At 39.3% G+C, this 57,504-nt stretch carries 60 protein-coding genes and 1 pseudogene (1 of these 61 cut by a window edge); 34 read left to right on the forward strand and 27 right to left on the reverse strand.

Going from position 1 to position 57,504, the window contains the following annotated elements; translation table 11 throughout:
* Positions 1–989 carry the end of a TraB/GumN family protein gene (locus tag ABDW32_RS19195; RefSeq protein WP_343565318.1) on the forward strand. The gene continues 2,494 nt to the left of window position 1, outside the view, so only the last 989 of its 3,483 coding nucleotides appear in the window; the start codon falls outside the window, past its left edge; it ends in the stop codon at positions 987–989.
* Positions 990–1,069: 80 nt separating this feature from the next.
* Positions 1,070–1,606 carry an STM3941 family protein gene (locus ABDW32_RS19200; protein ID WP_343565320.1) on the forward strand — a complete coding sequence of 179 codons (537 nt, stop codon included), beginning with the start codon at positions 1,070–1,072 and terminating at the stop codon, positions 1,604–1,606.
* Between the two features lie 50 nt (positions 1,607–1,656).
* Here ABDW32_RS19200 and ABDW32_RS19205 read toward each other — a convergent pair whose 3' ends face one another.
* From ABDW32_RS19205 to ABDW32_RS19245, 9 genes are all read right to left on the reverse strand, one after another.
* Entirely contained in the window at positions 1,657–2,583 is a 927-nt protein-coding gene (locus ABDW32_RS19205; protein WP_343565322.1) for a glyoxylate/hydroxypyruvate reductase A, read from the reverse strand.
* Positions 2,584–2,850: 267 nt separating this feature from the next.
* Positions 2,851–3,411 carry a dihydrofolate reductase family protein gene (locus ABDW32_RS19210; protein WP_343565324.1) on the reverse strand — a complete coding sequence of 187 codons (561 nt, stop codon included), beginning with the start codon at positions 3,409–3,411 and terminating at the stop codon, positions 2,851–2,853.
* Between the two features lie 166 nt (positions 3,412–3,577).
* Positions 3,578–4,762 (reverse strand): glycoside hydrolase family 76 protein, encoded by a 1,185-nt coding sequence (locus ABDW32_RS19215; RefSeq protein ID WP_343565325.1) that lies wholly within the window; start codon positions 4,760–4,762, stop codon positions 3,578–3,580.
* 71 nt (positions 4,763–4,833) lie between these two features.
* Entirely contained in the window at positions 4,834–5,958 is a 1,125-nt protein-coding gene (locus tag ABDW32_RS19220; protein ID WP_343565327.1) for a glycoside hydrolase family 76 protein, read from the reverse strand.
* A gap of 12 nt (positions 5,959–5,970) precedes the next feature.
* Positions 5,971–7,113, reverse strand: a complete 1,143-nt coding sequence (locus ABDW32_RS19225; RefSeq protein ID WP_343565329.1) for a SusE domain-containing protein — start codon at positions 7,111–7,113, stop codon at positions 5,971–5,973.
* A 77-nt stretch (positions 7,114–7,190) separates the two neighbouring features.
* Entirely contained in the window at positions 7,191–8,816 is a 1,626-nt protein-coding gene (locus ABDW32_RS19230; RefSeq protein ID WP_343565332.1) for a RagB/SusD family nutrient uptake outer membrane protein, read from the reverse strand.
* Between the two features lie 11 nt (positions 8,817–8,827).
* On the reverse strand, positions 8,828–12,199 hold the full coding sequence (locus tag ABDW32_RS19235) for a TonB-dependent receptor (RefSeq protein ID WP_343565334.1): 3,372 nt from the start codon (positions 12,197–12,199) through the stop codon (positions 8,828–8,830).
* Positions 12,200–12,479: 280 nt separating this feature from the next.
* Positions 12,480–13,655 carry a FecR domain-containing protein gene (locus ABDW32_RS19240; RefSeq protein ID WP_343565336.1) on the reverse strand — a complete coding sequence of 392 codons (1,176 nt, stop codon included), beginning with the start codon at positions 13,653–13,655 and terminating at the stop codon, positions 12,480–12,482.
* 103 nt (positions 13,656–13,758) lie between these two features.
* Complete coding sequence (locus ABDW32_RS19245) at positions 13,759–14,364, reverse strand: RNA polymerase sigma-70 factor (protein ID WP_343565338.1); 606 nt, start codon at positions 14,362–14,364, stop codon at positions 13,759–13,761.
* Between the two features lie 765 nt (positions 14,365–15,129).
* On the opposite strand from ABDW32_RS19245, the gene ABDW32_RS19250 reads away from it, so the two are divergent.
* Both ABDW32_RS19250 and ABDW32_RS19255 read left to right on the forward strand, forming a co-directional pair.
* Complete coding sequence (locus ABDW32_RS19250; protein WP_343565340.1) at positions 15,130–15,645, forward strand: GNAT family N-acetyltransferase; 516 nt, start codon at positions 15,130–15,132, stop codon at positions 15,643–15,645.
* Between the two features lie 53 nt (positions 15,646–15,698).
* A complete protein-coding gene (locus ABDW32_RS19255) occupies positions 15,699–16,460 on the forward strand; it encodes a hypothetical protein (RefSeq protein ID WP_343565342.1) in 762 nt (253 codons plus the stop codon).
* A 70-nt stretch (positions 16,461–16,530) separates the two neighbouring features.
* Here the strand turns inward: ABDW32_RS19255 and ABDW32_RS19260 are convergent, their stop codons facing one another.
* From ABDW32_RS19260 to ABDW32_RS19270, 3 genes are all read right to left on the reverse strand, one after another.
* Positions 16,531–17,667, reverse strand: coding sequence for a hypothetical protein (locus ABDW32_RS19260; RefSeq protein WP_343565344.1), 1,137 nt, complete (start codon positions 17,665–17,667; stop codon positions 16,531–16,533).
* Between the two features lie 146 nt (positions 17,668–17,813).
* Entirely contained in the window at positions 17,814–18,260 is a 447-nt protein-coding gene (locus tag ABDW32_RS19265; protein ID WP_343565346.1) for a nuclear transport factor 2 family protein, read from the reverse strand.
* Between the two features lie 150 nt (positions 18,261–18,410).
* A complete protein-coding gene (locus tag ABDW32_RS19270) occupies positions 18,411–18,965 on the reverse strand; it encodes a hypothetical protein (protein ID WP_343565348.1) in 555 nt (184 codons plus the stop codon).
* Between the two features lie 163 nt (positions 18,966–19,128).
* On the opposite strand from ABDW32_RS19270, the gene ABDW32_RS19275 reads away from it, so the two are divergent.
* From ABDW32_RS19275 to ABDW32_RS19285, 3 genes are all read left to right on the forward strand, one after another.
* The gene (locus ABDW32_RS19275) at positions 19,129–20,031 is read left to right on the forward strand and encodes a DUF6528 family protein (RefSeq protein WP_343565350.1); all 903 of its coding nucleotides are present in this window, start codon (positions 19,129–19,131) and stop codon (positions 20,029–20,031) included.
* An 80-nt stretch (positions 20,032–20,111) separates the two neighbouring features.
* Positions 20,112–21,344 (forward strand): hypothetical protein, encoded by a 1,233-nt coding sequence (locus tag ABDW32_RS19280; RefSeq protein WP_343565352.1) that lies wholly within the window; start codon positions 20,112–20,114, stop codon positions 21,342–21,344.
* A 475-nt stretch (positions 21,345–21,819) separates the two neighbouring features.
* Complete coding sequence (locus ABDW32_RS19285; protein WP_343565354.1) at positions 21,820–22,227, forward strand: hypothetical protein; 408 nt, start codon at positions 21,820–21,822, stop codon at positions 22,225–22,227.
* Here ABDW32_RS19285 and ABDW32_RS19290 read toward each other — a convergent pair.
* Positions 22,212–22,661, reverse strand: coding sequence for an SRPBCC domain-containing protein (locus tag ABDW32_RS19290; protein WP_343565356.1), 450 nt, complete (start codon positions 22,659–22,661; stop codon positions 22,212–22,214). The genes ABDW32_RS19285 and ABDW32_RS19290 overlap by 16 nt on opposite strands.
* Positions 22,662–23,011: 350 nt before the next feature.
* Between ABDW32_RS19290 and ABDW32_RS19295 the strand changes: the two genes are divergently transcribed.
* From ABDW32_RS19295 to ABDW32_RS19305, 3 genes are all read left to right on the forward strand, one after another.
* Complete coding sequence (locus ABDW32_RS19295) at positions 23,012–24,178, forward strand: FN3 domain-containing metallophosphoesterase family protein (RefSeq protein ID WP_343565358.1); 1,167 nt, start codon at positions 23,012–23,014, stop codon at positions 24,176–24,178.
* 134 nt (positions 24,179–24,312) lie between these two features.
* Positions 24,313–25,230: a helix-turn-helix domain-containing protein gene (locus ABDW32_RS19300; protein WP_343565359.1), complete on the forward strand. Its 918-nt coding sequence runs from the start codon at positions 24,313–24,315 to the stop codon at positions 25,228–25,230.
* Between the two features lie 87 nt (positions 25,231–25,317).
* Positions 25,318–26,526 (forward strand): MFS transporter, encoded by a 1,209-nt coding sequence (locus tag ABDW32_RS19305; protein WP_343565361.1) that lies wholly within the window; start codon positions 25,318–25,320, stop codon positions 26,524–26,526.
* A 33-nt stretch (positions 26,527–26,559) separates the two neighbouring features.
* Here ABDW32_RS19305 and ABDW32_RS19310 read toward each other — a convergent pair whose 3' ends face one another.
* Both ABDW32_RS19310 and ABDW32_RS19315 read right to left on the reverse strand, forming a co-directional pair.
* Positions 26,560–26,781 (reverse strand): methyltransferase type 11, encoded by a 222-nt coding sequence (locus tag ABDW32_RS19310; RefSeq protein ID WP_343565363.1) that lies wholly within the window; start codon positions 26,779–26,781, stop codon positions 26,560–26,562.
* Between the two features lie 87 nt (positions 26,782–26,868).
* Positions 26,869–27,060 carry a hypothetical protein gene (locus ABDW32_RS19315; protein ID WP_343565365.1) on the reverse strand — a complete coding sequence of 64 codons (192 nt, stop codon included), beginning with the start codon at positions 27,058–27,060 and terminating at the stop codon, positions 26,869–26,871.
* 251 nt (positions 27,061–27,311) lie between these two features.
* Here ABDW32_RS19315 and ABDW32_RS19320 point away from each other — a divergent pair, with 251 nt between their 5' ends.
* The gene (locus ABDW32_RS19320) at positions 27,312–27,983 is read left to right on the forward strand and encodes a hypothetical protein (protein WP_343565367.1); all 672 of its coding nucleotides are present in this window, start codon (positions 27,312–27,314) and stop codon (positions 27,981–27,983) included.
* Positions 27,984–28,044: 61 nt separating this feature from the next.
* Here ABDW32_RS19320 and ABDW32_RS19325 read toward each other — a convergent pair whose 3' ends face one another.
* Both ABDW32_RS19325 and ABDW32_RS19330 read right to left on the reverse strand, forming a co-directional pair.
* Positions 28,045–28,707 carry a hypothetical protein gene (locus tag ABDW32_RS19325; protein ID WP_343565369.1) on the reverse strand — a complete coding sequence of 221 codons (663 nt, stop codon included), beginning with the start codon at positions 28,705–28,707 and terminating at the stop codon, positions 28,045–28,047.
* A gap of 209 nt (positions 28,708–28,916) precedes the next feature.
* Positions 28,917–29,510, reverse strand: a complete 594-nt coding sequence (locus ABDW32_RS19330; protein ID WP_343565372.1) for an HD domain-containing protein — start codon at positions 29,508–29,510, stop codon at positions 28,917–28,919.
* A gap of 187 nt (positions 29,511–29,697) precedes the next feature.
* Between ABDW32_RS19330 and ABDW32_RS19335 the strand changes: the two genes are divergently transcribed.
* The 13 genes and pseudogenes from ABDW32_RS19335 (at position 29,698) to msrB (ending at position 38,678) form a co-directional block, all read left to right on the forward strand.
* A complete protein-coding gene (locus ABDW32_RS19335) occupies positions 29,698–30,720 on the forward strand; it encodes an LLM class flavin-dependent oxidoreductase (protein ID WP_343565374.1) in 1,023 nt (340 codons plus the stop codon).
* A gap of 13 nt (positions 30,721–30,733) precedes the next feature.
* Complete coding sequence (locus tag ABDW32_RS19340) at positions 30,734–31,819, forward strand: NAD(P)-binding domain-containing protein (RefSeq protein WP_343565376.1); 1,086 nt, start codon at positions 30,734–30,736, stop codon at positions 31,817–31,819.
* Between the two features lie 175 nt (positions 31,820–31,994).
* Positions 31,995–32,762 (forward strand): helix-turn-helix domain-containing protein, encoded by a 768-nt coding sequence (locus tag ABDW32_RS19345; RefSeq protein WP_343565378.1) that lies wholly within the window; start codon positions 31,995–31,997, stop codon positions 32,760–32,762.
* A gap of 83 nt (positions 32,763–32,845) precedes the next feature.
* Entirely contained in the window at positions 32,846–33,343 is a 498-nt protein-coding gene (locus ABDW32_RS19350) for an anthrone oxygenase family protein (RefSeq protein WP_343565380.1), read from the forward strand.
* Between the two features lie 341 nt (positions 33,344–33,684).
* The gene (locus tag ABDW32_RS19355) at positions 33,685–34,188 is read left to right on the forward strand and encodes a hypothetical protein (RefSeq protein WP_343565382.1); all 504 of its coding nucleotides are present in this window, start codon (positions 33,685–33,687) and stop codon (positions 34,186–34,188) included.
* Between the two features lie 48 nt (positions 34,189–34,236).
* Positions 34,237–34,416 carry an LPXTG cell wall anchor domain-containing protein gene (locus ABDW32_RS19360; RefSeq protein ID WP_077438591.1) on the forward strand — a complete coding sequence of 60 codons (180 nt, stop codon included), beginning with the start codon at positions 34,237–34,239 and terminating at the stop codon, positions 34,414–34,416.
* Positions 34,417–34,580: 164 nt separating this feature from the next.
* Positions 34,581–35,663, forward strand: a complete 1,083-nt coding sequence (locus ABDW32_RS19365; protein ID WP_343565385.1) for a hypothetical protein — start codon at positions 34,581–34,583, stop codon at positions 35,661–35,663.
* 77 nt (positions 35,664–35,740) lie between these two features.
* Complete coding sequence (locus tag ABDW32_RS19370) at positions 35,741–36,133, forward strand: DUF3784 domain-containing protein (RefSeq protein WP_343565387.1); 393 nt, start codon at positions 35,741–35,743, stop codon at positions 36,131–36,133.
* An 83-nt stretch (positions 36,134–36,216) separates the two neighbouring features.
* The gene (locus ABDW32_RS19375; RefSeq protein ID WP_343565388.1) at positions 36,217–36,768 is read left to right on the forward strand and encodes a sigma-70 family RNA polymerase sigma factor; all 552 of its coding nucleotides are present in this window, start codon (positions 36,217–36,219) and stop codon (positions 36,766–36,768) included.
* A gap of 11 nt (positions 36,769–36,779) precedes the next feature.
* On the forward strand, positions 36,780–37,049 hold the full coding sequence (locus tag ABDW32_RS19380) for a hypothetical protein (RefSeq protein WP_343565389.1): 270 nt from the start codon (positions 36,780–36,782) through the stop codon (positions 37,047–37,049).
* 75 nt (positions 37,050–37,124) lie between these two features.
* A complete protein-coding gene (locus ABDW32_RS19385; protein WP_343565390.1) occupies positions 37,125–37,577 on the forward strand; it encodes a DUF417 family protein in 453 nt (150 codons plus the stop codon).
* 6 nt (positions 37,578–37,583) lie between these two features.
* A pseudogene (gene msrA, locus ABDW32_RS19390) lies at positions 37,584–38,153 on the forward strand (peptide-methionine (S)-S-oxide reductase MsrA); the annotation flags it as partial.
* Positions 38,154–38,240: 87 nt separating this feature from the next.
* Positions 38,241–38,678 (forward strand): peptide-methionine (R)-S-oxide reductase MsrB, encoded by a 438-nt coding sequence (gene msrB, locus ABDW32_RS19395; protein WP_343565665.1) that lies wholly within the window; start codon positions 38,241–38,243, stop codon positions 38,676–38,678.
* Positions 38,679–39,383: 705 nt separating this feature from the next.
* On the opposite strand, the gene ABDW32_RS19400 is transcribed toward msrB, so the two are convergent.
* A complete protein-coding gene (locus ABDW32_RS19400) occupies positions 39,384–40,190 on the reverse strand; it encodes a LexA family transcriptional regulator (RefSeq protein ID WP_343565392.1) in 807 nt (268 codons plus the stop codon).
* 363 nt (positions 40,191–40,553) lie between these two features.
* Here ABDW32_RS19400 and ABDW32_RS19405 point away from each other — a divergent pair, with 363 nt between their 5' ends.
* Entirely contained in the window at positions 40,554–41,177 is a 624-nt protein-coding gene (locus ABDW32_RS19405; protein WP_343565394.1) for a hypothetical protein, read from the forward strand.
* Positions 41,178–41,263: 86 nt separating this feature from the next.
* On the opposite strand, the gene ABDW32_RS19410 is transcribed toward ABDW32_RS19405, so the two are convergent.
* Genes ABDW32_RS19410 through ABDW32_RS19420 form a run of 3 tightly spaced genes read right to left on the reverse strand, consistent with a single transcriptional unit; the run spans position 41,264 to position 42,577 of the window.
* Positions 41,264–41,761, reverse strand: a complete 498-nt coding sequence (locus ABDW32_RS19410) for a hypothetical protein (RefSeq protein ID WP_343565396.1) — start codon at positions 41,759–41,761, stop codon at positions 41,264–41,266.
* Complete coding sequence (locus tag ABDW32_RS19415) at positions 41,718–42,095, reverse strand: hypothetical protein (protein WP_343565398.1); 378 nt, start codon at positions 42,093–42,095, stop codon at positions 41,718–41,720. The genes ABDW32_RS19410 and ABDW32_RS19415 overlap by 44 nt, the downstream gene beginning before the upstream one ends.
* 2 nt (positions 42,096–42,097) lie before the next feature.
* Positions 42,098–42,577: an N-acetylmuramoyl-L-alanine amidase gene (locus ABDW32_RS19420; protein ID WP_343565400.1), complete on the reverse strand. Its 480-nt coding sequence runs from the start codon at positions 42,575–42,577 to the stop codon at positions 42,098–42,100.
* Between the two features lie 469 nt (positions 42,578–43,046).
* Between ABDW32_RS19420 and ABDW32_RS19425 the strand changes: the two genes are divergently transcribed.
* Complete coding sequence (locus ABDW32_RS19425) at positions 43,047–43,775, forward strand: phytanoyl-CoA dioxygenase family protein (protein ID WP_343565402.1); 729 nt, start codon at positions 43,047–43,049, stop codon at positions 43,773–43,775.
* A 356-nt stretch (positions 43,776–44,131) separates the two neighbouring features.
* On the opposite strand, the gene ABDW32_RS19430 is transcribed toward ABDW32_RS19425, so the two are convergent.
* Positions 44,132–45,220 (reverse strand): lipase family protein, encoded by a 1,089-nt coding sequence (locus ABDW32_RS19430; RefSeq protein ID WP_343565404.1) that lies wholly within the window; start codon positions 45,218–45,220, stop codon positions 44,132–44,134.
* A 125-nt stretch (positions 45,221–45,345) separates the two neighbouring features.
* Here ABDW32_RS19430 and ABDW32_RS19435 point away from each other — a divergent pair, with 125 nt between their 5' ends.
* The 5 genes from ABDW32_RS19435 (at position 45,346) to nudK (ending at position 52,147) form a co-directional block, all read left to right on the forward strand.
* Positions 45,346–47,538: an ATP-binding protein gene (locus ABDW32_RS19435; protein WP_343565406.1), complete on the forward strand. Its 2,193-nt coding sequence runs from the start codon at positions 45,346–45,348 to the stop codon at positions 47,536–47,538.
* A gap of 209 nt (positions 47,539–47,747) precedes the next feature.
* A complete protein-coding gene (locus ABDW32_RS19440; protein ID WP_343565408.1) occupies positions 47,748–48,638 on the forward strand; it encodes a hypothetical protein in 891 nt (296 codons plus the stop codon).
* Positions 48,639–48,691: 53 nt separating this feature from the next.
* Positions 48,692–49,513, forward strand: coding sequence for a DUF2071 domain-containing protein (locus tag ABDW32_RS19445; RefSeq protein ID WP_343565666.1), 822 nt, complete (start codon positions 48,692–48,694; stop codon positions 49,511–49,513).
* A 773-nt stretch (positions 49,514–50,286) separates the two neighbouring features.
* Positions 50,287–51,513 carry a hypothetical protein gene (locus ABDW32_RS19450; protein WP_343565410.1) on the forward strand — a complete coding sequence of 409 codons (1,227 nt, stop codon included), beginning with the start codon at positions 50,287–50,289 and terminating at the stop codon, positions 51,511–51,513.
* Positions 51,514–51,565: 52 nt separating this feature from the next.
* Positions 51,566–52,147, forward strand: coding sequence for a GDP-mannose pyrophosphatase NudK (gene nudK, locus ABDW32_RS19455; protein WP_343565412.1), 582 nt, complete (start codon positions 51,566–51,568; stop codon positions 52,145–52,147).
* Between the two features lie 22 nt (positions 52,148–52,169).
* On the opposite strand, the gene ABDW32_RS19460 is transcribed toward nudK, so the two are convergent.
* The 5 genes from ABDW32_RS19460 to ABDW32_RS19480 all read right to left on the reverse strand — a co-directional run bounded on the left by ABDW32_RS19460 (position 52,170) and on the right by ABDW32_RS19480 (position 54,611).
* Complete coding sequence (locus ABDW32_RS19460; RefSeq protein WP_343565414.1) at positions 52,170–52,598, reverse strand: hypothetical protein; 429 nt, start codon at positions 52,596–52,598, stop codon at positions 52,170–52,172.
* Between the two features lie 83 nt (positions 52,599–52,681).
* Positions 52,682–53,119 (reverse strand): MarR family transcriptional regulator, encoded by a 438-nt coding sequence (locus tag ABDW32_RS19465; RefSeq protein WP_343565416.1) that lies wholly within the window; start codon positions 53,117–53,119, stop codon positions 52,682–52,684.
* Positions 53,120–53,164: 45 nt separating this feature from the next.
* A complete protein-coding gene (locus ABDW32_RS19470; protein ID WP_343565418.1) occupies positions 53,165–53,800 on the reverse strand; it encodes a nitroreductase family protein in 636 nt (211 codons plus the stop codon).
* Between the two features lie 13 nt (positions 53,801–53,813).
* A complete protein-coding gene (locus ABDW32_RS19475) occupies positions 53,814–54,182 on the reverse strand; it encodes a DUF1304 domain-containing protein (protein ID WP_343565420.1) in 369 nt (122 codons plus the stop codon).
* Positions 54,183–54,185: 3 nt separating this feature from the next.
* Positions 54,186–54,611: an organic hydroperoxide resistance protein gene (locus tag ABDW32_RS19480; RefSeq protein WP_343565422.1), complete on the reverse strand. Its 426-nt coding sequence runs from the start codon at positions 54,609–54,611 to the stop codon at positions 54,186–54,188.
* Positions 54,612–54,794: 183 nt separating this feature from the next.
* Here ABDW32_RS19480 and ABDW32_RS19485 point away from each other — a divergent pair, with 183 nt between their 5' ends.
* From ABDW32_RS19485 to ABDW32_RS19495, 3 genes are all read left to right on the forward strand, one after another.
* On the forward strand, positions 54,795–55,709 hold the full coding sequence (locus ABDW32_RS19485; RefSeq protein ID WP_343565424.1) for a helix-turn-helix transcriptional regulator: 915 nt from the start codon (positions 54,795–54,797) through the stop codon (positions 55,707–55,709).
* Positions 55,710–55,803: 94 nt separating this feature from the next.
* Positions 55,804–56,565: an SDR family oxidoreductase gene (locus tag ABDW32_RS19490; protein ID WP_343565428.1), complete on the forward strand. Its 762-nt coding sequence runs from the start codon at positions 55,804–55,806 to the stop codon at positions 56,563–56,565.
* 366 nt (positions 56,566–56,931) lie between these two features.
* Positions 56,932–57,399, forward strand: coding sequence for a DinB family protein (locus ABDW32_RS19495; RefSeq protein ID WP_343565430.1), 468 nt, complete (start codon positions 56,932–56,934; stop codon positions 57,397–57,399).
* The last annotated feature ends 105 nt before the right edge of the window (positions 57,400–57,504 follow it).

Below are 57,504 nucleotides of genomic sequence, written 5' to 3' on the forward strand. Positions count from 1 at the left end.
ATGATGAACGTAGTGTACCTATTTTAAAAAATATACTACGGGATCCGACGACAACAGATCTAATCAAAACCGCCATCCTGCCGACGGTATGCGAAATAGATTCGACACAACTCGGCTGGTATCTTGAGGAGTTAAACCGGCACCGACCTGACGCCGATTACCGATCATGGCAATTGCTGCAGCCGCTTAGGGCTTCCCAAAACTATGTGGCTCTCCATTTAGACAAAATTATTCCGCTATTTTCGGTCGCTAATTACCGGCCGACCTTATTGAATATCTGCTTAAAAATCGCTGCGGACAGCACGGCGCTTCAGGCAAGAAAAGCCATTCAGGCTGACCTACCGAGTATAACGCAATATTTAGCGTCAGATTTATCCGAACTGGATTCGGGACAGGAAACGGTGGCCAGCTTCAATATTTATTCCATAGCAGATTACTCCAGATTACTCGCACTATATGAGCAAAAAGATCCGCTTCGAAGATTTCAGAAACAGCTGCTCGCCGATAGGCCAACGGGGTATCTCCGCGCTATTACCGCAGCTGAATTTTTAGCGTTGGACCTTCCGCTGGATCAAAAGCTAATCGATAGCATCTATGCCCATATTTCGCAACGGGCGGTATTGATGAACGCGCTGAAAGAGAAAAAAATGGAAGGTCTGATACCTGCGAAATACAAGGAACAAACCGAAATCGGAAAAATTGTCGTCAGCGGCTACCTGGAGTCTGAGTGGGATATATCGCTGCCACAAGTTGATTATTTGGGTGAGCTGACGGAAAAGAACAAACTGTATCTGGTCTACGCCTATAAAACCGAGGGTGATGAGCAGACTTACCTTTCAATTTTTATACCCGATGCGAAAAATAGCGAATGGGCTTATAACTTTGAAAATTGCTATTCTGACCTAGAACCTAACACGGGCAATTGGAAAGAAAAAGCGCTTAAATTGATACAGGAAATGCACCCTGAAGAAAAAACTAGCGACCAGTAGATATCATGGACTAAAATTCTTATAGCTTAAACGAAACTTACTGATCAATAGGACAAATAGAAAATATAATATTATAAAAAATGAATAAATCAGAAGAGCCAACGCGCATATATAGCAACATAGGAAAGTCAATATTGATGTTACTTGGATCGCTACTGTTTGTTGCAGGAGGAATTTTCTTCGTTATGCATCCGGAGAGTTTCGACAGGGAACCTACATTAACGATAGCGCTCGGCATCATATGTATATTATTTTTTGGTTGCGCAGCGATCCTGTCTATCCGATATCTATTCTCAAACCGCCTTATGCTCGAGATTACAGATCAGGGGCTGGATATTGGGGATAAATTCAAAACATTTATCGAATGGAAAGATATTACCGGATTTAAAGAAATTGCGATCTATTCAAGCCCGATTATCATTATACTGATCAAAAATAGCGATGCTGTAATAAACCAGGAGACCAATAAGATTAAAAAGAAAATGATGCAGTTTAATATGAATTATGGCTCCCCCTACAGCATTAGCAAGGGGAATATGAATATAAGCCATAAAGAGCTATTGAAACTCTTGAATGAAAAGCTAATAAAATACAAAGAAAACAATGGGGTTTCCTAAGTCCTAAGATGTTTCTTTTTGGCACATAAATTATCATCGCGCACAAATTTCTAATACCCTTTTTCCAAGGAAACTTCATTAAGTAATGTCCGCCCTGCAGCCATTCTTTTATAATTATCCACCACCTGCATCACTGAAGAACCAATGTTTGTCCTACTGGCAACATGGGGTGTTATAAAAATAGCACCGCAATTCCAGAATGGGTGATCTGCGGGTAGCGGTTCCTGATGAAATACATCAAGATAGGCATGAGCAATTTGTTTTCTGGCGATTGCTTCCAACAGATGCGTTTCAACGAGATGTTCACCCCGACCGACATTGATCAGAACCGTTCCCTTCGGGCATAAATTGAAAAGCTCATGGTTTAGAATTCCTCTCGTTGAATCTGTCAATGGTAAAACATTCACGATAAAGTCCGTATTTTCAACCGCCGAACCAAGTTCTCCAATTCCCGTGAAAGCATTTACTCCTTGAAGATTTTTAGTTGAATTGGACCAGCCATTTACCTTGAAACCCAACCGCACCAATCGCTCGGCTACATAACCACCTATTTCACCTAATCCTAAAATCGTGACACAGGTCTGGACAATGGATTTATAAACGAGGGGCTGCCAATGTTTTTTCGCTTTCTCCGTTGCATAAGCGGAAAAATTCTTCATTGAATGCATCAGACAGGTCAAAACATGCTCAAACATATCGCTTTTAAGCATGGGATCCACGATCCGGCAAGTATGGATATGTGCTGGTATGGATTTGGGAAATAAATGATCTATCCCTGCACCTGCAGACTGGATAACTTTTAAATTGGGAAAATGGGCATAATAATCTTCCTCAGGTTTCCAACAAAGTGCAAACTCGATCTTATCATAATTTTCAATATGCGGATAGACCTCGACCTTAATTTCTGGTAAATGTTTATTGATTTCGGCCTTCCACTCTTCCGCCCGACCACTATTCAGTATCAATGCTATACTCATACTTTTTTCCTTTATACGAAAATAACAATTATCCCGAAAACGACGGTCGCGCAGATTGTCTTTTCCGCTTCAAAAGCATTTCCTTCGAGCGCAAATTCAAAAGCATTTCCTCCGGCCACAAAGACCGAAAATCAGTAGCGATCATGTAGCTGTCCCATCCTCTCCTACATTATGCATTGCAACCCTAAAAAATCAGGAGTCTTGGACTGAATGTAATAGCGGGATTACAACACAATAGTAGCTGTAAACGATTAAGCCTGTCCAACATTAGTTCTCCGGAGAATAGGTATGCAGCATACTTCCACAGGAAAATAGTCTACTGCTTATCAAATTGAGTTTCATCCTTTCTGAAATATTGGGGAACAAAGGTTTGCCGGAGCCAAGAACGATAGGATAAAGCATCAAGGCATATTCATCGATTAATCTTAATTCGGAGAATTGCGAAACAATGGTTCCACTGCCATAGATAAGAAGATCCTTACCCGGGGAATGCTTCCACCCTTCCACCTCAGATCTGTCAATCGCGTTGACAATACGGCTATTGTTCCAGTCGGCCTTTACAAGCGATGTTGAAAAAACAATCTTTGTCGCATTATTCATGAAATCAATAATTCCGGGCCGGTCAGATATGGTCCGGGTCGGGTCAGGCCAGTATTGGGACATTACCTCATAAGTCTCCTTACCAAAAATAGCCGTATCAGCCCTACCCTGCCGTTCTTCGTAATAATCTTCAATCTCGCTATCCCAGGGAAACCAATCTGTTTCCCCCTGATTACACGCGATAAAACCATCTAGTGAAACCCAATTTAAGACAATGATCTTTCTCATAATATGCTTCTTATGATGAATAATTTTGGTATCAGAATCAGCACTCTTTCCCTCAGTAACCCGACATAAGTAAAATTATGGATTAATCATTTTTCAGCAATTGCCATAGGACAAGAAAAGTTAAGCGCCATCCCTGTTATTGCCTTGCTGAGCAAGCTAAGAACATTTAATATCCAAATTTTGCCAAGCGCGCATACATCTCCACAAAAGCACATTGGTCCAGTAACCATTTGGATTTTTTAGGTTTCTCCAATGTCCAATCTGCATCAAACAGTCCATCCTGATCACGCATTTTGTGCCATGCCCATTCAAGGTTCTTCGCAAAAATGTCCATATATCTTTTATCGCCATTTTGTTCGAACAGGCTGAGATAGCCCCGCATCATCACGGCGTGAAACCATACATTACTATTCTTTAATACCGGAAAATCTATTCCCTCCCTGCGCTGAAAAAAATAGCCTAAGCAGGCTTCCGCAAGCTGCTCCGCATCTATCAGATACTTTTTTTCTTTCGTCAGTTTATAAAGCAATGCCGCCGCTTGCAGCATCTGCCCCGAATTATAGGAATATTTGGCTTTACCTATCCCGCCGTTTAGCTGTATATTATCCCAGTACAGCTTGTCATTCGGATCTTGCAGACCTGCTTTTGTCCATTCATATAAACGCCGGCCTTCATTGAGGTAATGCCTCTGTTTCGTCGCTTCAAACAGTTTTAAGGCAAACACCGCTGCCGGAGCATTGGAACAGGTATTCTTGGATTCTTTTTTCTGCTCACACCAATAGATCCCCCCGCCAAGCTTATCGTCTTCACCGCTCTTCACAAAATCCCAGATCTCCTTTGCGTGTCGTAAATAATCGGCTTTTTTTGTCTGTAAATAGCTGTCGGTAAAATCAATACCCAACCATATATTATCGTCGTAAAAACGGTCTGATGCAGGTGCCGAATTGATATACGAGGCATAGCCCACCGGTGAGCGTCTGTCGTCCCTATAGGCCTGTAGCCCTACCAGCACCTGTTGATCCAATACCTTCTGCTGTCCGGTTTTATCCGCTGACAGTTCCATCAATGCATTTACCGCGGAGAAGCTGCCCGAGAAAGGCCAGAGATAGGCATATTTTTTCTGCTGCGCCGCTTGTTCGGTATTATTCAGATAGTCTGCCTTAAAATTATCGTCAAAGGGGTATTTTTCTGTCAATAATTTGTTCTGGGTGGATCTATATTTTTCATAGATCACATCCAGGCTCTTTTTCGCCCGATCAGAAAACGTTTCTTTTTTAACCTGTGCTTGTAGGGTCAGACAGCCTAATCCTGTCAATAGAAATATCGTCCGTATCCAATTTATTTGTTTCATCTGCATCTATTATTTTACAGGAAGCCATTGGATACTAATGCGCGTCCAATGGCTTCAGGATTTCCAATGTATTATTTTGATTTAGGTTGATAGCGCGCCAGTCCTTCAAAAAGCATCGCTGCACTGGCGTAGGCTGAAATCTCACTATTACCGATCGGTGGCTGCGCCCAGGAAGAACCAAACAATAGCGTAGGCAGGCGGGTTCCCTTGGTCCAGGCTATTTTGCCATTGTTGACCAAAAACTTCTCAAACTTAGCGCGGTAAGCTGCATCGATTCCTTCCAAGTTGAGATATTCAATAAAATACCGGATAAATATGCCCTTAAACAATGCTCCATCACCATTTCCCTCATCGCGCAGAATATTATTCCCCACATCGATACAACGGGTAATGGTGTAGTAACTGATTTTCTGGGCATCGACCAGATAGATCTGATCATTGGTAATCTTAAAAAGCTCTACGGCAGTACCAAGAAAGGTTCCCTGATTATAGGTCAATGTGGTCAGATCAACCGCATCTGTCTCCCCATTGACATTATCGTATACAGCACCCGAGGAGGGGTTGTATAAGGTTGCTTTCTGCCATTCATAGATCTTTTTGGCCCAGGTCAGATAATTTTGATCTTTTGTTAAATTATAAAGCCTCGCTGCGAGGATACTGGCTGGTCCATTGGAACAGGCATTCTTGCTGTATAACATGTCTTTGCGCCAAGCCAGCCCCCCACCGGCATATTGTTCATTCCAGGCCTTCGTGATATCGGTCCATAAAAGCAGCACGGCATCAAGATATTTCTTTTCTTTGGTGGTCTCGTATAGCCGCAGCATGGTCAGGGCATTCCACTCCATATCATCGTAGAACACATTGTAGTAGCTGTTGCCATTTTTCACTTTGACCCCTTCAAACCATTTGCTGAAATAGGCACTGTATTTGGCGTCCTTCGTCCGTAGGTAGGCATCGATAACGACGTCCATCGCATGGGCGTTGGGCCAATATTGAAATCCCTGATCGGACTGATTGATGGCGTTGTTGAAATACCCCGCTTCATTCCAGAAACCGGAGATCATTTTATCCGATACCTGCGTAGCCACTTCCGCCCAGGATTCCTGAATCGTATCGTCATAGAGATAGGTATCTTCCACTTTTGTACACCCAAACAGTAAAAACAGCATGGATGAGATCATCACTATTTTCTTCATTATTTCTCCCCTTTAATTTGGAACAACGGTATGTGTATAATCTTTATCTCCCTGCAAAATCATGGTGATTTTTGTCGGATGTCCGTCTACGGCATCCACAAATTTCCATTTGTCATCCCATTGCGAAAGATTAGGTAGTATACGCACAAAGTAATACGATGGAGCTGATGAACCGTTTGGCGGGCTGTCGGTACCATTTTGGGTTCCCAGTTGTATGGTCTCTGCCTTTCCTGCCCTGACCGTTTCCATCTGGAACTTATACCGTTGGTCGCGTCCCCAGCTTTCCTGCTTAAAGTTGATGACGCCCGTCGCTGACCAGGTACCCTTACCCTGATAAGGGAGATCCAGTACTACTGCTCCGGAAGGTGAGAAATAAACATCCATGCTTTTGATTTCCGTATAGGTAACTGTCGCTACATTAAAATCAATCCGGATTCGATATACCGCTGTCTTGGCAATGGTATTGCTACCGCTCTCGCCTTCTTTTATCTTGGTCTGATCTTCGGAATAGAATACACGTCCATCTGCTGATTTGCGATCCGTAAAGATATATTTTTTACCGGCCTCCAGTTTTGTAAAAACCTCATATTCGCCATTGCCAACAAGCTTAAACGGAATGGCCTGCGCAATAGCGGCACCGTTCTCAGCTCCCTCACCGGTCACAAACAATTCGTCCGGAATATCTGCAAAACCTTCAAGCGTTTTGATATTGAGCTTCTTTTTGACTTTACTCAGCACACGTTTCATACCCCGTATGGAATACACAGACCAACTGATGTCACCACTTGTACCTGGCTCGATCCCAGCTTTGGAGGCCACCTGGTTCAATATTTTGTGACTGATATTCGCCCCGTTTGAATTTCCGTTATTGTCCGAAGTGACCGTATACAGTGGCTGGCTGAAATCACCGTTCACCTTGTCAAAAACAACTTCATACTGTGCCGCTCCCCCATCTGCGACCAGTGCAGACTCCCATTCGAAATATAGCGCGGCAGAACTCGAACTTAATAATTTGACAGCCTTCCCATCTGCAGGGGCATATAAATTTTCCACCGCAGAGACGTCCGCATCCGAATATTTCATATCATCTTTTTTGCAGGAAACGATGCCCCCAGCAAATGCGAGCATTGCCATAACTTTAAAATACCATTTCATGTCTTTATCTTTAATTTTGTAGTCCAAAACGTACAGTGTTCACTGTATCGTTTGTAACGGTTTGTTTCAATTAAATTTTAGTTTGAATAACCCTGATTATTGGGCAACAGATTTTTATTCAGGTCAATCTGTGTCCTTGGTACGGACCATAGATAATCCCTGCTCTCGTCAAATCGCCGAATATCCAATTTGATATAGCTATTGTTGCTGCCATATTTGGCACCGTTTACCTGTCCGTCCAGATAGGTTTTACCGGCTTTCCAGCGCAGGATGTCGTAGTAGCGCAACCCCTCTAAAGCGAGTTCGCTCCGACGCTCATTTCGCACGACCGTTTTCAGATTACCTGTACCCGGAAAATCCAGCGCCTTACTGGCTATAAAGCCCGCTCTTTTGCGGATAGGTTTGATCGTCATATCCCATATAGCTGCATCGAGTTGCCCCAGCGCCTCTTTCGCTTCGGCATACATGAGCAGGATATCGGCATATCTGAACATAATAATGTTGAGTCCGGCATCGTATTTTACGGTTGCTGTCACATCGTAATATTTCTTGACATAATAGCCGGTCGCAGACGCATTGGCGCTGGCCCCCTGGTACTCGTCCAGGCGCTCTTTGTCCGTTCCTCCAGACCCCGGTTTGATGAAAATCTTGCGGACGGTGCCATCAAAATCTGTCCATTGACCGCCGTGGAAAACAATTGTTGCCGCCATACGCGGATCCCGGTTAACGTAAGGATTATCACTGTTGTAATTCGGGTCTGTAGCTATGGTATTTCCGTCTAGGGTGATATAGTTGTCAACAAGACTTTGCAAAGGAGCATAACCATTCAGACGTGCCTGGGCAGATATCGGCGCGGCATCATACAGTTTATTCCAGGTTTTCAGTTGGGGTACGTAGCCATAATCCAGAATGACCTCTGAATTATATTCGTTTGCTGCGGCAAACAGTCCCGGATAACTTTCGAAAAGGGCGTATGTTCCAAATTCAGCTTGTTTCTTGATCAGATTCTCGCAGTACTGTACGACTTTGTTCCAATTGCCCTCATAGAGAAAAGCACGTGCCTGAAAAGCCGAGGCCGCGCCTTTGGTAATTCGGCCCCTATCATCGGCAGGCAAGCCATCTTTACTGGGCAGATCGGCCATACATTCGTCCAATTCCTGATGGATAAATGCCATAACCGTTGCCTTGGCAGTCCTCGGAATGACTTTGGACTCCTCCAGCGAGATATCTTTGGTAAAGAAAGGAACATCGCCATAAAAATTGACCAGTCTGAAATAGAGGAATGCACGGATAAAACGTACTTCAGCAATACGGCGTTTTTTGAGCGCAGCATCCACGCCGGGTACACGCTCTATATTTTCAAGATAGACGTGGCAGGTCTTGATACCGCCATAGAGATCCGACCATTCCGAAGCAAAACGTCCCAGGGTAGGGTCTGCTGTTCCATTGCGGATAGCCCGCTGGTCTGTATTGGAACGTCCCTCAAAAATATTATCGCTTAACGCTTCATCATTCCATAAGCGGTCGGCTGAAAAGAGCTGATTATAGGCCATATTGACCATTTTCTCTGCGTTTTCTGGATAATCCCAGAAGTTTTCATCTGTAAACCGATCTGTTGGCAAGGTATCCAACTTATTGCAGGAAGTGAAATGGACAACAGCCATTAAACTCAAGCCTCCTATAAGTAAATTATATAGTTTCATCGCATAAATCGTTAGAATTGAATATTTAATCCCCCGCCGTAATATTTCAATGTCGGATAATTACGGGCGCTATTGGCAGATCCTCCCATGTTGGAATCAAATTCGGAGGACTCCGGGTCTATCCAGGAGTTTTTGCTCAAAGCCAGCAAATTCTGGGCGTTGACAAAAAAGCGTACACGTTGTAAGCCTAATCTGGAAATGACATGCTTTGGTAATGTATATCCTATTTGCAGATTTTTCAGACGAACATACTTCCCATTGAAAAGATAAAGATCGGAGTCCTTTCCAAAGTTATTGGTGGATGCTGTAGATCCATTTGCAGTAAGTCTGGGCCACTGGCCATCAATATTTGTCGGTGTCCAGTAGTCAAGTTGATGCTGATAAATGGCATAAGAATAATTCTGGTGAAAGGGTTCGATCAGTTCACCCCGGATCATCATATCCCGTTTACCAACCCCTTGCCAGAACATACTAAAATCAAAATTCCGGTAGCTGAGGTTATAGGTCAGGCCAAATGTAAACCGGGGAAATCCGTTCCCCAGCACAAACCTATCCCGGGCATCGATTATTCCGTCATTATTGCGATCTACATATTTGACATCGCCAGGGCGCAGATCTGCCGCTGTGATGCCACTTGGCAAGGCTGAAGTCTCTATATCCGAAATATTCTGGAAGAGTCCGGCCATCTTGTAGCCATAATAGGAATTGTATGGTAGACCGACGCGCGTCAGTTTGGTAATATTATCTACGGTTGAAATCCGGTCATCTCCCGGCATCGAGACAATCTTATTGTGGCTATCGCCCATATTGGCATTGATCTGATGCTGAAACTCGCCAGTAGCAATGCGGTAGGCCAGGTTGATTTCCCAGCCCTCATTGTTCATTTCGCCCAGATTTTGGTTTTTCAATGTGGTTCCGAATGCAGATGGAATCTGTGGTGCCATTAGGATATCGACTGTACGCTTCTTAAAATAATCAAAACTTGCCGTCAGCTTATCCTGAAAAAAGGTAGCATCCAGGCCCACATTGAAATTATAGGTTTTCTCCCAACGTAAATCCAAGCTGGCATATTTGAATCCCGAGGCGGCTACTGGTTTGTTGTTAAATCCATAGCTATTGGGATAGGATTCATACGTAAAGTAATACGAATAGTCGTCCACCGCCTGATTTCCCAGTACGCCATAGGTAGAGCGGATCTTGAGGCCACCGACATGTTCCTTATACCAGTTCATAAACTGTTCCTCCGATGCCCGCCATCCAAGTGATCCGGAAGGAAAGAATCCCCAACGGTTGGCTTTGGAGAACTTAGATGATCCATCATAGCGAAAGCTGAATTCGGCAAAATACTTGCTCTCAAAATCATATCCGGCACGACCGAAGAGCGAATTGATACTATTCTGTAAAGTTCCATTAGGTGTAACACGGGCACTGACGGGGTCAATAACTGTTCCCGTGGTCGGTGTCCCCAGTACAGGATCGGTAAACTTCATTTTAAGTTCGTTCTGCCTCCGTGTATAGGATTCATTGGATGCCCCGATCAAACCGGAAACATGATGGCTGCCGAAGGTCTTGTCGTAATCCAATAGCAGCTGAAAATTCAGCAAGGAGGCTTTTTCGTTAAAATCCTCAGTATTGCGGTCCGAATTGACAAAGACCTGTGGCTGCAATGCATCCGGCGTAGAATATAGCGGTACCTGAATCCGTCTGATAAAGCGGTGGTCGGCATAAATATCTGCACCAAAAATACCACGCAGTTTCAAACCGTCGAACAGCTTTGCCTCGAGGTTCAGATTGATGTTAAAATAATCATTGTCATGTTTAATATAACCACCCTCATTGAGTTCAGCCAGTGGATTCTGATCTGTCAGGGCGTTATTGACAAGATATTTTCCATTATCGGCCTGCATGCGATAGTAATAATAAGAAGGGAGGCGGGAAGCATTGATGATAGCGCTTCCGGCGGTATTGCTCATATTGTTGTTGCGTGTATACGCTAAAATCGAAGTCAGTTTAAAACGTCCGATCTCGGTACTGAGGTTGGTACGCAAGTTATAACGTTTTATCCCAAAATTCTGTCCTACAAAATTGCTGGGCTGGTTATAAAAGCCTCCTGAAAATAAATAAGAACTTTTCTCACCTCCGCCCGTTACGCTGATATTATATTTTTGCTGAAACGAATTTTGCATGATTTCCGGCAGATTCCATTTCTCCATATCCTGATGGGCATACAGATCAGCAATTGCCGCCGGCGAAAATTGGGGATCCATTCCCGAATTGGTGAGTGCGAGGTTACGTAAGGTCGCATTTTCATAGCCAGCAACGGGAGAAAATAAAATTTTGGGTTGTTGCACTCCCCACTGTGTCCCAAGCGCAACCGAGGGTTTCTGATTTTGACGCCCCTTTTTGGTAGTTACTAGGATTACCCCATTTGCCGACCGCGAACCATAAATGGCGGTGGATCCCGCATCTTTGAGCACTGATACTGTTTCGATATCGTCGGGATTGATCTTGTTGAGCGTTCCGCCTTCGGTGATGATTCCGTCGATCACCACCAAAGGGGCATTGCTATTTACCGTAGATATTCCCCGGATATTGATGTTCATTGCGTTATCGTTTGGATCCATGCTTTTTTGTTGAATGGTCAAACTTGGAGAAGCCCCCTGAAGAGCCTGTGTGACGTTGCCTACGGGTCGGTCCTCAAAGGTCTTTGCGCCGATCTGGTCCACAGCACCAACAACACGCTGCCGGGTGGTGGTACCATATCCGATCACGATCACTTCCTCCAACTGGCTATTGCTGCCTTTCATCTGTATATGCAACTGTCCCAGCTGTTCCGTAGACATCGCTGCAAGCTCCACTTGCTGCAAGTCATATCCGACAGAGGAAAAAATCAATGTGGATTTTGGAGAAAGGTTGCTGATCGTAAAACTACCATCAGCAGCGGTGGAGGTTCCAGAAGATGCATTTCCTTTGACGCGAACAGAAACGTTGGCCAACGGTTCACCTCGTTCATTGGTCACCCGCCCCTTGATCGCTGTCTGAACCGTAACCGCCAGAGGCTGTCCGGACGAGCTTGGAACCGCAGACCGGGGTTTGTCACGAATGACGACAGTCTTGTTATCCAGCTGATAGGACAGCGGCTGATCGGCAAAAATCTGGACCAATACATCGGACAACAGACGGTCTTTAACTTTTATATGGACAGGTTTGGCGGCCGACATTTGCCGTTCTGTATAAAGAAAATTGTAGCCTGTCTGTGACTTGAGCTCCTTAAATATTCTTTTAAGGCTCATATTGGAGTATTCCAATGTTACCTTTTGTGCAAAAGTCGAAGCGCTAACCTGCATAAAAGTAACCAAGATAATTATGGTCGTCAATCGCATAATAAGCCATAGTTTACGGAATAGCAAATACGCTATCACCTTTTTTCTGATATAATTTTGATACATTTGCAAGGTTTGAATTGCACTATATTCGAGTCGTCCAAAACAGAAATATAGTGCATATTGGATAGTTAAAATTTAATTGTCCCAAACAGCAACCAGATCCCCCGGGATCCTGGTTGCTCTCTTGTAGTCCACCATTGTGACTATTCGTTTTTTATAGTTCTATTCATCGGTTTATTTTTCTTTAGGTATTTATAATTCAATTATTTACACATAATTAAGGAAGAACATAGAGGGTTTTCCCTTCAATCCGAAAATGGACTGCCCCCGTATTTTCAAGCATTTTCAAGACTTGCTTTACATCATCAAAACGGGAGATCCCCCCTCCGAATTTTTCGCTTGTCTTTTTTCCCTGATAGACGACATCCACTTTATACCAGCGTGCTATTTTGCGCATTACACTTTCGATATCATCCTGATCAAACATAAATTCATGATTGGTCCACGCAACGATCGGAGCTGTATCCACCTGTTGTATTTGAAGTATACCTTTGGCATTGAGACTGGACTGTTGTCCCGGGAGCAAGCGCAATTTTTGGTTGCTGGAAGAGACTTCGACACTACCTTCCAAGAGGGTCGTCCGTAAGGCCGGTTCATCGGTATAGCTATTTACATTAAAATGGGTACCCAATACCTCGATCTGCTGACCGGAAGCCTTGACAATAAAAGGGTGTTTGGGATCTTTTGCTACCTCAAAATAGGCCTCTCCGGTCAATTCCACTTCCCTTTTCCCCTGAAGCGCAAACCGCATCGGATATTTAAGGGATGAAGCGGCATTGAGCCACACCTGCGTGCCATCCGGAAGTTTAATCCGATAGGTTTCTCCTTTGGTAGTCGATAAGATATGATTGCCGGCTCCATCGCCCGCATTTTTGTCCACTTCGTAAATCAACAGTCCATCACTACTTTTAGAGATCTTGATCCCCATTTCAGCTGCAATCTGTCCATCCATGATTTCCTGTAGACGAACCTGTTTGCCATTTGCAAGGGTTAAAGTCGCAGATTGCATGCCAGGTGATATCAATTTCTCATGCTGCGTTTGCTGGGATACGGTATTGTCAGTTCCGTCAAAAAACCACCAGCCAGCAAAGGATATCCCAATAACGGTAGCTGCAACAGCAGCAATACGTTTCCATGGCCGGAATGATTTCACTTGAGGTTTATTCATCTGTGCATGGAGCTGTTCCCATGTATTATCCAATACCAGCAGGACTTCGGGATCATGAAGCAGGTTCTGATCAACCGGGTCATCCAGGACTTCTTGGATCAGCTCCTGTAGCAGCGTTCGGTCTTCGCCAGATTTTATATAAGACAGAAAGGCGCGGGAATCTTCCTCACTGAGCTCCCCATGTATATACTGTCTTAAAGTATATTGAAGTATTTCTTTTTCCACAATTGGTTATCCTCTTTTTAGCTAATACACTTCAGAAGCAAGGATCATCTGCTCCCTTCGCAATTTTATTTTATATTTTTTCAGCTTAAAGAAAATAATAGGCTTAATGATGCTGGAGTAGGATAAAAGAGGCTATTAACAGCGCGGGCTTATCCAAAATTGCATGTCTTTCTTTGATATATTTTGTGGCTTTTACAATGTGGTCATTGATTGTAGAAGTCGATATTCTTAATAAAGCACTTACCTCAGCGTAGCTTTTGCCTTCGATCTTACATAACCTGTAGATCAGTCTCCGTTGGGGCGGAAGCTTTTCTATTGTTTGGGACAGCCATTGTTCGTCCTGTTTTTCGTCTAATTGTTCCTCCACATGACTGTATAACTGTGTATTGTGGAGACTAAGGTAGGCTTGAACCTGCTTCTCCAGGTTATTTTTACGGATAAAATTATATACGGTGTATTTAGCAATCTTAAACAGGTAGGATCGAAAAGACTGTTCGGGATCAATCAGTTCCCGCTTATCCCATACTTTTATAAAAACTTCCTGTAAAAGCTCAGCAGCATCCTGTTCGGATTTGACCATTTTACGAATGTTGAGATAGATCCGACCGCTATACAAGGTATAAATTTGGCGAAAAGCGGTTTGGCAGCCCGAACGCAAGGCCAACAGCATCTCCTTTTCTTCAATATGATCATATCTCGGTTTATACATTGTCACTCCGGTGAAAATAAAAAAAATGAATCACCAAATCCCGGACCTTTCTATCATCGTTATGACAAAATAGCAAGAACTATCCCCTTCGTTGAAAAGTAAAAAACGCTATAGTTTTATCGTATTTGGTTATCCATTATCCGTCTGAGGTCACATTCAATAAATAAATTAATTATCGCCATAAAAACCCGACAATAAAATGGTGTTGGCATTCCGAAAAATTAAGTTTCCAACAGGCCTCTTTTTTTTATTGATATTCCATAAGACCGGATAAAACAAATATAAAAAAACTAAAACGGTTTTGCTTATTTCAGAAGAAAATAAAAAAAGGATGGACATTTGCTTTTTTTTACGCTTTCATAAATGTTACAGATTAAACTTTGACGGAAGATGAGGAGGTAACAACGTATGAATTGGTTCATATGATCTGGTACCTTCATAGGGACTTTATAGGGACCTCATTCGGACTTCATTCGGATAAAAGCATATAAAGTCTGTTTTAAGTTCGAATAATATACCCATAAAATTAGTATTAGTTAGTAAGCAATCTTCAACTTGTTTCCTTAAAAACCAGAAAAAGCCAGGTCTCACGAGGCTTAAATAATTTTTTGTCCCGCTAAGCTCTTACCAAACTTTTAAACCCCTCAGGTTTAAATATAATCGTAGCTACGCTATCCGTAATAGACTTCATTGGAATAAAATCAATGTGAATTAGCATTTCTCATTTTATTTATACTAACTTTATTCCTTATAAGCCGGCTTGACATGGAAACTAAGATACTAACTGACAGACTATTACTGAAACCCATCGAACTATCCGACCTTCAAGATCTATATCATCTCAGAACCAATCCGCAAGTTGCCAAGTACATCCAAAGAGATGTCAATAAAAATATCGACGACATCAGGCAGTTTATAGCGCTCGTCATAAAAAATAATTTTTACTTCACGATCCGTACCCTGGAGCGGAATGAATTTATTGGAACAATCACCTTATGGAATATTGACCGAAGTATAAATTATGCAGAAATAGGTTATGAGCTGCTGCCAGAATTTCAGGGTAAAGGATTGATGAGCGAAGCTGTAAAAGCCATGCTAGATTATGCTTTCAATAAAGCTGGCTTTGAAGTTATTGAAGCACATACACATCGCGAAAACACAGCATCCCGGAGACTTCTCGAACGAGTGGGTTTTAAACTGTTACCGGATAAAATCGATCGGGATAATTTGGATATTGTTGTTTATGAAATAAATAAAACGGAGCCAGAAAATGCTTTTTGATCAACTAATATAATTCAGTAAATTCATAACGGCATACATACGGAAAACAAAGGATGAAATTCAGCTTTTTAATTATATTGCTACTGGCTTATAGCATTGGCTACGCACAGCACACTGAAATTGACGTGTCAAAAAAAGCCAGGATCAGCCATATTATCTCGCTATTTAAGCAAAAGAACTTTGATGATATTTCAACGATCATAAAATACCCATTGAAGCGGGAAAATCCTATTCCGGACATCAAAAACCCAACGGAATTTAAACAACGGTCTCATGAGATTTTTGATCAAACACTTATTGATCTGATCGCCGGTTCAACAACCGAGCAATGGACTGAAGTTGGATGGCGGGGTATCATGCTTGATCATGGTGCTGTATGGATCGATAGCGATTTAGGAAAAATAACGGCTGTAAACTATCAGAGTCCTGTTGAAAAGCAATTAAAACAAACATTGATCCAACAACAGAAGGATCATATCCACCATTCTTTAAAGGAATTTAAAAATCCGGTATATACGATACGAACTAAAAAATACCGCATCAGAATAGACGAACTCACCAACGGTAAATACCGATATGCTTCATGGAAAATCGGGAGCAAAGAAAACGCGCAACCTGATATCATCCTGAATAATGGCGAACTGGATTTTAATGGAAGTGGCGGTAACCATGTCATTACCTTTAAAAACAGGAATTATAGCTACAAAGTATACCGGAATATTCTTGCCGAAAAAAATGCAGCAGATATCACCCTGGATGTGGAAAAGGATAACCGAAAGATCTTGAGCCAACACGGCACATTAATAGCAGATTAAAAAGACTGTTTGCTAACTTAGTAGTTAGTAACATACCATATGAATACCATTCAAATATGATACCTTATATTTATTCCTCTTCTTTATTGAATATCATTCTGAAAAATTCCAAAGTCGGCTTTTTACCTGCAGGTAAATATGAAAACCCATGGCCTCCATTTTCCACAGATTTTAAGATCCAATTTTTAGTCTGTTTCTCAACTTGTTGGTATACTTTCATGAGGTCTTCATAGGTATAAACGCTGTCATCTTTAGCATGTAGCGAGTAAATAGGGTTAGCAAGCGCATGAAATCCGTTTCTGGATTCAAAATCAGTGACCTTCGGCCTTGCCGATAAAGTATAAAATGCGCTAAATGGAGTATTTTGTTCCTGAGCAAACCGATAACAGATATTTCCTCCTAGTGACAATCCTCCCAAATAGATCGAATTGGTATTAATATGATACCGCAACTTAACTTCATCCAATATTGCCGAAATAAGCGCAGAGCACTTATCATAATCCTTCCATCCTGGATTCCCTTTCTGAAAAGGATATACAATAATCGAATTGGTGTTATCGCCAATTGTAAAAATAGGTTCAAACCGCGTCTGAGGGTCTACTGTTAACGAAGCTTCATGAGCACTCACTCCTCCATGTAGGAAAAAAAGTGTCCTTATTGGTGTATCACACTGATAACCTTTAGGCACAAATACAAGATAGGGAATTGTATGTTCAACTAGCTGAATATGATACAACGCAAAACCAGGTTGCGCAAGTTGATAGGGAGCTTGTTTTCTTGAGATTGCATTCGTTAGAATTTCTTCTTGCCAAATTTTGTCCAACTTATATTTTTCCTGAATTCGGGCTTCCATGTTCACCAAGATTCTTTTAAATGTTGGATTGTCTATTATTGATTTAAATATGGAATCATTTTTAAAATAGGACAACTCTTGTTCATTATCACCCAAACCTAATTTAAGCCCTTCATCTAACCATTCAATAGCCATGTCGATTTTACCACAACGAAGAGCCACAACAGAGGCATTTGCATAATCATATTTTCCTTTATCTTCATCCTTCTTAAAGGCTTTTTGAAAAGTCAGTAGAGCCTGATTATATTTTTCTAATTTAATTTGTGTAGCAGCCAGATCCATCAATTGTTCGTAAGATTGAGCAGTTGATTTCTGGAAAGAAAATAAGACTATCAATACAATTAAAATTTTCATTTTTTAAATTGGATAAGTACACCCTAAAAAACTATATACGAGAATGTTATAAAAGAAATACATATGTCATAAACAAGTCGAACCGAATAAAAAGCCACATCTTGCGATATGGCTTTCCAACATATATATTATTTTAAACAACCTGCTTATTTATACGAATTAATAGATTTGGCCACTTTCCAGCTATCGCCTTCACGGACCAAAGTTACGAGGTCTGTCATCGTGAAATTCTCAAATTTCATGGTTACTTTTGCAACCATATAATCTGCTGACTTTTCAATGATTTGTGCACTCACATTACAGTTCAACTTCTCTCCTCTTTGTTTGTTGAAAAATTTGATTACCTCACTACGGCTATTTGTTAGTGCAGTTTTAGATTGAATCTTCTGATTAAAATCGTCGGTAAATAATTGCTCTATTCCTGCTGATTCGCCCTTTGTAGTCACTGCGACATAATGATCAAGTGCAAATTCTGGCGTAGAAAGGTTTATTAAAGCTTTGTCTGATTTTCTGGTTATTTTTTCAGTTGCCATAGTCAAAGTAGTTACCGCGATTAAGGCTATTGTGGCGAATGTTTTTACTAGCGTTTTCATATTGTGTTTATTGGATATGTTGATGTATTTTTATTTGTTGATTCAAAACTACGACACAATACTTCTCTAGCCTACGGGCTTTAGACCAATGAACTGGAAAACTCGGTGAATGGCAAAAATGAGGAGGTAAATAACCTAGAGATAAGAGGTTCAGCTTAAGTTGTCAATCTCCCGTCGAATATTTATACGAGCTTGTTGTTCATATTTATCAAAAAATAAGTCGGTTTTAAAGATCCTCTCCATATTGAGAAAATGCTGCAGAATCTGTTTCCTTCCACGATCAAAATAAATGGAATCTCCATATTCTTTACGAATGCCAGCGGCATATTTTGCATAAGATCCCTCATCAGCCCCCAATATTGACATATCAGCATCTATAAAGTAATTTATATCAGAAGAACTATTGCCGGCATGAGTCTTTGTGGCTAATATCATCTCGCTGCACAAGCTAATCAAATCTGCCGGATAATGCAATCTATTTAGATGGCCTGCAGCTACGATTGCACTCTTTTCTTCATTCGTACCATCCATCGTAAAATAGACGATGTCATGATAGATCATTGCTAGATATGCTGTGGGATAATCTGACAATTGATCTTTGCAAAGATTCAACTGATCACTAAAATGCTGTAGATGTATCAACGTATGATAGCTCCTTCGCTGATCAGAATATGATGCAATAATTTCGTTCCAACAAGATTCCATTAACAAAATATCACTTGTATATGGCTTCAAACACAAAAAATAAGTCTCTTTCATAGTTAGTATCTCAATGATTATAAATAAAACTAACTATTTTTATGATCATATTCGTTTTCAAACAATGTATGTGGTTAACTTTAAATACGAATTTAAAACAGAGCGAAAAATGAAACCGGTTAAAATACTTTGTACCTTCCTGCTATGGACGATCATAATCTTACCTAATCTGATCAAAGGCCAACAATTGACTCAGATTCCCAAAGGATACTGGATCGCGTGCGGGGATGACCAGGTGCTTATTATTAACCCGGCAATCAGCTCAGATAGTTCAGCAGTGATCTGGAAATGGCAGTTCAAGGAAAGTGCGGATCAGATACCGAAGGAATATGGCAACTATTTTAAGTCAATAGATGAATGCAAACCCGTGTTTGCGAATAAAAAAATCCTGATTACATCATCCACGGGAGCAACCTGTTTATTAAATATCGCCGATAAGAAAATTGAGTTCTATGCGAAGACACCTATGGCTCATTCAGCAGACCTATTACCGGGCAACCTTGTGGCTGTGGCAAACTCAACTCATCCCCAAGGAAACTCCTTGGAGCTTTATCGATTGGAGCAGCCGGAAAGACCAATCTACAAAGACAGCCTCTATTCGGGGCATGGCGTAGTCTGGAACGACAAATTAAAGCAATTATTTGTGCTTGGTTATGACGATCTGCGAACGTATACATTGACGGAGGCTAAAAACAGTTTAACTCTTGTCCATACAATAAAAATCCCAGGACAGGGCGGACACGATCTTTCCTTAATAGACGACGATCGTCTTCTAGTCTCCTCTACAGAGGCCGTGGCTATTTTTTCCATAAACGAAAGAAAATTTAACCCATTCATTCCCCTGGCCGACACACATCATATAAAATCTGTCAACTGGAATGCAAAAACAAACCGTCTCGTATATACCAAAGCGGAAGAAAGCTGGTGGACATTTAATATATACGCAACCAGTCCGAATCAAAAAGTACATATACCGACATTAAAGCTTTATAAAGTACGTGTTTGTTATTAAGGTGCGTGTAAAATAGCGACATGGCTTTGAAATTCGGATTATAACTAATATCTTAGTTATACAAAACTAAAACATTAGTTATGAGGATTTATCTCATTTTATTATTCATTATAACTGTTCAGTGGAGTTATGGACAGCTCACGATCAATAAATTATTTGCATTACATGATCAGATCGCCAATAATCATCCCGAGAACTACCAGTTTGTCGTACAGGAACTCAATAAACTTGCTGTAGACAGTATGGAAGATAGGGCCAGGTCTCTTTTTTATCAGCTATTGTCCTCACACTATGCTGCTCTCGGAGATTATGAAAAATCGCGGTTCTATTGGGATCAACAATATGCCAAATGGATCTCCGAATATAAGATCACTTATGATACTATTTTTTATAAACAGCATCAATTTGTCGACGCCAAAAACTACATTTTGCAACGATCAAAAAGAGAGCAGGTTGTCATGATCAATGAAGCGCACAATATTCCATATCACCGCGCTTTTGTCTTACAATTATTAAAAGGATATCGTCAACTGGGCTTTAAATATCTCGCTATTGAAACACTATTGGATGATAGCATAAATATAACACAACAGGTTACAGACACAACAGGGTTCTATAGTCGCGAGCCACTGTTTGCAGAAATGATCCGTGAAGCCCTAAAGCAGCACTTTATATTCATAAAATATGAAGCCGACAAAAATACGGCAACGCTCCGAATGCGGGATTCTTTACAAGCGGCCAACCTCGCCAACGTTCTAAAAAACGATCCTGACGCTAAAATACTTGTTTACGCGGGCTATGATCATATACAGGAAGAAACTCAGAACAATTGGAGAAAAATGGCACATTTTTTTAGAGAAATGACCAATATTAATCCTTTAACGATCTCACAAAGCAAACATATCGAACAATATCACCCCGAGCTTGAAACTGCAGAATTCCGGACAGTAAATCTATTTGGTTCGTTCAATGAGCCTGTTGTTGCTTTGAAAAATGACACAGTATGGCATGATAAATTTGTTGACATTTCTATATTTTACCCTCGCTATTTGGTGCCGGATAAACGACCAAGTTATTTAACGGTCGGCGGGCTCCGAAAGGCGGTCACATTGCGGACCAGAAAAAAAGAGCAAGGACTTTTTGTACAGGCCTTCTATGCACGCGAAAAACCGGGGCACCGCATACCGGCCGACCAGATTTTCATAAAAAAAACAACGGAACTACTTTATTTAAGACCGGGAAAATATATACTGGAATTCAAAAATTTGAACGATAAAATTGTAAAAAAAGAACATATCCAGCTTGCCGATTAAAAACTTAAAAAAAAAGCCACATCTCACGACGTGGCTTCTAAACTAAACTTATAAACTTATGATTCACTAGTAGTCAGGCTATGAGCTAACATGACTCACCACTAGTCTTTAACTTTTTGTCTTATTTGCATGCATTTACTGACCTGGGCACTTTCCAATTCAACATTCATCGACCAAAAACTCGAGATCTGCCCTGATAAAACCTGTAAATTGCATTGTGGTCAATTTTTCCTGTTAATCTTGTTATATTCGCTTCTCATCTGAATAATTTCCCTTTTATTTGTGATGAAGTTACCGTTAGCATCGTTAGCTATACTGACGACGGTTCGTTCTTCTAATCTGTTGATCCAAAATTAGAACAGAAAAGCTCCCTAGCCGATGGACTTTAGGTCAACAGCTATAAAAACTCGGTGAATGCAGGAAATAGGGAGGTAAAACATTAAAAATCTTTTTAGAAATCTGAAAAAAAAAGTTTATGGCTGAGCATATCCCCTATATCCAAGTAATTAAAGTGCCCATCATAGCAGATCTGGTACTAAGTCCCGCTGTTTTATACGACGAAAATGGAACTTCTATCTGCTTTGAAACGGAGGATGAACAGTTTGGTCGCATCACCATACAAAAGATGGATGGTATCAAAATCTGCCGTGGAGAGATTCCTCCATATCAGGACCCCAGAAAAAACTGGGAAGACTTTGAGCCCGGTACCTGGATTTACCGTGTTGAAAACTCCAGATGGCTGATGGAAAGATATCAGTATGAAAAAAAATACTATGGTCAGTCGTATGACTGGGGCAATTCAGTGGAAGAAATGCTGACAGACTATACACATTATTACTTTTCCTTTCATGACGAATTTGCGTGCACTCAATCCGCTGACTGAAACGGAGTGCCCTTACCCGTTTCTAAATATAGCTTTAAACTCGCGATGAACTGTCTCCATCCATCGGTACATACCGCATAGCATTCGATAGTGGGAAGTAAGCCTTTGTGTGTCAGATTTACCTCAACATAATCTCCTTTTTCGATGATTTCCCAAATGATACTGGTGCCGATCCATTCCGTTTGGTTTATTAATCCCGGGATCGCTATCCGCGAGTCTTCTACGAACCAGACTACTTTTGCGTTGTCTATTAATTCCACAACCTGCATCTTTTTGTACACAGGATCGCCAAAATGAACGATAAAATAATCACCTAGTTTATCTGAATGACCTTCATACATTTCAGTCCACCAACTTGGTATGGCTTTGGTTAAGGCATCGAATACATGATCTGCTGTTGTCTTCAGCATGATATTACAGGTATAGCTTTCCATAAAATTACTGTTTTTAGCGTTATACGAATTTATCAATACATATTTTACTTTCGCTTTGCATAGGGCAAGTTTTCAGATAATTTACTAGGATGACAGCCCCCTTTTCAAGAAGAAAGTATATCTGGATTTTATTCTTTTTGAAAAAAAACAATATGCGCAACAAAACAATTATCATCTTAAATATCTGATTGTTAAGCTGCAACTCATCTATTTTAAAACTTCTAAAGAGTTTCTCTCCATTTGGAACATTATTGTTGCGAAAAGGTCCCAAGCTTTTTCCTTATTTTTATCTATTTTACGTGATGATTTAAAAGAGAATAATTTATCCACTTAAACCTTAATATATTCATATGAAACGATTGCATCTACTCCTCACATTATTTTTGTTCAATAGTTTCTTTGCGATTGGACAGGAGGATATCAAAATAACCCATCTTCCTTTTATACAAGGGTTGACCGAACAGGAGGTTTCCATCATCTGGACAACAGACAAACCCGCAACGGGATGGGTAGAACTGGCACCAGATGATTCAAGTCATTTTTATTTCAAAGAAAGAACCAAGTACTTTGCCTCGGCTTACGGTTTTAAAAAAGTGGGGACCCTGCATCAGGTAAGGTTGACCAATCTAAAACCGGGAACAAGGTATCGTTACCGTGTATACAGTCAGCACGTACTGAAACATGAGGGAGTCAATGTACAATATGGAAAAGTGGCCGCCAGCAATGTCTACCGCCAGGCACCCTTGTCTTTTCAAACGCTGGGCAATGCCGCATCAACCCATTTCACCGTTGTAAACGATATCCATGAACGTAATGAGGTATTGGATAAGCTGCTGGATATCGGCAACTTAAAGACTAGCGATTTTGTAATTTTCAATGGTGATATGGTAAATAACCTATTGAGCGAAAAACAAATGTACGAGGGATTTATGGACACCGCCATCAAAAGATTTGCAAGTGAAAAACCGATGTTCTACTCACGTGGAAACCACGAAACCCGTGGTCCTTTTGCGATTGAATACCCCAAATATTTTCCTACCCCAACCGGTAAACTATACTATCAATTCCGACATGGTAACACCGGCTTCATCGTACTGGACTGCGGTGAAGATAAACCCGATACCGATATAGAATACAGTGGTATCGTGGAGATGGACAATTATAGATCCGAACAGGCGGCATGGCTCGCCCGTGCAGTTGAAGATCCGTCTTTCAAAGATGCCAAGTACAAAGTAGTGATCTGTCATATGCCTCCTTTCGGTGGCTGGCATGGTGAACAGGAAATCCTTGAAAAATTTGTTCCCATTTTAAATAAAGCAGGAACGCAGATCATGTTATCGGGCCATCTGCATAAACATATAATCCAAGATGCAACAAATGCTATCCATTTCCCAATTATTGTAAACTCGAACAATAATGTACTTCGGGTTGATATAAACAATGAAAAAGGAATATTTAAAGTACTTGACCAGCAAGGAAAAATAGTAGATCAGGTCCTGATCAAACCGCTAAATTAATGCTGATTAGCCTGCTTGTTAAAATAGCCATAATCCAAATGGATTATGGCTATTTTATAGCATGGAATTTCCCTGAGGGGCGACTTATCGAAGAAAGTGCAGATTACATTTGATTTTTGTAACTTTGCACAATCATGAGTGAAACACTGGAAACCTTACAGGATTACTATAAAAGATTAAGTCATCTGCATAACAATAATGGAGATATACTTGATGTCGAGCTCGGAAAATCACATTTCAATATCTCGCCACGAAAATACTGCGATTTTAAAACACCTTACAATAGGCGTGATTTTTACAAAATCAGTCTCATCTTAGGAAAAGGGTGGTTCAAATATGGGCAGCATGAGCTATATATCGATCGGCCCGCCCTATTTTTACCTGCGTTAAATATCCCTTATACTTGGGTATGTGATACAAATCAACAAGAAGGATACTTTTGCCTTTTCAATCAAGAATTTTTTTCAGGAAGTCAAACATTCGAACCATTTAAAAAGACTTCCCTATTCAAAGAGTGGAGCAAACCTATTATCTTTTTAGACGAAGAACAGCTGAATTTAATTACAACAATTTTTGATAATATGTTTCGGCTAAATAATTCCAGTTATCCGCTCCGTTGTAGCGCAATCAAAAGCAATCTGGCCGCAATACTTCATCTGGCGCTGGAATGGAGAGTGGAAGATGTTGAGTTACAAGATCAATCGGGCAGTGTGCGGATGTACCGTCTGTTTGATGAACTACTTCACAAACAGTTTCCCCTGGATTCCCCCGCCTACCCACTTGCATTACATACCGCAGCCGATTTTGCAGCAAAGTTAAATGTACATGTCAATCATCTCAACGCTTCAGTTAAATCGGTTACAAATCAGACAACAACACAGATCATCAAACAAAAAATCTATGAAGAGGCCAAGAATTTATTGATCTATACGGACTGGAATGTCGCTGAGATCGGTTATACACTTGGTTTTGAAGAACCAACCCATTTTAATAATTTCTTTAAGAAATATGCAGAGACCTCTCCGCTCAAATTTAGACAAAAACATAAATAATATTTGATTTTCGTAATTTTTACTTTGTTAGGCAATATAGGTATTGATTAAAAAGTCGCTAGTTTTGTTTAACAAAAAAGAGTAAAAATGTTAACGGAAGCTTCTGCGCAACGAATCAGGTTTGTCACAGTCATGGCCTTTGTATCCATGCCACTTTCAGGATTTGTAACTGATATCTATCTGCCTTCGTTTCCGGCGATGGCCAAGAGTCTACTTGTTCACGAACGAGATATCCAATTAACATTGACCAGTTACCTATTGAGCTATGGCATTTCCCAGTTATTTGTAGGAAATATTCTGGACAGCATCGGTCGATATCGACCTAAACTCCTGGCATTAACTCTTTTGATATTTAGCAGCTTAATAATAACCCAAACACAGAGTATCCTGTTTATTTGTTTGTTGAGAATAGTGCAAGGTATAGCTATATCCATTTTGGTGGTGGCTACACGCGCCCTTTTCGTCGACTTATATGCAGGCGATCGGTTAAAAAATTACCTAAGCTATTTTACCATCGTCTGGTCATGTGGTCCGATATTAGCGCCATTTTTAGGAGGTTATCTGGAGAAATTATTCAGTTGGCAGGCCAATTTTTATTTCCTTGCGTTCTACGCTGGCTTGTTATTACTGTTTGAACTGTTGTACAGTGGAGAAAGTATTGCCGAAAAGAAAAAGATTGACCTACAGGACAATCTCAATCTATACAAAATGATGCTGAAAAATAAGCTTTTTATATTGGGCATTATGGTACTGGGTTTTAGTTACTCTATTGTAATGCTATTCAATATGACAGGGCCATTTATTATTGAAAATACATTTCACTTTTCATCCGTCACAATTGGTTATTGCACATTGATACTGGGCTTTTCATGGATGATCGGCGGATTTATTACCAAAAAGCGCATGCATCTTGACTTTGTTCCCCGGGTTGTTGCTCCCGCTCTATTCCAGGCAGCCCTTATCGTTACTTTAATGTTTATCGGGATGTACTGGCAGAATCTGTATATCTTGGTCGGCTTCGCATTTTTTATCCATACGATTTCAGGGGTTTTATTTACAAGCTTTTTTACCAATAGCATGTTATTTTTTCCAAAACATGCAGGAACCGCTGGTGGGTTAATGGGCGGAATGGTCTATATCGTGACATCCCTTTCCAATTTTATGGTGTCCATAAGTGGCAAAGTGACCACACAAAATGGATTAGCATGGCGCTATTTTATTTTTTCTATATTACTCACCTTGATCATCCTATATATGTGGAAACTACAAAAAAATAGTAGCGGAGAGAATAGTTAGTTAGCCTCTACAGTGGTTAAATCCAGCTCATCGTTATTTTATATGTTCACATTGATAGCCCCAGGCAAGCATCTGCTTAACAATGCCCTTTGTCTCAATATCCGATTGAGTAGATTCTATTCTTAAAATCCGCTCTTCGTCGTCAAGATCAAAGTTAACTTTATAAGAGGAGAACAATTGCAGCAGTGTCATAACGATCTGTTGCGCTTCTCTATACTTATTGACATTGGTTTTAAATATTACAACTCGTTTCATTGGATTAAATCTCACTTAAATTTATAGAATTTACGTTCACTTCTCTACTTGAAGTATATCCCCCATTGGTTTGTCCTTAAACCGCAGCTACTGCTTATCCGCTATAAAATGTGGCGAATCGACCGGTTCTTTCGTCTCTGAGATACGTAATGAATCTGTATGGGCGCTCTGTAAAGCATCGATGAAAACTTCGTCCTGTTTCCTCACCTCACTATTGGAAAAAAGGGCCAGAACCATAAAAAACAATAAGATGATCAACGAATTAAAGAGATGTACCATACCGTAGCCGTTAAATTATTATGGGCCAATTTCCAAAATAAGGATATTTTATCCCATATATTTTCGGTAAAAAGCGGGTTTAGGTCGGTAAACTATCCCTTTTTCTCTTTTAATACACAACAAGTATTTCTATATTTGACAACATTCGTACGGAATATAATCCGATAAATGTCTTATGAAGTCCGAAGAAAAATATCTCGATTACATTGGGATAGAATCAATTAAAATCAGAATCTAAATTAAAATTAGTCGTGACCAATAAAAAATTAGTTCTGGAATACCTTTTGAAAGACCCGCTATTCTGGAGTGTCTTATTGCTTAATCTATTGATTGTCTATTTATATGGTAACGACGCAATCTATCACTATAACATCGTTGTCGCCCAGTCAATTCAGACATTTGCATATGCTGTAGCACATTACCTCCTGCTCAAAAACACACCGATCAACTATGCGGTAAAAAAAATAAGACTGAACCGTAAGCGGAAAAAATCGGATAAAAACAGAAAATCATTTGGAACCTATATTGAAAAGGACGAGACTGGCAACTGGGTTTATACAACAATCTTTTTTATTCTTCTTTGCTTTTTTACGGTATTTTTAGCCGCAATTGTTCTTAGAGTCAATTGGCTCACACATCGCAACAGCTTCGTGTTTCAATCCTCAGATTTCTATCCGGCAATTTGGGCGGTGTCGAATGCTATTTTTTACTATAAAAATAATAAAGCACGTTTGACGTATTCGAATGCCAGTCCCAGTGAGTTGGTCGCAGTTCCCTTTTTTAAACTTTATATTCCAATGTTTATGATGATCTGGGGTTATATCTTGCCCATGAAAGTCATTGGCGACATTGTTGGTTTCATACTTTCCAATCCTAAATATTGGAAATCATCCGCTGATAACGAAACCCAAAAAACTCTATAAATATAAAAAAGCCACATAAGAAAAAATGTGGCTTAGTTAGTATATTGATTTAAATGGCTTCTTAAGAAAACTGCTCAGTCAGTATACGTGCATTTTCGGGAAGGATTGTCACCACGGCAAACTGCCCATCATTATCCTCAATCTGTTGCTGAGCATTTTTTGGCAAATTACCTAGTGCAAATTGTCGTCTCCAAACCTCTACGCCATCTGTAAATGCCAATGGAAGTTGCTTTGCAAATTCTCCGGGTTTGGCAAAATCGATCTTAAATAAATTCAGAACTTCCTTTTCTATCTTGTCATTGGTATTTGCTGAAATAGCAAAAATCCGCTGAGCAATTGTATCGATAAAAAAACTATCGTGCCTGGTTTGTCCGGTACTATAGATACAGTAATAAACATTATTCCCATCATTTCCATAGACTTTTTTTGCGATGCAAACAGGCGCCATCGTAGTCTCTTCATTAAGTTTTTTATATGCAGAACGGTTAATAACCACTACCCAAACAAAGCAGAGCACAACAATGGCTGATAAAACGCTAATGACACCTATACCAATCGCTTCTACCATTCCTTCAAAAATAGCAAGCGCGATGAAACAGAGTAAACCTATCGCGATAATCAGGGGGAAATAAACAAGCTTGTTTTTCCCGAATGCCGAACTTTTCACATACTTATCAATAATTGTCCGGTCATGTTCAAATGTACCAAGTTGGGTCGTATCCATATACAAGTTTGAGATGTTATATCATTCCTATCCAATTTCAAAATAAATGTATATAAAATACTCCTGACCTTAAGCTCACATTTACAATTCGTCCACGTTGATTTAATATTCGCATGAATAGGAAAAAAAACAAGCTATACTTCGGGAGCTACCTGCTTAGATGTGAATGTACTGGATGGCTAAGATATAAACAACTTTGGGTATAAAGATCAACTTTTCTTCAAGATTCCTTTTCGCACGCCTTCATCAATCAAGCTTTCGGCATATTCCCATAATACGGGCGAGCCATCCCTGATCACACTTTTTTTGGCGTATACCTTACTATAATTTACGCCAGGTTCATTCCAGGTGCCGCCATTGTTGGAACTATTCTGTAACAGCGGTTCTAACCGGTCCATTGCACGGGCAAACTGCGCTTCGCGGGTCTCTCCAGCTTCAAACTCCTTCCAGATAGCTATCAGTTCTTCTGCCTGAGGCTCCGGTAAAAGCCCGAATATTCTATTGGCAGCCAAACGCTCCGCCTCGGTATTACAGTGTGCTTTTTGGGTATCATAGATAAAGGTATCGCCAGCATCGATTTCAACAATATCATGGATCAAAACCATTTTAACCACTTTCAATAAATCTACCGATTCCTCAGCATATTCAAATAAAACAATAGCCATTAATGCCAAATGCCAGCTATGTTCAGCATCGTTCTCACAACGGTCACTATTGAAAAGCCTGGTCTTTCGCTGAATATATTTCAGTTTGTCGATCTCCTTGATAAAATCAATCTGTTTCAACAATTTTTCGGGTGTCATAGTGAATATATTTTAGTACCGATAATATACAAAGGTAGTGCTTTTAGAATCCCCACCCGTTATTAAATACCATTGAAAAAGCAGCAATTTCTATAACCTATTTTATTGACATCCGCAGGACAAATCCATAGCCATAGATCAGCCGTGATTTATTAAATTTGATAAACATCAAATCTCGTCCTGACGCATGAAGAAAATAGGTTTTTTATCTTTTGGACATTGGTCCAAACATCCCGCTTACAGTACCCAAACGGCAAGTGACACGTTACTTCAGTCAATTGATCTGGCTGTGGCGGCAGAAGAAATAGGCATTGACGGAGCATATTTTCGTGTACATCATTTTGCCAATCAGTTAGCTTCGCCCTTTCCTTTATTGTCGGCCATTGGAGCGAAGACGAAGACGATTGAGATAGGTACCGGCGTCATTGATATGCGTTATGAGAATCCACTCTATATGGTGGAGGATGCCGGAGCTGCCGATTTAATTTCGGGAGGCCGATTACAACTTGGGATCAGTAGAGGATCGCCCGAGCAGGTAATTGATGGTTGGCGTTATTTCGGTTACGACCTCGCTGAGGGCGAAACCGATGCTGATATGGGCCGTAGGAAAGCATTGGAATTTCTGGACAAACTCAAGGGAGTAGGTTTTGCCGAACCCAACCCCTACCCGATGTTTCCGAACCCTCCGGGCCTACTGAGGCTAGAACCATATGCCCAAGGATTGCGCGACCGCATCTGGTGGGGTGCAGCATCGAATGCGACAGCTGTATGGGCTGCGCAAAACAGGATGCACTTACAAAGTTCGACTTTAAAATACGATGAAAGCGGAAAGCCTTTTCATATCCAACAGGCTGAACAAATACGCTTATATAAAGATGCCTGGAAAGAAGCAGGCCATCCCGGAGAGCCGAGAGTGTCAGTCAGTAGGTCAATCTTTGCATTGGTCAACGATTTAGATAGGTATTATTTTGGACAGGAAGCGGATCGGGCTGACAAGATCGGGTTCATTGAAGCCGACAAACGTGCTATTTTCGGCCGGAGTTACGCGGCAGAACCTGATCAGCTCATCAAAGAACTGGCCATGGACGAAGCTATACAGGAAGCCGATACAGTACTCCTGACAATTCCAAATACATTAGGTGTAGATTACAACGTACATGTACTTTCTGCTATTTTGGAACATGTCGCACCTGAATTAGGTTGGCGCTAGATATCCGCTATTGATGATAAACAATATTCGTTACAAAACCAAGATAGCAATAATCGGTGCAGGGCAAGCCGGGCTCTCTTCTGCCTATCATTTAAAAAAATTGGGGCTGGAGATCAGTCGGGATTTTATTATTCTGGATGAAGCCCCTGCTCCAGGGGGTGCCTGGCAATTTCGCTGGTCTTCGCTGACACTAAGTACGGTCAACAAAATCCATGACCTTCCGGGTATGTCCTTTGAAGAGACATTGGCAAATGATGAAACGGAGGTACAGGCAAATATAGCTGTTCCCCATTATTTTGACCGCTACGAAAAAAAATATGGGTTACAGGTTTATCGCCCACTCAAAGTAGACAAGGTTTCATCCCATGGTCAACGTTTTCACATAGATACCGCTAAAACGTTATTTTCTGCTGCGGGCATCATCAACGCAACAGGAACCTGGGATAACCCTTATATTCCATTTTATCCTGGGGCATCATTATTTCAAGGCGAACAACTCCATACAAAAGATTTTAAAACAGCGGATTATTTCAGAGGGAAACACGTTATTATAGTCGGTGGCGGCATATCTGCTATCCAATTGTTGGACCAAATCTCAAAAGTGACAACAACAACATGGGTCACACGACGTCCGCCAGTATTTCGTGAAGGACCTTTTGATGATATGGCGGGCCACAATGCTGTGGCTATGGTAGAGGAACGCGTGAGACAAGGCTTACCACCTCGCTCGGTAGTTTCTGTCACAGGGCTACCTTATTCATCAGAAATCCAGGCGATGGAAAAAAGAGGGGTACTCACCCGATTTCCAATGTTCAGTGAAATCACTAAAACTGGCGTAAAGTGGGAAGACGGCAAGGAGGAAAAGGCAGATATCATTCTTTGGAACACGGGATTCAAAAGCGCTCTGGCGCACTTAGATCCAGTACTGCCCAAAGAGGAAAATGGAGGGATATTAATGGGTGGCAGACTGGCCACGATGGTCGCCAAGGATCCCCGAATTCATCTGGTTGGTTATGGTCCCTCCGCTTCTACAATTGGGGCCAACCGCGCAGGAGCTGCAGCAGCCAGGGAACTTGTAAAAACATTAAACCTGCTGTAATGTTATAGGGCATACTAATGATAACCATGTTATAAAAGAATGAATAAAAGAGACAAGGACAAAATAATGGGATCAGACTGTCTGTAAAAATAGCAGGGTCATGCTTATGTCTTCAATTTTAAAGAAGATTTACCTATATTTAAGTTTATCTAGCATTTTACCATAAATACCACCAATGCAGGTGCAAAACATTATCCCGGATCAGCCCGTTGCATTATTTGTTAAGAATATTATGGTATTCGAAAACAAAGACGATGTAGAGACAGCCATTCCATTTTTTGCGGACGGATATCCCGGACTAATGTTCCATCAAACCGAAAAAGGCCTTACCATTCAACCTTATGGTAAAAAAATGCCCATAATGTTTTTATATGGTCAAACGATAAAGCCTATTGCCATCGAAGTTGATGGTCCTTTCAAAATCGTTATTTTCCAATTCTATCCCTTCGTATTGCGCGCTTTCTGGGGAATAAATCCTCAAGATATCAATGACAGCTGCTATGATCTAGATGATAAGAAAAAAATAAGTGAACTCGTTAAAGAAATATTGTCATCCCCTACCATCCAAGAAAAGATAGCCATCATATCCAGGTTACTTATCGGTTATTTCGAGCAAAAAGGAAGCAAGCTGGATTTTTCAATAAGAGGGGTAATTCAATGTATTATTGATAAAAAGGGCGCTGTATCCATCCATGAGATCGCTAAAAAAGAAAATCTGCATATCCGGACACTCGAAAGAAGATTTCTCAAAGAAACCGGAATCTCCGCAAAACAATTTGCGAAAATAGTTCAATTTCAAACTTCGCTCACCCAATTGACCACCCATGATTTTGGCAATATAAATGAAATTGTCTATGCTAATGGGTTCTCCGACCAATCACATTTTATCCGCGTTTTCAAAGCTTTCACAGGATTGACACCCAATACATTCAGCAAACAATAAAATTGTCGTTTTTATTCTATTTTGAAAGCCCGCTAATCGCGAATTTTAACCGAATAAAATCATAACAGTTTAAATTCATATCGATGAAACTACAAGAAATCATCTTAACAGCCGCTGTAATCACATCGGCATTAATATCGGGACTTTTTTTTGCATATACATTTTCCGTCAATCTTGGCCTTCATAAATTAGATGACAAGGGTTATCTGCTAGCGATGCAGCATATCAACAGAGAAATTTTAAATCCGGTATTTTATTGTTGTTTTATGGGAGCACCCTTATTATTAATTGCATCCTCTGTTATGTATTTCGATTTATCTTCCCCAAAATTCTATTTGATCGCAGCTGCATGTGCAAGTTATATTATTGGCGTATTTGTCATTACCGCTGCAAAGAATGTGCCGCTGAACAATCAATTGGACAGATTTAATATCACAGCTGCAACCTCTGAAACAATACATCGGATGCGCGTTCTGATTGAGAAGCCTTGGGTATTCTGGAATAATATGCGAACGCTGTTCTCCTTCCTGACGTTAGTTTGTTTAATTGTCAGCCTTATATTTTTTAAATCCAAAGATTAATAGTGGCGTGTGAAACATTTTTCTTCACTACCGTTCACAAGTACATTTTCACTTTTAAGGGGCTGCTCAATCAATGTAGTCCGCTTTTCTTCCCCAACTTATCTGTCCGGCTTCAACCTCTTCAGATTATAGCTTCCGGTATCGTCATTCCGGATAAAAGTCCCACAGCTAAACGTCATATAAAATACGAAAAAGGCAGAAGCGTCTACGAATTTAAATTCATTGATAGCGGATTTAAATCGGCCGGAAAATGCAACTTATTCTATTGTACTTTTATAAAAAATAAGAAGCAAAGATTAGGATAAAATCATCTTAAGTATAAACTGATCAAAAAAATTCCAATGAAAACAAAAAAAATAGTCCCGGCCCTATTAGTTGCCGCCCTAGGTTTAACGTCATTATCATCCTGTAATGGAACATCTGTAGACACGATAAAAGCAATGGAATCGAACTACGATAATCAGAATAAGACTATCGAGTTAACCGGTGAATTTGATGCCCCCTCTTTTACTTTCTCTTCCGGCAAGTCAAAGACCATGTCGATGCATTTTGTTGTGAAACCGCATGCCTTCAGTTCCGAGGAATTTACGGCATTCAGTGTAATATTGCCTGTGGGGACAGAAAAAAACAGTGTCCTATTAGAACTACCGGAAGACCAGAAAAACTATACCTTAAAAAATTTCTACGTCATTGATAAAAATGGAGAAAAAATCAATCTCGATACACATACCACCTTTAAAATGAAGGGAACCGTACATTACAGTGAATTAGATAAACCGGAAGCTGAACAGGACAAAAGTAATTTCTCTTATAAAATAACTGATGTCAGCTTTGAAAAAGACTAAAAAATCATTCTATAAGCGCGTGCACATTACTCAATAAAAACTAAAAATATGATTAATATTCAACTCGGAGACAGCTTCTCCTTTGGATGGGTAATTATTGGATTTGCCCTTATCATGGCTCTAGGAATTTACATTGCTTACAGAAAACAACAGGTGATCAAAATAAAGTATGTCATTGCTGTTATCATAATGCTTATTGTAGGTATCAAATGGCTTTTTGAAAATTAAAAAATTGTGTTCCTCGGAAGCATTTTTTTAGAAGAAGATAACAAAAGATCCCATAAATAGATAAGAGCACTTTAACACTTGAATAAATTTAAATTTGTAAATTTATTCAAGTGTTAACATTCTAATCGATGGGAATTGATGCCATTGTCAGCTATAAGTTTATTATGAAATTTATTTTCACCTTTGTTGTCTTTTTCATGCTGCTTGCTGTGTCCGCTCAAGATCGACCACAGCTTATTCCGTTCAAATCGGACGGTAAATTGGGATTGATGAATGTATCCAAAATGAAACTTGTCTACCCTGATTCTTTACGGGATGGCTCCAGCAGGTATGATGTCATTGAAGATTTCCGTAATTATATTATCCAAAAAAATGAGGCGGAAGACTGCGTCGTTGATGCTTACTCAGGGCAGGAACAGCTTTCCGGACATTTTGATCGGGTATGTGGGCGTTTAAAGATCAACAAAGACAGTTATTATCACTTTGACGTTGATGGAAACTCTGTTCTCGTAAAACAGGGAAGCGCTCCAATAAAACTATCAACCCTTTACCAACAAATTGAACCCAATCAGGATGGCTGGAACAATGAAAGCTTAGATGGAAAGCAGTATATCTGGGCGCTGAAAACGGATGAAACCTATGATGTATTAAGTGCGGACAACAACTTTGACCGTATAAATTCCCTACCAAATTTCGAAAGTTTTGATCTCGTATATCGGATAAATGAAGATGCCCCGGTAACTCTGGTGGGATTTGTTTTGGGGAGCAAAAATGCGATCCAACGTGTTTTTGGACAGAAGTATGGTATTCCCGAATCCGATCAAATGGTTGAAATCTATGATATCCATTTTAAAAAATTAGGCACAACAGCTTACCAAGCTGTTGCAATCAAACAATTATTCCATTATGAGATTGAACTACAGGGCAGTATGATGCCGCCACCAAACTTAGAAAACCAGATCATCATCCCTCAAAATGAAACAATTGTACTGAACAACGAATTCAGCTTAGTACCTAAAAAAGATGATCCGACACAATTGATACTTATTAATACACTAAAAGGGAACACTCCAGTCTTGGGAGATGCCCACTTCGACTACAGGTACATCAGTACACCTCAAAATTTGAAAGCACTCCTACAGATAAGACATGCCGAAACCGGAACTTTCTTTTATTTTGATTTTAATGGGCTGTATTTCCCAAAAGGAATCCCTTTAATCCCTGAGAATTATCGAAAATGGAACTGATAAATCAAAAAATTAGCTCTTAATAAAGGCTCCACAAAATACAATCATAAAAACACCGCTTTTTAAAAATGATTACTTTGGTTTTAATATTAAGCGCAATATTCGCGATAGTGGCTTTCCTTGTCACCGAAGAAAATGCGGACTCGTCACTTTCCGGCTATAATACACTCTCAACAGCAGAAAAACAGCAATTCAATATCAAGGGGTTTATTCCATTTTTTAAAAAATTCCATCTTGTGCTGGCCCTCTCCTATCTGGTGACTGCTCTCCTGCTTATTTTAGCCATCAGTCCATATTGGGCAAAGATTTTTATCGTAACTTACCCTTTACTTGCTTATCTATTTTTTATTTGGAAAGCGAACAGCTTCTTCATAAAAAGAAATAAAAAGCAGCATATCCGCTCCATTATTGTTGTATGTCTTCTTTTTATTGCGCTTTTAGTGATTATGATCCTGTTTAATAAAAACTGATACTCTAATTGCTTTATACCGTTTTGATAACATAGGAAGTATCCAAAAACTATTTTTATTTTTATAGGATTATTATAGATTGCATGGACAAGCGCTCAGAACATATACAGCAATGGATTGATACCTATAGTGATATACTGCTCAATAGTGCGCTTTTTTTGCTATCTGACCGTCAGGATGCGGAAGATATTGTCCAAAATGTATTTATATCAGCATTCGAATCATACCACTCTTTTCAGAACCGGAGCAGTGTAAAGACTTGGCTAATGGCTATTCTCAAAAATAAAGTCGCGGAGTTTTATCGTAAAAAATACCGACAAACAGGCAAGATCTCTTTAGATCAATATTTTGATTCTGATGGGTCATGGAAATATGATGATATTCTGCAAGACTGGGATGACAAAGACGGTAATCTACTTGATAATCGGGATTTTAACCGTGTAATGAACGAGTGTATGGATAAGTTGCCTGTAAAATGGCTTATCCCTGTAAAGCTCTATTATTTAGAAGAAAAAAAAGCGGATCATGTGTGTCAGGAAACCGGCATTACGACAACTAATCTCTGGAAGATCCTCCAACGAAGCCGAATGCAACTCCGGGACTGTCTGGAACTTAACTGGTTTAATATTTCATGATCTCGTAAGCAATGATAAGACAACTCATCCATGTATTGGTAATGCCCTGTAAGCAAGCAACACTGCTTATTGAACAGCGAAATGCTGATGTGATTCCATTTTTCCAAAAAATACGCTTAAGGATACATCTTAGAATTTGTAAGTGGTGCCGTGCATATAACCGCAAAGTACAGACAATGGAGCGCATGATGAAAAAGATGTTCACACAAGATGCTCCTGAAAAATTCAACAAAGATGAACTACAGCTCTTTAAAGACAAATTAAAAAACAAGCTAAAATAACAAGACTTTTTTGTCAGGATTTTGATGTACCTGCTACTAAGAGGAAAACAGTAAGTACAAATTAAATTTTAGAAAATGCGTCTTATTACTCAATCAGAAAATGCTCCATCACCATCGTTGCCATGGGGCTTTTACATTTCCACATTTGGCATTGTCTTCATTCTTCTATGGCTTGGGATTTTTAAATTTACGCCCACCGAAGCGCTGGCCATAAAGCCACTGATTATGCATCATCCACTCTCTTCCTGGTTATACAGATTATTGAGTGTACAAGCTGTCTCCAATATAGTCGGTATTGTCGAGATCGCTGTTGCCCTGTTCATCTTGCTGGGTTTAAAATTTAAACAGTTAAGACGATACGCTGGAATTGGGGTATGTATTATTTTTATAATGACTTTAAGTTATCTCTTTACAACTCCAAATATGATTAAATATGTGGACGGAATTCCTGTGACGGACTTCTTTATCCTTAAGGATATACTATTTCTTGGATTTGGAATCAATTTACTGCAATCGGCTAAAAAATAAAAAATCATGAAAATTATATGGACCATCACTGTGCTTGCGTTGTTAGGCCTGGCACTGGTAAAAATCGGCTTTTCCCAAGGTGAGGAAAAAGCCTCAGTTCCAAAAAGGAGCGCAGCCTCCAATGGTCAAACCAGGGAAATTTACTTTGCTGGAGGCTGCTTTTGGGGAACAGAGCACTACTTCAAACAAATAAGGGGTGTAGTCGCCACCGAAGTTGGCTATGCAAACGGAAATCTGGCCAAACCATCCTATGAACAGGTATCAGCAGGCAATACTGGCTTTGTTGAAGCTGTAAAAGTTCATTACGATCCTGAAATAATTGATTTGAAACTGTTAATAGATTTATACTTTAAAACGATTGACCCAACAAGCCTGGATAAACAGGGTAATGATATCGGTACACAATATCGAACCGGAATTTATTTTACAAAGAAAGAAGATGAAGTAACAATCCGGGAAGAGATTGAACAGCTTGCGAAGAACTATAGCGCCAAACTTGTTGTAGAAATTGGCCCGCTACGTAATTTCTATGCTGCTGAAAATTATCATCAAAATTATCTAGCGAAAAACCCTCAGGGTTACTGCCATATTCCGGCTGACCTATTTGAGAAAGCTCGCCAAGCAAACCCACAACCAACGAAATACAGGAAAGTCGACAAGAAAATCCTGAAAAAGGAGCTGACTCCGTTACAATATGACGTCACTCAAAACAACGCTACGGAAAGGGCTTTTGACAATGCTTATTGGAATGAATTTAGGGAGGGCATTTATGTTGATATTACCACTGGCGAACCCTTATTTATTTCTACCGATAAATTTGAGTCTGATTGTGGATGGCCGAGCTTCTCTAAACCGATCAGTGACCGTTTAATTGCAGAGAAAAAAGATAATTCTTTTGGTATGAATAGAACCGAAGTGAGAAGCAAAACCGGTGACGCTCATCTAGGTCATGTTTTTAATGACGGCCCCACAGAACAAGGAGGACTGCGCTATTGTATCAACAGTGCTTCGCTACGTTTTATTCCCAAAGATCAGATGAAAGCACAGGGGTATGAGCGATTTATCCCTTTGCTACAGAGCAAAAGCAATGCAACGAAATAAGGGAACATTTTAAATCCCAAACTAATCGACCGTGACTATGAAAGAGTAGAGCTGGGCAAATCTATCCCCGGACAGCATAGATTTATTGTTTTGGCAGCTACATTTAAACTCAAAAAGCCAGGTTGAAAAACCTGGCCTTAAAAATAAACATATGATGGATTAGTAAATGGCAGCTTTGGCAACAACCGATCCTGATTAGGTGATTCCAGAACTTTTTTCTGTCCTGCTCCATGCGCACTTTTTATAGCATAGATCCAAAGAAGTTGAAAGCAATGAACATGTAAGAATAATGAGCAACCACTGTTCTTTATGTATACCTATCTGTAACAGCGCTTATTATATATACTATTGACGCTAAGACAGCGTACATCAAACATGTTCATTTACTTTCAACTCGATTCAAATATAGTAAATAAAACTAATTAAATTAGTTTTATTTACTATATTTTTTAGTGTAAAACTTAACAAGCTAGGGACCATGGGTTTTATTTTTTCAGGATGGGGTAAGACCTCTTTATCATTTCAACGTATTGAAAAAGAAAAAGCATTGGTCGGCCACAACGAGGGTCGATGAATGGCCCCAATGCAGGAGCAATTGGAATCTGCTCTTTTAATAAGACCTGTTTTAATGGGACAACAAGGTTTCATTAACCTTGGATCATTTAAAGGCTGTCGTCGAAGGCATTTTTCTAGCTTCCTACAATTTTATAAGGAGCGACTGATATCTACTACATTAAAGATCTGATCTACATCATCCAGACTTACTTCGAAGTCGGGATAAGTAGCTTTGTCTGTGTTGAGGGAACGTAATGTAAGGATCCCATTGGCGACATCATGATGTGCAATTTCCTTAATAATCACCCCTTCATATCGATGTACGACAACCCAATATCTATATTTATGGGTATGAAATTTTGACTGCCACAATTCTCGTTTAATCAACCTTCCGGTAACGATGTCGCCATCAAGGATACTGGCGTCAGTCCCATCTGTCATACTATCCCCACTAACTTCAAAAGAACGGTATGCTCCTTTGTGAAATTCATTCACAGTAATAAAATGGGCTGGTAAATCATCCATATATTCCGCATCCGAAAATCCCGAAAGATAACCAGCTTTTGCTTTCTCTGTTACGAGCTTCGTCTGCATCAAATAACGTCCGGGGGAAACCTCAAAAAAAATATTGTTCTTATTTTCGTCTATAAATTTAACGTCATTGGAAAAATATCCAATAGATCTTCCATTCCCTACATGCACCATGGAGACCGTATCGGACTGAATAACGGCACCAGGCTGATTCCGCTCTCCCTTCCCATAAAGCAACCAATCGTATTGAACATAAGGAAAAGCATTTTGAATCCGGGTTTTCATTGTAAGCCCGATCGGATATTCGCCTTTTTTAATACGCGAATACACTTGCTCCCGCACCCCCAATAAACCAGCAAATTCCCGATTGGTGATTCCCATTTCCAAGCGTAAAACCTCAAAATTATTATCCGGATAAGTTTCCATGTTTTTATAGGTATTTTAACAAATGTTACACTAATCCATAACATTCTGACACTAAGTTACACAAGATATTAAACCTAAACAAATAAATAAATCATATAAAATCATTAACTACTCATTATCAAGTAATTAATATTAAACAAATAAGTTTAACAAATTACAATTACAACAATTTGCTTAGTAAAAATAATATTAAAACACTTGAAAGATTAACAAATTTGTTTAACTTTGTTTAACAATCGATACTGCTATTTATAGCTTATCATCGGAAAATCTTCAAAAGAAAAATAAGCCATCCATGAGGTTGAATAACTAGTAGCGAAAAGACAGAAGAAAAAAATATTTACAATTAAAAAGGACATCACAATGGAACGTTTTATCACAACAAATTTGCAGCTAAACAGGTCAACAGGATTGCACCATGAACATATGAGGAAACATGGTACTACCTCCGAAGAAATCCAAAGCAGGGAACTGATGACAATCCTGATGCAACAAGAAAATTTAACAACGATTGCAAATCAACGAAATGACAAGATCAATGCCCAGCGTATGAACACATTATATTATTCTTTCATTATCAGCTTCTTAAGAGAGAACCATCCTGAAATATTGAGATCAATTGATAAAATATATGAACCTGATCTTTCCAAGATAAGCCAGGTTATCGACTCTTATTGTGAATTTAAGGGCATTCCTCCACAACAAATTATGGGTGAATATATCAACTACAAAGATATACAGCATCGTTATAAGGCAATCGCGGTTGTCCTGCGAATTTTCCAGCCTGAAAAACTTGACAATCTAAAGACGAAGGTAAAAAGTATGATATATAAAGAACTGGGGCCATATTTAAAGATAAATAGCGATACATTGCAAAAGTCCATCATCTGCGCATGCAACCAATTTGACATGTATAAAGATTTTAAGAAGGATATCAAACAAGCGACAAATTATTATTTTATTAATAAACGTTTCAATGATAAATAGAGTTGTTTTTTCAAGAATTATACCGATCATAAAACAGACTCGCCTCATGTTTTCTTTGATCGGTATAATAGCATTGTATTTAGTGATTACATGCTCTTTCGCTTCCACCATACCACAAGGCTTATTGCTAGCAGACCGATCAAAAAATACAATATATTTGTTGCGGCAGGTTGCGCTGTTCGTTTTAAAGTCCTGGTATCCAGACGTAGTTTATCTTCTTTATACTGCGCACTGTGAACAAGCTCCCGACGCTGCTCGAAAAGATATTTGTCCCTTGCGATGGAGCTGTCAGAAGAATTTATCCATTTTTTATTGACCTGCCCCCTGCCTATCCGTACTATGCCGTTTGGACTGATCTCAATATCCTCCCCCGCAATCTGGATCAGATCTTCAGTCCGTCTCGAAAGTCGCTTATAGGTTTGCTCCATATCCAAGTGCTGCTTATTGGAATCCACATTTGACAGTATGGTCATTTTTTCTCCGGTTTCCAAGGTTTGTGACTCCTTTGTTTTAACATTTTTTTTAAATAGACCGCAGCTACTAACGAGCAGTAGCATTACGGTCAATCGAATTATATTTTTCATTTTTCACCCTTTTTAGTTCAATCTGTAATTCATTATAAAGCTTCATCAGATCATCGTATTTCAACTGCAACTCGGCCAATGTTTTTGAACAGGCGATACGGTCCTCATTGGCTAATTTCAGTCCTTCATTCAGATCTTCGATAATAGCTCTTAAATGTTCTATATCTTTTTCCAGCCGGTTTGCATACGCTTCCCATTTATCGATAACCTTTCCGGCATTCTCCACATTTGTAGCTTCTACTTCCGCCTGCTGTTTGGGGCGACCAACAAAATAACCTCCGATAGCAGTAACAATAGGAATAAGTAGCTTTTCAAAAATTTCAAGTAGTTCCATAGTCATTCTTTTTTTAATAGTGGCTTAAACTTCATCCAAGGGAACTGTATTCCCGGATCCTCCTTTCTCCCTGGAGCTATATCACTGTGCCCCAAAATTTCCCGAATGGGGTAATAGGCGATAATCGTCTGACAGACTTCGATAGCTGCATTAATCTGCTTTTCGGTATATACCTCCGATCCTTTATTTTGCAGCTCAATCCCGATACTGTATCTGTTCAGATCAGTCAACCCGGCCCAGGAACTCCGGCCAGCATGCCAACATTCGACATTAAATGGCGCCAGTTGTGTCACCACCCCTTCACGGCTGATATGTACGTGAGCCGACACTTTGCTTTTTGGATCTGACATCCAATAGATTGCACTTGTTGCATTGGAGGCTCCATCATAATGCATAATGATATAAATAGGCCTTATATTACCGTTCTTGTTGGGCGTATCCCGATAGGAAACCCCTGTTAATTGATGTTCTTTGATGTTCATATCTACTTTCTATTATATTGATAATTTACTATGATAATAAGCGTTTTACTTCTTCGTTCGGATCCTTTTACCGGCATTCCAGTTTATTCCAATAAGGACCGCCAATATTTATTTTAGGCCTTATCGCTATACAAATTTAAGTGGGTACCAAGCCTAAAAAGTAGAATTTCAGGGGTATATAAGCGGTATGGAGCAGCTACCGAATATTAGTTCAAAAGAGTGGATTTAATACCAAGTAGATCATGACAAGAGCCACATCTGGAGGATGCGGCTCTTGTCTTTTTGGGATATAAAAAGTTAAACTTTCGAAACTATCTATTAATTTAGTATCAAAGACTATGATTATGCCTATAAGCAAAACGCAGTGTATTTCGAACAAAATGGAGACTCCCTTTCATTTGTTATTAAACAGAAACAGATAATACTGTAAGTGCTAGAATAAAAACACATCCAATATAAGACAAACGCTATGCTTACAAACGAACACCTAACAATCAATAAAAACAAGATAAAAAAAGACGGTTTCACCATTATAAAAGATGTTTTTAGTAACAATGAAATTCGTGAACTAGCAAGATTAATTGAACAAACAGACCAGTCAAGAGATACCTTTAGGCACTCCTCTGATCTTTTTGCAATTCGTCAGCTGATTAAAGAAATACCTAATTTAAATACCAGCATTTTCAATAATAATCTTAGAGCCATCATTTCACAGGTATTCGGATCAGATTATTTCATTATAAAAAGCATTTATTTTGATAAACCAGAAACCTCCAATTGGTATGTATCCTATCACCAGGACCTGACGATATCTGTGCTCAAAAAAGTCAATACGGAAGGATTTTCAAACTGGACAGTAAAACAGAAGCAATATGCTGTACAGCCACCATTAGAAATTTTGGAGAATATAGTTACGATAAGAATCCACCTCGATGACACAGATGCGGAGAATGGTGCATTGAATATTATTCCGGGATCACATAACAAAGGAGTTTATCGTCCTGAAACCATTGACTGGACAAGCGAACGGGAGCAAAACTGCCCTGTTCCCGCGGGTGGAATAATGATCATGAAACCGCTATTGCTCCATAGCTCCAAACGCACAAGCAATAACAAACGCAGAAGAGTAATTCATATTGAATTCGCTAATATAGAACTACCAAATAATCTACACTGGGCTGAAAGACTGAGCTATTAAGACAATCCTACGATAATGGGTAAAACATTTCAGTTATTTCTTTGTTATTTGATCGTTATAGCATAGGATGAGTTATATCGTGAAGGCTAGGAAATCGGTTCACCTAGCCTTTTTTATAAAAAACCTTTCTTGTCAATTTATTTATATGTATTTATTCCGAGATCAATAAGTTCGCAAGAGCAGGTTTATTGGCCAGAAATAATCTGCTGCAAATCTCCCCTTTTTTGACTTGTAAAAACACGAAAGTTTTATTTCCAGCTGAGGCACATTCAACTGCGTCGTACTTTTGATACTACATTTTTATCCCGTCTGCAAGATATGGCTACAATGACAGTGCCCCCCTTGGTCGTCTAATGTCAGGGGAATACAGATTTCAATTTTAGAGCTAATTTATAATAGGGCTTCAAGGAATGATGTAGCATCATCTCACCACTCTTTTGCTCATCAAATATTCTGAAATACTCCTCATCGGGAGTTAAAACAATATGTGTCCCTGTACGGACATAATCATTGCTAGGAAAATAAGCGGGTTCTTTAAAATTCGGCAGGTACTTCCTAACCATTTTTGACACCTGTTTACCCAAGATTTTTTGATAATTCACTACAGCTTTCTGCGATGGATTTTTTAACATCCGAAAAGCAATCCTTTTTTTTAAGCCCTGCTTCCTGATCGTAGAAGCAATCGGTGTTACCGGGTTTCGACTTGGAAGATCTTGCAACTGCTGTACAGTAAATGGCATCTGCGGAACCCAATCCTCAGGATTAACAATTTGGTAAGCCCAACCATAACTTTTATTTTCATACTCATAGGCAAAATAAAGATTACCGGGCTTAGGTGCGGCCGAGCAGTAAGTTTTGAACCGAATATCTTTCGGTAGCCGGCCTGAATCCTGCAATTGATAAAAATAGGCAGTCAACAGATAGCTGATCCCCCCTCCCTGGCTATGTCCGACGATCAGAATATCCCTTGTTCCACCTTGATAAAGTGAGTCTATTCTGGGCAACATATCCCTGGAAAGAAAGGCTGTACTGATTAAGTACCCCACATGAACAGCCGCATTCGGATCTTTGGACAATTTATAGTCAAATACAAAGTTGGTATCGATTTCCAATTTGCCAGTAGCCGGAACCATTGCCGCATAGAGATTTGCAAGCCAGCTTAAATTATCGTCTACTGATCCTCGCGTGCAAAAAATTGCTGTATGCTCATCCCCTTTCCATAACTCATACAAATTATTAAGTCCCATTGTCGAGCTCCTATATATCAATTTTGAAGACTGGGGGGCAGGAATATCAGATGGGTCAGCCCCATCTTGTTCATAGATATGCGCATTGACCCGTAACATTTCCTGATATTCCTGAAGATTAAACCCTGGGTTGAGCCGTTGGGCCATAACAACCGTAACGACAAAAAATAAACAGCTAAGTAGCCAATATTTTAACATAGTAATATTTCCATTTATGTAAATTCAAAAATAAGTTTCGATATAAAATTAACACTTGTTCAACAGCAATAGCTATGCCTTAAATATTTATTTGTACTTTAGACGAATAAATCAAAATGCGTAATATGGATTATAATCATTTTTCTAATTGTGATCAGGAACCGATCCATCTTTGTGGTCAAATACAGCATTTTGGTTGCCTCATCTTATTTGATGAGGCTCACAATTGTATAGGCTGGAGTGAAAACTGGACAGAAATAGGTTTGCCCAAACAAAGTGTATTCTTAGGACAAAGCCTAACGAAATTTATTAACTGTCTGGATATTCAGCATGTAATCGATCTTGACCAGATTTTACATGACCATAGCGACAGCTTCAAACACCGTTATGTCGCTGATATTTATCTTGAACAGATCCCATATTATCTAAGCATCTATCCCTTTGACAATAAGATATATATTGAAATAGAACAACACCGTTCGCAATCCCATCAATTTAAAAACACTTTCTTTTATGCTAAGCATATCAATGACAGTGAGGATATTTGGAAGGCACTGGCTGAGAATATTTTTACAGTAACTGGTTATGATCGGGTTATGGTGTATAAATTATCAGAAAATGGGGACGGTCAAGTGATTGCAGAACATGTTGTCGGTGGTCTAGAGCCATTACTGGGTTATCGTTATCCGGAGTTTGATATTCCCCAGCAGGCCCGCCAACTCTATACCAAGATATTTGCCCGGGTGACACCCGATATAGATGCGACCCCGATACCGATTTGGGGACTTGAGCCAGAGAAATTAGATCTCTCTATGACAGGGATCCGTGCGATGTCGCCCATACATCTTCAATATCTTCGAAATGCACAAGTAAAAGCAAGTGGCAGTTTCTCCATCATCATCAACGGAAAACTATGGGGATTAGTCGCCTGTCAGAATAGACTCCCCAAGTACATTGATCTAGCACAAAGACATCTTTCAATATTCATTGTTCAATATGCCGTAAATAGTTTTCTGGCCAATAAACATATTGAGGAGAATAACTTCAAACTTAAAACCAAGAGCATCGCATTTGAGATCAGACAAAATCTATTTACAAAGAAAGATTTATATAGAGTACTTAGTGCGCTGAGCACTAACTTAATGGATATCCTTCGAGCCGACGGAATCGCATTTAAGTATCTTGACAAGTGGCATATTGTCGGCGACGCACCAAAGAAGGAGGTGTTATTAAAGCTAGATAGTCATTTCAGTAAAACAATTACCGACCAGTTATTCTGGCAATCGGATTTCAAAGGGCCCCAAGACGGTAATGAAACTCTTTTTCCATTCCCGGGCATTGCCGGAATAGATTTAGAAAATAGGCTAGACTTCAAGATCTTTTTCTTCCGAAAGGAGGTAAAGGTAGAGGAAACCTGGGCGGGAGAACCGGAAAAACAACTTATTTACGATCCAACAAAGACTATAAATTTCCCATCTCCCCGCACGTCCTTCAATGCATGGAAGAAAATCGTCGAAGGTACTGCCCCAAAATGGAAAAAGCGAGAAATTAATTTCTTAAAAAGCCTCATTATTACAATCCAGGAAGCCTGTTTAAAGAAAATTATCGAAATCCAGTCGCTCAACGAGAAATTAATTGAAATCAACAATATCCTGGAAACATTCAGTTATACGCTGAGTCATGACCTAAAAAACCCCTTGGCTGCACTACAGATGACAGCCCAGATGATTCGGGACAGGTCTGGCTTAAGTCAGGAATTTCTTGGAAAGGCAGGCAAAAACATGATGGAAGCCATCCAGGTAATGAATAACATGCTAGATAAGACAGTGGATTTCGCTCGCAGTAAAAGCTATGAATTCGAATACGAAACAGTCTATCCGGAAAGGTTTATTGAAAACATTATTGATGATTGCAGCGTACGATTTAATGTCCAAAATCTGCAATTTGAAAAAGGGCGGATCCTACCAATTGATGGAGAAAAGACCTTGATCTATCAATTGTTTCTAAATCTTTTGGGTAATGCAATCAAGTATAGCAGCAATAAGACCATACCTGTAATTGGCATAAACAGCCAAATAGAAGAAGGGTATATTTTGTATAAAATATGGGATAATGGGATCGGAATGTCTGTGGAAGAAACCGAGCGTATTTTCGAAATCTTCCATCGATTACCGAATGCGATGCAGTTTGATGGGTCAGGAGTTGGCTTATCTATTGTAAAGAGAATTACAGACCGCCTTAACGCAAAAATTTCTGTGGACAGCAAGCCGCATCAAGGAACCATTTTCGAGATCAGGTTTCCAATCATAGAAAACTGATTCCTCTGCTAAAAAGCTAATAAATGTACTATATATTACAGAATTGTTTCCCAAATAATGGTTCAATACTTCCGTTCCATTCATTCTTTTTTTTTAAATTAGAAACGGCCGATCGATAGATTCGAGTCCAACAACTCGAAATCAAAATGTGTATTATTTCATTTGATTTATTGGTCGGCCTGGAAATCTTTCATAAATATAAATTGCAAATGAATAAATTCAGCTTGCTAGTTGGAAATGATATCAATAATATTTCTCCGGGAATCAGCTGGAGTGACTTACTGACCAATATTAAAACAAAATATCATGTTACAGCGCTGGAAAATGGAAAAAAACCTTTTCCAATGTTATATGAAGAGATTTTTCTAAATGCAATTAAAATACAGCATCTGAATGAGAAAGAACTTAAAACCTATATCTCTGATAGTGTCTCTCAGATAAATCAAAATGAGATACACCAGTTGATCCGAACCCTTCCCACCCAAAATATCATCACTACAAATTATGAATTCAGCCTAGAAGGATCTCCGTCGAGGAAGAATACGAGTTTGGTTCGAGAAACAACGTATAGTGTTTTTCGTCGGTATGAAACTGTGGACAAAACTTTTTGGCATATCCATGGTGATTGTGACAGTCCAGGCTCCATCAACCTGGGCTATGAGCATTACTGTGGACAGCTTCAAAAAATGCGAGATTATGTTGTAAATGGCACTAATTACACATCAGAAACAGTATATAAGGCTGCATTGATAAAAAGGTTGAAGCAGCAAAAAGACTTGCAGCTACAGTCATGGATAGACCTGTTCTTTACACAGGATATTCATATCTTGGGGCTCTCACTGGATTTTGTAGAAATAGATCTCTGGTGGTTATTGACTTATCGTGCCCGAAATAAGTTTTATAAAAAAAGTAACTTCATTCAAAATCAGTTGTTTTATTATACAACGAAAAAATGGTTTCAAATCGCTGTAGATAAAATGCAATTGCTCAAAGCCAACGATGTGGAAATTATTGTGATTGACGAATCTGACAAAACAAAATACTATAAAAAAATAGTAAAAAAGATCCGTGAGCGATATCAGCTTTCTTCTAATAAATAATCCCCCAGGTTATGTCGCTGTTGAAAAAAGAGTTTCGCTCATCAAAAAGAAGCATGTTTTCTTCATGCATTGAACATCTTCTAAATGGCTCCCTTTTACAAAAAATAAAAAATACATTTCCACTTCCCTTTTCGGATGTAAAATTAAGGAGTGACATCAGCAACGTCGTGTATCTGAATTGGATGATACCACTAGATAAAATTCGACACTTGATTCCGGAAGGGATACAGGTTGATGTTATTCAGGGGAAGGTATTATTTTCTATTTTGACCTATCGGCATGGCCATTTCGGCCCAGCTGCTCCCAAGGGATTAAGGCCATTTTATAGCTCTCCTTTACAAAGTAACTGGAGGTTTTATATCGCTGCGGATGCCAAACTATTTAAAGAACCTACAGTCTTATTTGTTTCCAATTGCATGAGTAGCTTGCTCTATTGTTTCGGCAGCCGTCTATTTAGCAATATGATGTATACACATCACCCATTATCTTTTAAGCATCAATGTATCGATGGCGATATCTACACAAAAATAGATCCCGGAGCCGGCAACGCACCAGATTTGGAGGTCATTTGCCATACCGTTGACAAATGGAAAATTCCCAGTGACTTTCTGCCTATATCAATTCGTCCCAGTGAACTTCTTGAAAAAATTATCGTTCAGAACCGTGCGTTAACGTCTCAAGCTTTAAATTTGTCACATATAGCGACTATTTCACTGGATTTTGATATAAAGGAGATCAAACCTTTAAAAATTGACTTTTTCAAAAGTCATTCATTATATGAAATCGTAGACGAGGAAGAATGTTTCGCGTTTCAGATACCATCATTGACATTTTTTATGGTTAACGAAAAAAGAATAACACAATGTTCTACATAGACTTTTTTATTGCTGTATTGATAGCAAATGCAATACCGCACTTTATTTTTGGAATCGCTAGGGTACGATTTTTAGGGCTTTTCGGTTATTCGGCAAAAGGCAATATCTGCTATGCTTTTTTACAATGCATTATCGCAATACTACTTTTCTCTCATCAATACGGAATAACAACTATATATGCAAATCCCTTTGTACTCGGTGGTCTAACCGTACTTTTTCTTTATTTTATATTTGGTAGAATGCTCATCAACAAGTTTCATAAAAAATAATTTGAATGATATAACACTCCCTTCTTTTTACAGTCGGGGACTATCGGATTGAAACACTAAGGCATCTGTCAGTTAGCTGAGAGCAATTCATCTACTTCTGATTTTTCAACGAAAACAAGATAAACCTTCCAGATGTCTGCAACTTCTATCCAGTGAACTCAATAAAACGTAGGAGATGTAATTCCTTTAGGTTATTTTATAGCGTCAATATTCAAAAAAAGCTGCTCGTATTATCCAAGATCAAAGCAATCAGCTTGTGTTGCGAAGTCCCCCTATAGACTGTAAAATATAAAAACTACCGCAAGGAAAATATTTGAAAAGGAATTAACCCGTACAACTAATAATGAACTAAACATCTGAATTAATTTAATTATTACCGCTGAAAAATATATTTTGCGAAATAAAAAAAATACATCAATTTTGTCTTGGCTTAGCTAAAATCAACAGGGAAAGTAATACCAAAAAATTGCCATATCCATATTATCTTATTTTTATTCTTCGACCATGTTTTTCAAAAGATCCACCTATTTCTTTTTAGGTTTATTGTTGCTTATTGGGTGTAGAAAAGACATTTCACCTCACAATCCCCCAGTTGATCCCGAGCCTGTCGATAAAAGTAAAATGCCTATTCCAATAGGATTTACAGACGATTTGGCCTCAATAAAGATTAATACGATAGCCAACGCGAACGAACCGGGATTGTCACAACCTGAATTGATTAAGGATATATCCGGGAAAAATGCGAGCTATTGCCATCCTGATGTGGAGTATTTTCCAAAAGGCTTCAACGGGTATAAATATTGGATGGTCTTTACACCCTATTTTGGTATATTAGGCTCTGATCGAGCAGCCTCTTTATATGAAAATCCCAGTGTTGTGGTTTCGAATGATGGTAAAGAATGGATTACCCCAGTTGGATTGACCAACCCAATACAACGTCGCCCTGCTTTGGAAGATTCGTATATTCCTCCTAGCGGTATGCCTAACCAAGGCTATTGGTCTGATGTCGATTGGAACTTTAACGGAAAGGAGTTTGAGTTATATTACAGGGGATGTTTTTTCTCGACTAAAATTTTAAAACAATGGGGAGCAAAGAGTGAAAACAATACGAGAAAACTAATTCAAGAAGCCGAGCGTATCGTTGTGCGTCAAACTTCAAGAGATGGAATCCATTGGACTCCACTTGAAGTCGCATACTCGAGCAATGAACCCGCTTCTGTTCAGGACAATCATATCATATCGCCATCCTTTATCAGAAACGAAAATGAAATATTTAGCTATGAGGTCGATTTCAAACCAACATATCCATCACCTATCATAACAAACATCTTACAGCGTTCCTCATCGAATGGTTTGGATTTTACGCCATATAGAAATAGTAAGCAGGTTAAATTCATTAATAAACCATGGCTTGAACTAAACAAGAATTATTCGACCTGGCACTTACAAGCAGCCTATATTGATGGTTATTATTTTCTTTGTCTTGCAATAGGAAATGTGGACAGATATTCTTCCGATTTAAATTATCTGGCTTATTCAAAAGATGGCATACATTTCCGTGTGTTTGAAAAACCTTTAGCTTCATGGAATGTTTATCGTTCGGCAGTGTTTGTCAAATCCTCTTCAACAAACGACATCGAATTTGGCGCTGTTATTGGCTATAAATCAGGGGCGTTTGGCTATAGGGAATTTAAATTGAGTAAAAAAATATTGGAAGAAGGGTTAAAATAGAAGAATATGAGCGGTAATACTTACTTTTATAGCTTGACCTTAACACTAAGAAATGGCAATCAAAGATATTGAAATCGTAAAAACAGAAATTTTATCTGATAACTGGTATACTTTAAAAAAAGTTACCTATCAATATACAAAACCGGACGGAACGGTACAACAGCAAAGCCGGGAAGCTTATGATCGTGGGAATGGCGCTGTAATACTACTTTATAATACAGAATACCAAACTGTTATATTAACAAGGCAATTTAGAATTCCAACCTATATAAATGGAAATGAATCTGGGATGTTGATAGAGGCCTGTGCCGGTCTGCTAGATCAGGATTCGCCACAAGATTGTATTCGAAGAGAAACCGAAGAAGAAACCGGTTATCAGATTAAGGAAGCAAAAAAAATATTTGAAGCGTATATGTCGCCCGGCTCAGTCACTGAAATCTTGCATTTCTTTATCGCGGAATACACGAACAATATGAAGGTCAGTGATGGCGGTGGTTTGCAGGAAGAAGAAGAAAATATCGAAATTTTAGAAGTCAATATCCAAGATGCTCTGGCTATGATCGAAAGTGGTGAAATCAAAGATGGAAAGACAATTATGCTCTTACAATATATTAAATTGAAAAATATCATGTAAGAGTTCCTTTTACCAGATCATGTTAATGGCTCACGCTGTTGAAAATAAATTTAGCCCGCTCAAAACTGATGGTTGACGGTATATAATGAGGAATACCCATATATACTTGTTCCATACCGGTTCCTAAAATATATTGAGACCCTTTTTTAAGTAAAATAAAGGGTCTCCTTTTTTTCTGTCCCCAGCCAAATGGTGTATAGTAATAATCACCGACCAGTGTATCATTTTTGATGTCTCCTCGAACTTCTCCTGAATCAATTTCACCACCCGGTCTATAAAAACGTAGTTTTCCATGAAAACGGCTTTCAAAAAGATCGAGTTCCAGTTGGGCACTATCGCGATTGCTATACGCTATATATCTCAACAATGCTGCATCCCTTCTTTTTTCTTCGCAACTTGCTAAGGAAAATATCAGCAAGACACAATAGATAGCGATTGCAATTAGACGCATTCTCTTGATAAAATTTGATTTCTCCAAAATTAGCTAAAAATCCGGCTAAAAAAGACAAGATTATAACGGGACCAACACATCATTTAAATATCAGCTATCCCTGCATTCGCCACAACTTTATCTGCCAAAGCTTTAAGCTGCTGCATATCTGAATACTCCAGTTTTAATGCTTCAAAAATTTGCATTGGAATACAGCTGGCTTTCTCTTTCAGTTGCAGACCCAGATCTGTAAGGCGGATCATTACAACCCTTTCATCGGTCTTACTTCGTGTACGAGTAAGTAACAACTTCCCCTCTAGTCTTTTCAGTAGAGGCGTAAGAGTACCATTATCTAAAAACAACTTCTCTCCCAATTGGTTTACAGTTTGTTCGTTATTTTCCCATAACGCCATCATTGTAATATATTGTGGATAAGTCAGATCTACGTCAGCTAGTATAGTGCGATACTGCTGCATAATCTCCCGATGCAGAACATATACAGAGAAACATAACTGTTTGTCCAATTTCAATAAATCATCCATCTTGCAAAGATATTGTTTTCTTAAGGTTTGAAATATATGCTGTTTCTATTTATATTCAACAACAAATTCTTCTTTCGGTACCCGTACTTTTTTCATCGTAGAGATCCAATCACGGGAAGCATCGGCAACCCCGACATACATTAATGATACACTTTTCAAACCGAGTTTTTCCAACTGCAACACTTCATCCACAACTTTATTATCAAAGCCTTCTGCCGGAGTGGAATCAACCCTGAGTTCCGCAGCTTGTGCCAAAGCTAAACCAAGAGCAATATAAGTCTGCCGTGCCGTGTGTGCAAAATTATGTTCCGCAGCCTCGTTCAGATAGATGGATTTCAATTTATCCGTATAAGATCCAAAACGGCCACGAGGTAAACCTCGCTCATCGGTCGTGAAATCATATACTTTATCGATACGCTCGGCGGTATACTTATCCCAAGCTGCAAAAACCAGTACATGAGAACATTCGCGCATACATTCCGGATTTAAAGCTCCTTTTGCCAATTCTTCTTTCAAGGCCTGATTTTCAACGACCAATACTTTAAAAGGTTGCAAACCCGAAGAGGTTGGCGCAAAGCGAGCTGCTTCCAATATCTTGTCTATATTTTCCTGGGAAACTTTTTTTGTCGGATCATAGGCTTTCACAGCGTGTCTCCATTGTAAGTCTGTTATTAATGACATTTTATTTACTTATTTATTTTGAAAAAAGAACGAATAGTATTGCCAGTAAAGCAGGAACTCCCTGCACGAAGAATATCTTTTTACTTGCGGTAAGGCCTCCGAAAAGACCTGCGATAAGAACACAGCCCAAAAAGAACAGTCGCACATTTTCACTCCAGACCGGATCATGAATAAAAAATGACCAAGCCAAACCCGCTACCAAAAAACCATTATATAAACCCTGATTTGCAGCAAGACCTTTTGTAGGCTTAAATAGTTCCGCAGGTAGGGCTTTACCAAAGCTACGTCTTCCGGCGGTTTCCCATGCAAACATTTCCATCCATACAATATAGACATGTTCTATAAGTACCAGTACGGTGAGTACTGTGGCAATATGATTCATCTATTATTCGTTGTTTGATACTGTTAATTTCACCTCTATATTACCTCTGGTCGCATTTGAGTATGGACATACCTGATGTGCTTTTTCAATCAACTGTTGCGCAACATCCAAACTGACTCCGGGAATATTAGCATGTAATGCTGCCGCCAAACCAAAACCACCATTTTCCAATTGCCCGATACTTACCTGAGCCTTGACGGTGGTCTCACCTGTCTTTACGCGCTCTTGTCGAATTACCAAATTCAAAGCACTGTCAAAGCAAGCTGCATAACCCGCAGCGAAAAGCATTTCTGGATTTGCGTACTCGTCGTTCGCACCACCGAGACCTTTCGGCATACGAACAGTTAAATCTAATACACCGTTGTCACTTTTCACTTGACCATTTCGTCCTCCTGTAGCTGTAGCGCCAATTGTATACAATGTTTTCATATTAAATATGTTTTTGTTTCAATGTTACAAATGTATATTGAAAAATTATATTGTGCAAAATATAATTGGATTGTTGACATTAAAATGAAAATTTGTATTCCTACTTCTAGATAAATGGGTATAACAAATACTCGTGTAATAAAATAAAGAAGTAAATTTGATTATCGCAAAATGTATGTTATTATGGAAACAACTACCATTGAACAATTCTACAATGAGATCAATGCTCCTATACCTAAAGAAATAGCACATGAGATCGGGCATTTCAACGTGTTTAGCTTTGAAGAACTCGCGGCAAAGTTGAAAGGAAAGTCCATCATGCCTTACAATAAGCGCACTTATTACAAAATCAGTTTAATCACGGGAAAAAATACAGCTGAATATGCTGATAAAGTAATCGAAATTGAGGAATCCGCCTTGGTATTCGCAACACCGAAGGTTCCTTATCATTGGATACCCAAAGATGAACATCAAAAAGGCTATTTTTGCGTTTTTACCGGTGAATTTTTAATCCGAAATAAAAGTGGGATCGTCTTGGACGAACTACCTATCTTTCAGCCTGGTGGGTTTCCTATTTTCCAGATTACTACTGAACAGCACGTTGAAATCGAACAGATATTCAAAAAAATGAACAAGGAATTATCTTCGGATTATATGTTTAAATATGACCTGCTGCGAAATTATGTCCTTGAAATTATTCATTATGGACAAAAACTACAGCCGAAGAGCATCAGTAATCCGATGCACAACGCATCAACTAGAATTACCTCGCTTTTCGTTGAGTTGTTGGAAAGGCAATTTCCCATTGAGTCTCCAATGCAACGGATGCAATTGCGAACAGCCAATGATTTTGCAGAACGTCTCGCCATCCATGTAAACCATCTCAATAAAATTCTCAAGGACAATATAGGTAAGACCACAACTCATGTAATTGGCTCAAGAATCACACAAGAGGCGAAAATCCTCCTCAGGCAAACCGACTGGAATATCTCGGAGATCGCTTATTCGCTGGGTTTTGAGGAGATAGCACATTTTTCCAATTTTTTTAAAAAGCAGACTAATCTTTCTCCTAACCAATTTCGTTCACAAACTTCATAATTTGAATTTCGCAAATATTCATTTGCTTTTCACAAACTTACTACAAGCTCATTGATCGAAATTTGTACTATTAATTTCTTAAAACAAAATAAAAATGGCTACAAATAAAATCGCGTTGGTAACTGGCGGAAGCCGGGGCTTGGGAAGAAACATGGCAATTAATCTTGCTAAAAAAGGAATCGATGTCATACTGACTTATAACAGCAATAAAAAGGAAGCGGATCATGTCGTGTCCATGATTCAGGCATTGGGACAGCATGCAGCGGCATTTCAATTGAATGCGGGGGATACAAGATCCTTTGATTCTTTTATTAGGACAGTAACCGACCATCTAAAAAATCAAACAGGTCAATCAAATTTTGATTTTCTGATCAATAATGCAGGTACGGCTTTATACGCTCCTTTTATTGAGACCTCCGAGGAACAGTTTGATGCGGTATATAATATCCACTATAAGGGTGTTTTTTTCCTCACTCAAAAAGCACTTCCTTTTATAAATGACAACGGACGTATTATCAATATTTCTTCCGGACTCGCCCGCTTTACGCTTCCTGGATCTTCCGCTTATGGCTCGGCGAAAGGCGCCATCGAAGTCTTGACAAGATATCTTGCCAAAGAGCTGGGCTCGCGTGGTATTACAGCGAACGTGGTTGCCCCAGGCGCTATTGAAACCGATTTTGGCGGTGGACATGTTCGTGACAATAAAGATACCAATGCTTATGTCGCAAGTGTAACAGCCTTAGGCCGCGCCGGTCTTCCAGACGACATTGGTGGGATTGTCGCTTTTTTGTGCACAGATGATGCCCGATGGATCAATGGACAACGCATTGAAGCATCTGGCGGTATGAACCTTTAATTGCATCTAATCAGCTCAAAGGTATCTATCTTGTGCTATAAAACAAGATAGATACTTATTTTAAAACTCATGTTAACTCCTTCCCTTTTGTTTAAAGTTTATTGAAATGGATATATGCCGATTTCATTTCATTCAGAAACATGGACGATTTTATTACTTCGCACTTTGAACTCCTAAACTTGTTTTATACATGATAATGTAACTTTCAATAAAATCCTTATTAACAACTGATTGCAAGTATAAGAAGAAGAAAATTGTGTGTAAATTAGCATTAGGAAAACAATATATAGACCTCATGATCTTAGCCTAACTTTAAAGATCTAAGTTTTATCAAGGGAAGTATTGAACAATAGAAAATTTAGGAGGATGAAAAAGCAACTATTTATTGCAAACAGGCTTAGAGAAGTTCTGCTAAACGGCCGTTGGATTGCAAATACCAATTATAAGGAACAACTAGCAGACATCAGTTGGGAACAGGCCATTATTAAGATCAATAATTTAAACAGTGTTGCTGCACTCACTTATCACATCAATTATTATTTAAAGGGATTGCTCGCTGCATTTGAAACGGGAAAACTGGAAATCAATGATAAATTCAGTTTTGATTTACCTGAAATAACCGGTAAATCAGATTGGGATGAACTCATAGCTGATTTTATCCAAAATGCGGAACACTTCGCAAATAAGATCGAGCGATTTGATGCCGAAATTTTTAACCAACCGTTTTTTGATGAAAAATATGGCTCCTATCTAAGAAATATCGAAGGGGTGATTGAGCATAGTTACTATCATTTGGGACAAATTGTATTGATCAAAAAAATAATTATGCAATAAGAGGAAAAACAGCCCCTAAATCAAGTATTTTATGTATAGGAGATATTCCATTGCCCAAGGTACCAGAACTACTCATGCGGTGAATGTATCGATATCCCCTATTGA

It is taken from the genome of Sphingobacterium sp., from assembly GCF_039596235.1.
GTDB lineage: Bacteria > Bacteroidota > Bacteroidia > Sphingobacteriales > Sphingobacteriaceae > Sphingobacterium.

Bases quoted from the DNA above. Each gene is read 5' to 3' on its own strand.
- ABDW32_RS19200 (WP_343565320.1), top strand. From the start codon at position 1,070: ATGAATAAATCAGAAGAGCCAACGCGCATATATAGCAACATAGGAAAG.
- ABDW32_RS19205 (WP_343565322.1), bottom strand. From the start codon at position 2,583: ATGAGTATAGCATTGATACTGAATAGTGGTCGGGCGGAAGAGTGGAAG.
- ABDW32_RS19210 (WP_343565324.1), bottom strand. From the start codon at position 3,411: ATGAGAAAGATCATTGTCTTAAATTGGGTTTCACTAGATGGTTTTATC.
- ABDW32_RS19215 (WP_343565325.1), bottom strand. From the start codon at position 4,762: ATGAAACAAATAAATTGGATACGGACGATATTTCTATTGACAGGATTA.
- ABDW32_RS19220 (WP_343565327.1), bottom strand. From the start codon at position 5,958: ATGAAGAAAATAGTGATGATCTCATCCATGCTGTTTTTACTGTTTGGG.
- ABDW32_RS19225 (WP_343565329.1), bottom strand. From the start codon at position 7,113: ATGAAATGGTATTTTAAAGTTATGGCAATGCTCGCATTTGCTGGGGGC.
- ABDW32_RS19230 (WP_343565332.1), bottom strand. From the start codon at position 8,816: ATGAAACTATATAATTTACTTATAGGAGGCTTGAGTTTAATGGCTGTT.
- ABDW32_RS19235 (WP_343565334.1), bottom strand. From the start codon at position 12,199: ATGCGATTGACGACCATAATTATCTTGGTTACTTTTATGCAGGTTAGC.
- ABDW32_RS19245 (WP_343565338.1), bottom strand. From the start codon at position 14,364: ATGTATAAACCGAGATATGATCATATTGAAGAAAAGGAGATGCTGTTG.
- ABDW32_RS19250 (WP_343565340.1), top strand. From the start codon at position 15,130: ATGGAAACTAAGATACTAACTGACAGACTATTACTGAAACCCATCGAA.
- ABDW32_RS19255 (WP_343565342.1), top strand. From the start codon at position 15,699: ATGAAATTCAGCTTTTTAATTATATTGCTACTGGCTTATAGCATTGGC.
- ABDW32_RS19260 (WP_343565344.1), bottom strand. From the start codon at position 17,667: ATGAAAATTTTAATTGTATTGATAGTCTTATTTTCTTTCCAGAAATCA.
- ABDW32_RS19265 (WP_343565346.1), bottom strand. From the start codon at position 18,260: ATGAAAACGCTAGTAAAAACATTCGCCACAATAGCCTTAATCGCGGTA.
- ABDW32_RS19270 (WP_343565348.1), bottom strand. From the start codon at position 18,965: ATGGAATCTTGTTGGAACGAAATTATTGCATCATATTCTGATCAGCGA.
- ABDW32_RS19275 (WP_343565350.1), top strand. From the start codon at position 19,129: ATGAAACCGGTTAAAATACTTTGTACCTTCCTGCTATGGACGATCATA.
- ABDW32_RS19280 (WP_343565352.1), top strand. From the start codon at position 20,112: ATGAGGATTTATCTCATTTTATTATTCATTATAACTGTTCAGTGGAGT.
- ABDW32_RS19285 (WP_343565354.1), top strand. From the start codon at position 21,820: ATGGCTGAGCATATCCCCTATATCCAAGTAATTAAAGTGCCCATCATA.
- ABDW32_RS19290 (WP_343565356.1), bottom strand. From the start codon at position 22,661: ATGGAAAGCTATACCTGTAATATCATGCTGAAGACAACAGCAGATCAT.
- ABDW32_RS19295 (WP_343565358.1), top strand. From the start codon at position 23,012: ATGAAACGATTGCATCTACTCCTCACATTATTTTTGTTCAATAGTTTC.
- ABDW32_RS19300 (WP_343565359.1), top strand. From the start codon at position 24,313: ATGAGTGAAACACTGGAAACCTTACAGGATTACTATAAAAGATTAAGT.
- ABDW32_RS19305 (WP_343565361.1), top strand. From the start codon at position 25,318: ATGTTAACGGAAGCTTCTGCGCAACGAATCAGGTTTGTCACAGTCATG.
- ABDW32_RS19310 (WP_343565363.1), bottom strand. From the start codon at position 26,781: ATGAAACGAGTTGTAATATTTAAAACCAATGTCAATAAGTATAGAGAA.
- ABDW32_RS19315 (WP_343565365.1), bottom strand. From the start codon at position 27,060: ATGGTACATCTCTTTAATTCGTTGATCATCTTATTGTTTTTTATGGTT.
- ABDW32_RS19325 (WP_343565369.1), bottom strand. From the start codon at position 28,707: ATGGATACGACCCAACTTGGTACATTTGAACATGACCGGACAATTATT.
- ABDW32_RS19330 (WP_343565372.1), bottom strand. From the start codon at position 29,510: ATGACACCCGAAAAATTGTTGAAACAGATTGATTTTATCAAGGAGATC.
- ABDW32_RS19335 (WP_343565374.1), top strand. From the start codon at position 29,698: ATGAAGAAAATAGGTTTTTTATCTTTTGGACATTGGTCCAAACATCCC.
- ABDW32_RS19340 (WP_343565376.1), top strand. From the start codon at position 30,734: ATGATAAACAATATTCGTTACAAAACCAAGATAGCAATAATCGGTGCA.
- ABDW32_RS19345 (WP_343565378.1), top strand. From the start codon at position 31,995: ATGCAGGTGCAAAACATTATCCCGGATCAGCCCGTTGCATTATTTGTT.
- ABDW32_RS19350 (WP_343565380.1), top strand. From the start codon at position 32,846: ATGAAACTACAAGAAATCATCTTAACAGCCGCTGTAATCACATCGGCA.
- ABDW32_RS19355 (WP_343565382.1), top strand. From the start codon at position 33,685: ATGAAAACAAAAAAAATAGTCCCGGCCCTATTAGTTGCCGCCCTAGGT.
- ABDW32_RS19360 (WP_077438591.1), top strand. From the start codon at position 34,237: ATGATTAATATTCAACTCGGAGACAGCTTCTCCTTTGGATGGGTAATT.
- ABDW32_RS19365 (WP_343565385.1), top strand. From the start codon at position 34,581: ATGAAATTTATTTTCACCTTTGTTGTCTTTTTCATGCTGCTTGCTGTG.
- ABDW32_RS19375 (WP_343565388.1), top strand. From the start codon at position 36,217: ATGGACAAGCGCTCAGAACATATACAGCAATGGATTGATACCTATAGT.
- ABDW32_RS19380 (WP_343565389.1), top strand. From the start codon at position 36,780: ATGATAAGACAACTCATCCATGTATTGGTAATGCCCTGTAAGCAAGCA.
- ABDW32_RS19385 (WP_343565390.1), top strand. From the start codon at position 37,125: ATGCGTCTTATTACTCAATCAGAAAATGCTCCATCACCATCGTTGCCA.
- ABDW32_RS19400 (WP_343565392.1), bottom strand. From the start codon at position 40,190: ATGGAAACTTATCCGGATAATAATTTTGAGGTTTTACGCTTGGAAATG.
- ABDW32_RS19405 (WP_343565394.1), top strand. From the start codon at position 40,554: ATGGAACGTTTTATCACAACAAATTTGCAGCTAAACAGGTCAACAGGA.
- ABDW32_RS19410 (WP_343565396.1), bottom strand. From the start codon at position 41,761: ATGAAAAATATAATTCGATTGACCGTAATGCTACTGCTCGTTAGTAGC.
- ABDW32_RS19415 (WP_343565398.1), bottom strand. From the start codon at position 42,095: ATGGAACTACTTGAAATTTTTGAAAAGCTACTTATTCCTATTGTTACT.
- ABDW32_RS19420 (WP_343565400.1), bottom strand. From the start codon at position 42,577: ATGAACATCAAAGAACATCAATTAACAGGGGTTTCCTATCGGGATACG.
- ABDW32_RS19425 (WP_343565402.1), top strand. From the start codon at position 43,047: ATGCTTACAAACGAACACCTAACAATCAATAAAAACAAGATAAAAAAA.
- ABDW32_RS19430 (WP_343565404.1), bottom strand. From the start codon at position 45,220: ATGTTAAAATATTGGCTACTTAGCTGTTTATTTTTTGTCGTTACGGTT.
- ABDW32_RS19435 (WP_343565406.1), top strand. From the start codon at position 45,346: ATGGATTATAATCATTTTTCTAATTGTGATCAGGAACCGATCCATCTT.
- ABDW32_RS19440 (WP_343565408.1), top strand. From the start codon at position 47,748: ATGAATAAATTCAGCTTGCTAGTTGGAAATGATATCAATAATATTTCT.
- ABDW32_RS19445 (WP_343565666.1), top strand. From the start codon at position 48,692: ATGTTTTCTTCATGCATTGAACATCTTCTAAATGGCTCCCTTTTACAA.
- ABDW32_RS19450 (WP_343565410.1), top strand. From the start codon at position 50,287: ATGTTTTTCAAAAGATCCACCTATTTCTTTTTAGGTTTATTGTTGCTT.
- nudK (WP_343565412.1), top strand. From the start codon at position 51,566: ATGGCAATCAAAGATATTGAAATCGTAAAAACAGAAATTTTATCTGAT.
- ABDW32_RS19460 (WP_343565414.1), bottom strand. From the start codon at position 52,598: ATGCGTCTAATTGCAATCGCTATCTATTGTGTCTTGCTGATATTTTCC.
- ABDW32_RS19465 (WP_343565416.1), bottom strand. From the start codon at position 53,119: ATGGATGATTTATTGAAATTGGACAAACAGTTATGTTTCTCTGTATAT.
- ABDW32_RS19470 (WP_343565418.1), bottom strand. From the start codon at position 53,800: ATGTCATTAATAACAGACTTACAATGGAGACACGCTGTGAAAGCCTAT.
- ABDW32_RS19475 (WP_343565420.1), bottom strand. From the start codon at position 54,182: ATGAATCATATTGCCACAGTACTCACCGTACTGGTACTTATAGAACAT.
- ABDW32_RS19480 (WP_343565422.1), bottom strand. From the start codon at position 54,611: ATGAAAACATTGTATACAATTGGCGCTACAGCTACAGGAGGACGAAAT.
- ABDW32_RS19485 (WP_343565424.1), top strand. From the start codon at position 54,795: ATGGAAACAACTACCATTGAACAATTCTACAATGAGATCAATGCTCCT.
- ABDW32_RS19490 (WP_343565428.1), top strand. From the start codon at position 55,804: ATGGCTACAAATAAAATCGCGTTGGTAACTGGCGGAAGCCGGGGCTTG.
- ABDW32_RS19495 (WP_343565430.1), top strand. From the start codon at position 56,932: ATGAAAAAGCAACTATTTATTGCAAACAGGCTTAGAGAAGTTCTGCTA.